Source organism: Uliginosibacterium flavum (genome assembly GCF_040566545.1).
Lineage (GTDB): Bacteria > Pseudomonadota > Gammaproteobacteria > Burkholderiales > Rhodocyclaceae > Uliginosibacterium > Uliginosibacterium flavum.
Genome location: NZ_JBEWZI010000023.1, coordinates 1 through 57111, shown reverse-complemented (window position 1 = coordinate 57111; position 57111 = coordinate 1). Strand labels below are relative to the sequence as shown.

The following is a 57111-nucleotide window of genomic DNA, read 5'->3' as shown; positions in this document are numbered from 1 at the left end:
GAACAAGCGTCTTCACGGAAACTCTCCGCAAAAACACGCCGAAAGCTGCTTCAGGAAAGACAAAAAACCTTACACTTATCCAAAGCTGATCAATCCAGAATCGGCAGCCGGCCTCTCCTCAAACTTCGGTTGATACAGTGACGCTGGTTATAGTGAATCGGCACCGCCTCATGCCCAAAGCGTAGTGCTGCCCCTCACCGTCAAGCGGAGCGCCCAGCCCATGCCCCAAGCACTCAAGATCCTGCTTAGCCTGTTTGCGCTGACAATCGGCCTCACCCAAAACATCAGTCACGCGGAGCCAGCAAGCAAAGGAAGACCGACCCTGCGCGACAGCCTCTGCCTGAACGTAAAGTTCAGCCAGGGACAACCGCTGACACAACTCCCCATACTCGCCGACCTGGGCGTTGGCTGGGTACGGGACAACGTCGACTGGCCCACGCTTGAACCTGCCATCAATCGCTACGTTGGCTTTCCCAAGGAGTTTGAGCAGCGTCTGAGCTACTACCGGGAGCACGACATCGGCGTCGTCTTCCTGCTCGCCTACGGCAACGCCAAGGTCTACCCTGAAAGCCTCTTTGGCGGCAAACTCGGCGTACCCGCAGAGCCTTTCGCCCGCTACGCCCTGCATGTCGCCAAACTCATGCGCGCGTCGGGCGTGCGCTTTGTGCTGGAGATCGGCAACGAACCGCACAACTGGCTGGGCAGCATGGGTGGGAACTGGCAGGGCAAGCCGCCCTCCCCCTGGCTGGATCACTACCTGAACATGGTGCGAAGCACCGTCAAAACCGTCAAAGCCTTTGATCCCAACATCAAACTACTCACCGACGACGACATGTGGATCGTGCACTACTGGCTCATGGAGGGCGGATTACCACCCGACATCGACGGCTTTGCCATTCACCCCTACGCCGCCCGCCCCGAACGCGCCGCAGTCAATCACGACACAGACTGGACCCGCCCATTTCAAGTAGTGGATGACAACGGCTCCTTCGCCAGCGCGCTACGTCGCCTGCGCGAACAGGCCCGCAAAAAACTAGGACGCGAGCCCGAAATCTGGATCACCGAATGGGGCTGGGAACACGGCGGAAAAAAACCTGATGGAGGCCGCTTCAGCGAAGAAGAAATCGCAGCCTATCTGGTGCGCGCTTACGTACTCGCCGCTGCAAATGGCGTGCCCCATACCTGCTGGTTCAGCGCACAAGACAGCGTAGACGGCCCCATGGGCCTCATCGACAATCAGGGGCGCATCCGTCGTGCCTATGCTGCCCTCAAAAACCTCTCGCTCGAACTGGGCGACTATCGTTTCGAAGCTCAGGTGCAGGGACAAAACACCCCGACTTCTGGCCCCCAGGCTTTTCTGTTTCGCCACCCCGAAAGCGGAGCGAGAAAAACCGTTCACTGGAACAGCGACAACAGCCAAGCTCCTCAGATCAGCCTCACCCAATGATCCTGCAACTTCTGCAGCAGCGTCTCAACAGAAAAACACCCAAACAAATCCAAACCAAGATAGCCCGAAGACCCGCACTCAGAAAGGCTCTTCAGATATGCAGCGCCAAGACCCTTATCAGGAGCGGATCTTCAGCACATATCATCCAAGAACCAATCCCCATGCGGCTTTTCAAGCATATATCCGCCACGCTGATTTGATTGCCAGGAATGAAGATTCCGGCCTCGTGCCAGATGCGCAATTCATGGCAGCTGGCGCCGTCATGCGGAAAGATTTGTGCGGAATGCCTTCAGGAAATCCACCCAGTGCCGGCGATCTGATGATTTATTCATCATGCAACTGCTCTTCTCTTGCCACCATCACGCGTTCAACAAGCGTACGGAATTTGTCTTGAAAGGCCTGCACGCCGAAACGCTCAGCATTTCGCCGACACGCCAGCGGATCAAAAGCCAGGCCAGCCTCGAATCGTGATACGGCCTCCATCACGGCCTCAAGCGTCTGTTCCCGGAAGAAAATTCCCGTCCGCTGCGCAGGGTCCGGCGAATCCACCACGGTCTCCAGCGCCCCGCCCTTGCCAAAGGCAATCACCGGCGTGCCGCAGGCCTGCGCTTCCACCGGGGTGATGCCGAAATCCTCTTCCGCCGCGAATACGAAAGCCTTGGCACGCTGCATGTGGTCGCGGAGCACTTGAAAAGACTGATAACCCATGATGGTCACGTTCGGTCCGGCCACCGCACGGCATTTATCCAGCTCCGGCCCGTCTCCGATCACCACCAGCCGCTTCTCTGGCATACGCGCAAAGGCCTCCACAATCATGGGCATTTTCTTGTAAGGCACCATGCGCGAGGCGGCCAGATAGAAATCCTCCTTGTCTTCGCGCAGGGTGAAGGCCGATACATCCGCTGGCGGATGCACCACCACGGCATCACGACCATACACTTTGCGGATGCGGCGGGCGATGAAGGCCGAATTCGCCACAAACTGATCCACACCGTGTGCCGTGCGCACATCCCAGATCCGGATGTAATGCAGGATGATGCGCGCCAACCAGCTTTTGAAACCCTTGGCCAGTCTGGATTCCTGCAGATACTGATGCTGCAGATCCCAGGCATAACGAATCGGTGAATGGCAGTAGCAAACATGCACCTGATCCGGCCCGGTAAGCACCCCCTTGGCCACGGCATGGCTGCTGGAGATCACCAGATCGTAGCCAGAAAGATCCAATTGCTCGATGGCCAACGGCATCAGCGGCAGATAGGCGCGATATTTCGTCCTGGCCTTTGGCAGATTCTGGATGAAAGTCGTTTTCGCACGCTTGCCCAGCATGAAGCCCCGCTCGGCGTCAGGCATGAAATCCACCACTGAGAACAGATCGGCATTGGGCCAGATTTTCAGAATCTGCTCGACCACTTTTTCGCTGCCGGCGTGGGTCAAGAACCACTCGTGGACAATTGCTACACGCATCAAATCACCTTTATCCAGTTAGGCAGCGCGAACACGCGTCACGCCGGGGGCTCAGGATTTCCTGAAAAACAAGAAACGGCTCAATAAACGCCTCACCGGTTCATCAACGAGGACGGAAGCGCAATACGCCACAAACAGGCAAACCAGAACCTCAAAACCAGCAAGCAGATAAATCGCCCCTGCATTCAATTCATGCGTGCGCGCAAAGTTTGAAAACACCTTGACGATGGGGTAGTGCGTGACATAAAGCGCGTATGACACATACCCCAGCCACTCAAAACAGGCAGCAAGCCGGCCAGAAACCTGTACTCCTGCCCCTGACACCACCAGCAGGGGAAAAATCAGCAAGACCGCCAACAACACATACACCGACCACAGCCAGCCGGCCTCCCCCGGGCCAAGCAGCAGCAAGGCAAGCAAGCTCGCGCTCAACAAGCCCGCTCGCCAAGCTCCTGCGCCAAAAACCCTCATCTTTTCCCTGAACGACCACAGCAACAGCCCAATAAGAAAAGGTAAGGCCACCCTCAAAAAGCCTTCCGGAAATGAGCTCGTTTCCATCCCGCCAAGCGGAGCTCCTTTCATGAAAATCGCCCCTGCGTAGATAAACGCCAGAACCATCGTCACCCAAAGCAGCCGGCGCGCGGGAAACCGAACCAGTAGCAGGACCCACACAACATTCGCCGCCCACTCGAAAAACAGCGACCACGCCGGCACATTCAACGGGAATATGGAGCCCCAACCCTCGGCAAGCTCTACCGGCGAAGGAATGAAGAACAGATTCAGCGCCAAGCCAGACCAGAGCTCAAGCGGCACGCCGACCGACTGTTTGATCACCTTCATGCCAAAGACAAGCAGGCCGAACAACAAACCCAGTGCATGCAGGGGAAAAAGACGCAGCCACCGAATCAACATGAACTGCTGCCACTTCATCCCGCTCGCCAGGCGCGCCGAATACGCATGTGCGATCACGAATGCACTTAGCATGAAAAAGAAATCCACCGCCAAGGGCGTATTCGGAAATTTCCATGGAACATCAAACGGCTCTACGGCGTGATAGAAAACCACAGCCAGAGCCGCCATGCCACGCAGACCGTCAAGGACAAAAAAACGGTCTCCGTTCTTGTTAGCCATTTGTCAGCCCCGCGAAATTCAAGGATGACATCGCTTTCAGAGCCGGCCCCTTGGCCACCACGGCGGCGCGCGTCGCGTCCAGATCCGCCAGAAATACTGATAATTTCTGCCTGACAGCAACTGGGTCAGAGATGATTTCGCGGGCAGTCGTCAGGCTTTCCGCACTCAAACCAACGTGATTCAGCAAACCCACCATCTTTTCTTTGTACTCAATACCAAAGACCGGTACACCGCCCCCGAGCGAGGCAATCATCAAATGCATGCGCCCGCTGATCACGCCATCAAACTTGCTCACGGCCGCCTTTATCTCTTTAGCATCAAGCCTGTCCTTTGAAAGAAAGACGAATTCTCCAACGCGTGGTTCCAACAAATCATACAAGGGCCCCAAGCAGTGAGCATCTGCAGACGTGCCGCGAAAATCATGTTCAACCAGCATCAAACTGAGCGACGCCTCCTCAACCAGCTCTATGAGCAAAGCGGCAAGATTGCGCACCACTTTATCAATCTCGTGACGATCGACGAGTTCAAGCACGAGCGGATGGACATTCACGCCTACTATTCGTCGCCCCTTGGCACGCTGAACATCAACCCAGTCACCCACACCGCGCACGAGTACGGAGTCCATTTGCGGCTTGAGCAGAAAAGCGACATCAGCGACCAGTTCGCAGCGCGCACGGCTTAATCTGCCGAACCGTTTGAAAGAAACCGGGTCACGCAGATTGAACACAATATCCTGACAAGTTTCATTGAACACAGTACCCAGGCCCGGATAGGGACTGGCACTCACACTGAATCCCGTCACAACGCATTTAACGCCGCGCCGAGCCAGCATGTCCGTAATCATCAACAACAAAGCTGAAAATACGGGGTCATAGCTGCCATCAAGTACATCAGCGCCGATCGTCACACAATGCGTTGGTTCATGAGAAACAATGCGCGTCATCGTCTCTGCGAAACTCAAGCTGCCATCAAGCACTCGACACGGGACAGCCCCAGCCTGGCGAACCTGCTCGTCAGCCACATCCCCCGCCGTGAGTACAACAAATCGAGCATCCGGCCATGTCTCGCGACAGAAATGCATTACTGCTGAAATCATCGCCATATCCCCTGTCGAAGCGTTAAACAGGAGCGGATCAGATGGCACCAGAACGATAACAGGAAGGCCCTGCCCGGAAACTGGCCCGCCGGCCCTTGCTTGCCTCCAGGCGGATACTTGTCGATGAAATTTGTAGCTCACGAAGAGAGATTTGAATCCACTTCGACGCCAGACTTTTCGCAACGATGAAATAAGCATAAACCACCCATAGCTTTCAAAACGTTGAAATTCGGGACTACAGGCACACAATAGAATCAACAGACGCCTATTTTCTTAACCCGCGAAGAAGTGCATGTCCGGTTTCCGTCCAGCGCACCATAGAACACTCACACCCTCCCGCAGCTCGATTCAAGCTCATGTCTGCAGCTCGAAAATAGTTCATCAACACACTCGCCAGCTCCTCTGGATTTCGCGGATTAAAATAGATAGCCGAGTCCCCACACACCTCCGGTATCGATGCCGCATCAGCTGCGATCACCGGACAACCCAAAGCCAGGGCCTCGGCTGCAGGCAGGCCAAAACCTTCGTAATACGAAGGAAAAACAAAGCAAGCGGCATGCTCATAGAGGGCACGCAACTCTTCATCGCTCACATAGCCCACATGTTTCACAAAATCCGGTAGGTCACCGCTGGCAAAAATGCGGGGATTGGTGCCACCGGCGACCACCACATCGAAGCTGCATTTTTCTCCCAGCAACTCCACCGCGCGCACCAAGGCAGCGAAATTCTTGTGCGGGCTCATGCTACTCACCCCCAGCACGTAGGGACGCTGACGCAAGCCATGACGATCCAGAATGGATTCATCTGCCTGCACTCGCAGAATGTGCTCTCCACTCTCGGGCAGCACGCTGATCTTGGCGGGGGCAATACCGTAAGCCGCAGTTAATTCACGGCGCGAAAACTCGGACACCGTAAAGATCTGCTGGGCCACCCGGCCCAGCCAGGGCATCAGAAATCCATACCACAAGCGAAAGCCTCGACTGTAGGATTCCGGCACACGGGCGGGCGCGGCATCGTGAATCACTACGGCCTGCTTGCGTTTGAACAGGGGCGCGGCGTTACACAAGTTCAGCAGCATCTTGCCCCGTGCGCACCAAGGCAGGTCGATTTGCTCCCACAGAGCGCCTTTGAGACGACCACACTCCTGCACTTCAATCTGCCCATAAACGGGCGCCGCTGCCATGGCGCCGGGTGGCATCAGCAGGGTGAAGCGCCAGACAGCTGCCAGTTCAGGGGTCTGGCTCAACAGCACGTCCAGCGCTCTCAGGGTTTCGCGGGCGAAACGGTCCACGCCAGTCGGGCGGCGCGCCAGAAAACGGCCATTGATGAAGATTTCGCGCCTCTCTGCACTCATGCCCGACTCCTCTGTTGCAGCATTTCCAGCAAGCCTTCGGCTGACTCACGCCAGGATTGAATCGCGCCGCTAGCGCCCTTGCTGCCCAAAGGCCGAGCATCGAGCATCTGCCTGAGCCCCGCGGCGATGGCCGTGACGTCAGGAGAAACGATGATCGCTTCGCCATGTGCGGCCTCACGCAATTCCGGCACGTCAGACACCAGCACGGGCACCCCCGCCGCGCGCGCCTCCTGCACTGGCATGCCAAAACCTTCGTAAAGCGAAGGCATGGCCAGTCCTGCGGAGAGGGCATACACCGCAGGCATTAGTTCATCCGGAACGTAACCCGGCAGCACGATGCCCAGCGCGGCATGCGCCTGGATCTTGCTGGCCAGTGTGTGGTTCTGCCAACCACGCGCGCCCACCAGCACCAGTTGATGATCAGGGATCAAACCTTGCTGCTTGAGTAGCACAAAGGCATCCACCAGCGCCTCCATGTTCTTGCGTGGCTCCAGGGTGGACACAGCCAGCAGATAGGGCGGCTTGATGCCAAACGCGGCAAGGGCTGGGTGCGCAAGCTCCTTCTCTAGCGCGTCAAACGGGCGAAATGCAGGGGTAACGCCGGGGCGCACGATCCCGTCTGCAGCGCGCCCCACCCAGTGCAATAAGCGGTCTGAAGTTCCCTGCGAGTTGCTAAGCACAACATCGGCGCTGCGCACATCGCGTTCGAACCACAACACGTGCGATAAGCGCGTGATGCGCTCCATGGTTTCAGGCACCAGGCGATGATTCAGGTCATGCACCGTGACCACCATTTTGCGGGCCACGCCACGGCCAGGATGGATCGTACGCCCGGCCCAGAACACATCCAGTTGATCGCGCCGGGCCAAGGCCGCGCCACGGGTTTTCAACCACAGGAATGAGGGCAGTTTGCGCACCAGCGCCCAGGGCTCTTGCCGCACCTGCCAGCGCGCCGAGGGCAAGGCGAGGCGCTCGGCCGGCAAGCGGGTGTAGACAAAGAAACTGGCCGCCGGCAGAAGCGCCTCTATTTCGCAGCACAGCTTATAGATGTACTGCCCGACACCCGACAAGGGCTTGCGCAAAGCATCGCCATCCATGCCGAAACGCCAGGCAACTTCCCCGCGCGAAATATCGGGAGGCATCATCACAACTCCAGCACCCGCATCGGGTGCTGCCGCCAGCGCAGCGCATCAAGCAAGGCGATGGCATTGCCACGCAAACGCCCTGCGTAGTCCTTGCTCCGGTTGGCACGCAGCGTGTTGAACAGATTGGAAGCGACATTGCGCGCAGCCAACCTGAAACCAAAGCGCCAGCGCATGCTGCCCTTACGGATCAGGTAAACCGGGTTGGCAATCTGGGAGTAGCCGAAGCGCAAACCGCTGGTGCGCGCACCTTGCACGCCCATGTGCACGCCCCGACAGGCAGGCTCAAAAATCAGGCGGCCAAAGGCAGCTACCCGCGCGGCAAAGTCGATATCTTCCTGCCAACCATATAGAGGTAGTGCTTCGTCAAAGCGCACGCTGAGCGCAGCATTTCCACGATAGGCCATGTTGCACCCATACAGGCCGCCCCCACGCATATCGTGCCTTTGGCCATTGTGCGGCCAGTGTGGCTCGCGCGGGCGCTCGCCACTGATGTATTGAGCCGCTTCTGCCTCGTTGTAGCCGGAAACGCGCACGCCATCGGAAATCACATCGCCGGTGATGCCAACAACATCCAGTTGCTCGGCAAAAGAGCGCGCGCATTGCTCCAGCCAATCGTCGGCCGGACGGAAGTCGTCATCAAAAAAAACCAGAAATGTCTGAGTTGGTTCACTGGCACGAATTTCATCTGCCAGCATATTCAAGCCGACATTGCGCTGAATGCAGGTTCCTGCTGTTGGAGAAGTTTTCAGGATCGCCCGGCCGGAAAGAGCCAACTCGTGCATTTCCAGGCCCTGAATATCTGCAGCCTCGCTGCCGACCACCGCAACCCGGATCGGCAACAGACTCTGGCGAGCCAGACTATCGAATAGCCCCACCATTTCACGCGTGCGGCCTTTGGTAGCCACGATCACAAATGCTTGTGGCAAAACAGACTTTGACATTTTGCGGACCTCCATCATTACTTCAGTCTGAAAATCGAATTCAAAATGCCCTCACGCCAGGCAAGGCCGATCAGTAATCCCGCCGTAATGCACTCTCCGAGCACTCTGGCTACTGCCATGCCCATCGCCCCGGAATGGCTTCCCAAAAACAAGGCCAAGAGAATATTCACCGCTGCACCGGCCAGTGCGCAGCGCATCAGGGCCGACTCTTTATAAAGCGGCACCAGCACATACATGCCCAGAATCTGGATACAGGCGTTGAGCGGAAAGAGGATCGCCAAGAGCCGCAGCACCGGTACACTGCTCTCGAAACCAGCGCCAAAAATCAGTGGAATACCCCAGGGCGCCAGCACACTGGCCAACACACACCCGGAAAAGCCCACGGCAAGCAGCAACAATGCAGCCTTGCGCACCAGACGATATGCCGCAGCGTGATCTTGCGCGAACAAAGCCGTAATCCGTGGCACAAACACTTGCGCGGCGGGGCCCATTACCGCCAGCCCAACGCTCGCCAGTCGCTCGGCAGCGCCGAAATGGCCGACTTCCTGCGAGGTGGACAGCAGGCTCAGCAAGTAGGTAGATGACGAGACCAACAAAGCGGAACTCGCGCTATAAACAAAAAACGTGCTGGAGCCCTTGATGAGTTGCAGCCCTTGCCCGATTGAAACACGAGGCTTGCCGATCTCACCCCGCACCCACCAATGCGCCACCGCCAGCGCAATCGAGCCAGAAATCAGGATGCTGCCCAAAGTCCAATTCACATCAGCCTCGCTGCGCACCAGCGAGAGAATCAAAACCAGATTGAGTACAAAGCCCAGCACTTCAAGCTTGACCGACTGACGTGGACGATGGCTACCCGTGAAATACCAGCCAATGTTGTAGGCGGATACCAAACCCAGCAACACCGCCCACAGCCCCAGCCAGGGAGTGGCTGCCAGCACCGGAGAAGCCCATACAGCGACGCCTCCGCCCACCAGCGCCAGTAGAGAAAACACAGCCCGACCAGACCACTGACGCCAAAAAATGACGCCATAACCTGCAGGAGGTGCCAGCGCCATCTCCCGCCCGCCTACGCCGGGAAATCCGTAACTAACGAACATCCAGACCATGCTCATGAGCGACATGCCGGCCAGCACCTGCCCGTAGGCCTCCACCCCCAAGACGCGTCCGTAAAACGGAATGAGAACGAGCAGGTACAGATAACGCAACGCATACGCTGCGTACACAAAGAAAAGGTCCAGACGGGAAACAGGAGCGCGGTTCATGTTGGCACGCCTCGCGCTACAAACAGGCTTGAAACTCTTTGCATGCACACTCCGCTGACATTCGCCACGGCGAATGACAAAGCAAACAAACACGCGTTAAAGAGGCCAAAATCGGGAGTCGACCCCACCAGCAAAGCCGATGCAAAACCAGGCGCAAACGCGAGGGGCAGCGCCTTCAACAAAACAGCTCTGTTGTGCGAGATGCCTTCAGCTGTACGTCTGAAGAAAGAGCGAAGAACAAAACCACAATACAAAAGAGCCCCCAACATGCCCGTACTCGCGAACAGTACCGCCAGAAAATTGGATGCCCGCGTACTCCCAAGACCAACGCCCATGCCATAAGAATCCCACAGAGCTTGCCAGGACACCTCTGTCCACATACTGCGTTCCTCATACGAGTCGGTATTTTTTTTCTGCAAGACCATGGTGTCGAACTGATCGAGCAAAGGATCCAGCAGGCGGGGAACAAAAAGCAGGACCAGACAGGCGGCCACCAGCCCACCCCAAACCAGCCAGAAGCCAGCTTTCGAAGCTCTGGTAGTCGGGGCGCGGAACTGGCGTATGCCCCACTGCAAAGCAGCCAACGCGAAAAATACCGCCAGGCTGACATAGGCCGCTGAAGAGGTGGAAAGCCAGACAAAGAGCAACAGCCCCGCCATCAGAAGCGGGGCTATTCTTTCCTGCATTCCCCCCGGTAGCATGGCCGGCCGAAAAAAATAGACTGCCGCCAGAAAGCTGACGCTGACACCACCAAAAGCCGAGGCCTCGGGCATCAGCCCCACAACACGCTTGCCGCCGAACATTTCGACTTCGGTCAGCAAGGCATACGTTGCTGTACGGAAAGGCTCAAGCAACACATCCATGGGCAAGTAAAGGCTCAACCAGTCCAAAAACCCTGTGGCGATCACAATTGCGCCACCAAAAAAAACGGCTCTCAAGGCGTGTTGTCGCATACCCTCGCTGCGCAATTGCCAGGCAAAGGCAAAAACTGTGGCGACCGAAATAGTGAGATAGCAAAACTGTGAAAAATTCTGGGTGCTGGGCCACAGTGGCTCGCCAATCGTAAATGCCGTCAATCGAACAGGAATGACCATGACCTCGCCCGCGAACACGCGAGGCATGAGCACGGTAGTGATGGTGGCGACGAGCCAGAAGAGAAAGAGCAACAGCAAGCCCCGAGGATTCAGGGCCTGGCTCACAAAAAAATGAGGGCCGCCGCGCTCCAGCAAGCTGCGCAGAATAATCAGCAGAGCAATCATCGGGGTGGGTGTAAGCGTCAGACCGCCCGTCAACTCGGGTGGAATAACCGCAAACGCACCGAAGGACATGGAGCCAAAGAACAGGTAGAGCAAGACCTGCGGCTTGCCACACCCTCCCCATACGGCCAACGCCCAGAAAATCGCGATTGGTAATGCTTCCATGTGAACTTTGTGCCTGGCCTGGTCAGTAAAGTCAGCCACCCCTTGCGAGGCGACCAAGGTTCAAGCCGGGCTACAGACCCGGCGATTCATCAACTGCGCCCGTAGGTATCCTCAAAGCGCACGATATCGTCCTCACCCAGATAGGAGCCGGACTGGACTTCGATGATCTCCAGCGGCAGCTTGCCGGGGTTGGCGAGGCGGTGTTTGTGGCCCAACGGAATGTAGGTGGATTCGTTTTCGCCGAGCAGCAGTACTTTGTCGCCATTGACGATTTCGGCTGTCCCGCTGACGACGATCCAGTGTTCGGCGCGATGGTGGTGCATCTGCAAACTGAGCGTGGCGCCGGGATTGACGACGATGCGCTTGACCTGAAAACGCGGCCCCATATCGATGCTGTCGTACCAGCCCCAGGGGCGATACACCTTGCGATGACTGGCGGCCAGCGTTTTGCCTTCCGCTTTGATGCGGGTGACGATTTTTTTGACGTCCTGGGCGCGGGATTTGTCCGCGACCATGATGGCATCAGGTGTTTCGACGACGATGAGGTCTTTGATGCCAACAGTGGCGACAAGGCGGCTTTGGGCGAAGATGAGGCTGTCCGCGGTATCTTCGAGCATGACATCACCTTGGGTGACGTTGCCGGCGGAGTCTTTGTCGCAGACGGCCCAGAGGGCATCCCATGCCCCGACATCACTCCAGCCGGCATCCATTGGCACGACAACGGCCTGGCCGAGTTCGGGATGGGTGCCGAGTTGTTCCATGACGGCATAGTCGATGGAGTTGGACGGGCAGGCGGTGAAGGCGGCTTTGTTGACGCGGATGAAATCGGTGTCGCGCCTGGCTTCATTGACTGACGCCTGACAGGCAGCGGCGATTTCAGGCGCGAGGGCGGCCAGGGCTTTGAGCCAGACGCTGGCACGCATCATGAAGATGCCGGCGTTCCACAGGTATTGGCCGCTGGCAACGTATTCGGCAGCGCGGGCAGCGTCGGGTTTTTCGACGAAGGCGGCAAGTGCGCGGGCACTGCTGGCACTGCTGGCACTGCTGGCACTGCTGGCACCGGGCATGATGTCGCCTGTGCGCAGGTAGCCGTAGCCGGTTTCGGCACGATCCGGGACGATACCGAAGGTGACCAGCGCGCCGGATTCGGCTTGCTTGAGGCCCTCACTCATGGCGGCGTGAAACGCTGGGGTGTTGGTGACGATCTGATCGGCGGGCATGACAAGCAACACAGGATCGCCCCCCTCTTGCGTAGCGATCAACGCGGCCAGTTGCATGGCCGGGGCGGTATTGCGGCCCACGGGCTCCAGCACGATGCGATCAGACGGCTGACCAATCTGGCGCATTTGCTCGGCGATGATGAAGCGGTGCTCTTCGTTGGTCACCACGATGGGCTTGGCAATATCAGCCGAGAAGCCGTTCAGCCGCTGGGCGGTGATCTGCAGCAGGCTGTCTTCGCCCGTGAGTGGCAGGAGCTGCTTGGGATAGGTTTCGCGCGAGGCGGGCCAAAGGCGGGTACCGGAACCTCCGGAAAGAATGACTGGCTGGAGCATGGTTTTAGCCTCTTTCATGTACGCTCAGGAAGGCAGAAAAAAAGCGGACAGGGTCCGCTCTTTTCGCCCTATTGCGGTGCAGCAATTACTTAATTGGTGCTTACTTTCGCGGCCAGAGTCAGCGTTGCTGCTGGCACCTCCGAAGCAGCAGCGGCACTCGCAGGCATGGACTTGCCATTCATCACACTGGACGACAATAAAAACACCAAGCTGGCAAGGCTCAATACGGCACAACGGATATAGAAGTCCATGACACGCTCCTCGGCTCAAACTACGGTGCAGTGCAAATACTTCTTTGCACTCGATAACAGACCACAACATGGCTTACGCAATTTACGTACCAGTCAGCAAGCATCCATAGTTTTTGACTCCTGAAACAAGCAGCACGGCAATCAGTTGCACACGAAACCTCACAAACCCGTGAGAACCGGTTATCGCTCCAGAAATTTATTCCATTTGGAATTATCTGCAAGATCAACACACTGACCAGACACCACCACTGAACCTCTGCACAGGCCAAGCAAAGCCGCATATCAATATGCCGTACTGTCCTTGGCGACCAAGCCAACTGTACGCAGAATGATTTTCAAATCCAGCTTCAACGACCAATTGCGCAGGTAGTCCAGATCAAACTCGATGCGCTTGGTCATGTGAGCAAGATCATCACCTCCGCGGTAGCCATTCACCTGCGCCCAGCCGGTAATACCAGGCCGAACCTTATGGCGGACCATGTACCCGGGAATTTGCTTGCGGTAATTTTCATTCACTGCAACAGCGTGCGGTCTTGGACCAACAATACTCATGCGCCCCTGCAGAACATTGATGAACTGCGGCAACTCATCCAACGAGGTTTTGCGAATGAAAGCCCCTACTTTCGTAACGCGCGCATCCCCCTTGGTGACTTGGGTGTAACTCTTGTCTCCATCCTCAGTGACCGTCATCGAACGAAACTTGTAAACAAGTACGTCCTTGCCGTCGAGGCCGTAACGACGCTGCTTGAACACAATCGGGCCAGGCGAAGAAAGCTTGACAGCCAAACCGACCGCCAGCAAAACAGGGGAAATCAACAACACGATCAAAGACCCCAACACAACATCTTCCATGCGTTTGAGCACACCATTGAAGCCAGTAAACGGGGTGTCACATACAGCGACTACAGGCATTCCAGCGATCTGCTCGACACGCCCCTGAATCAAGTCAGTCACAAACAGATCGGGCACAAAAAACACCGAAGACGTCGTGTCCCGCAAATCATCAAGCAACGCAATGATGCGCGGCTGCGAAGCCATTGGTAGCGCGATGTAAATATGATCGATCTTCTGGTTCTTGGCATAAGACGCGATCTGCTGCATACCACCCAACAGATGCAAATCGCCCCCGCGGGAACTCAGGCGTTCACGAGGTCGATCATCAAAAAAACCTCGAAACTGGATGCCGGCATAACGATCCCGCTCGAAGTGCTGAGCCAGCTCCACGCCCGTGTCATTAGCGCCAATAATCACCGCGCTATAGCGGCTCCCCCGAAGCACGCGCACAACGACTTGACGCGTGATCTCATGCGCCAGCAGTAAAAACGCCAAAGTACCGAGCTGCCAAGTGGCGATCACATAGCCATCAAAATAGCCCAGATAACCCGTTGCATACCCGAAAACGAGAAGCGTAAAACACAAAGTAAGCCAGGCCAGAGTGGCTTTCCCAGCCATTTTCCAGCGATCTTCAGATATTTTCAGAATCCCGGGAAACAGCAGCAAAAAGATGACCAACGCCAGAATCACGTATTGCTGACTAAAATTATGCCCATTTGCATAAACGCTTAGCGCCAGACAAGCGACTGCCAGACAAGGGCCCAACAAAGCCTCCAAAAACCCGATGAACGCAAAGCGGGCACGGATACCATCACCCGAGCCAGACCAGGATAGCGAAGAAAATTCGGGTTTCATTTTCGGCCTCGTTCGAGTTTCTATTGACGGATAACGCCAGAAGCATTGCTGCAGCGCATCAAGCAATTTTCACACCAAAGAACCCACCCCCACCTCCAGCCCACCGGCTGAACAACACTGATCGCTGGCATCAGCCCGCATCGCGCTGGCCATCACCCCGATGAGCTTCTCCGGCAGACTGGCAATATCCACGATCAAATGCGGCACCTCATGAAAGACTGAGGCCTCAGATCGAAAGCCATGGCGGCATGCTCCAACGGCTCGATTCGGTACGTTTCTCGGTGCCGATCTTCTTTCATCTGGTGCGTAACTTCTACACGGCGTTGGCCGCCAAAAGCGCTGCAAGCCTTATTTCACGGTAGAATGCGCCGCCCTGCCCGGGTGGTGAAATTGGTAGACACAAGGGACTTAAAATCCCTCGGCGCAAGCTGTACGGGTTCAAGTCCCGTCCCGGGCACCAAGAAGCAGTATCAGGCAGTACAAATAAGTGCCAAAAAGCCCGCCACTGCGGGCTTTTTGCTTTGTAGCCTGTGTCAGGGAGTTGCAGGTAATGCCCCCAAAGCGCAGCATGTATGGGGGCATTTCTGGGGGCTTCGATGTGCCCCCAAAATCCTGTGCCCCCATAGGAGCTAAAACAATGGCGTTAACTGACCTTCAAGCCAAAAAAGCAGGACCGAAAGAAAAGCCTTATCGCCTCTCTGACTCAGCGGGAATGTACTTAGAAGTGCACCCCAATGGGAGTAAGTATTGGCGCCTCAAGTACCGCATCGCCGGCAAGGAAAAACGGCTGGCGCTTGGCGTCTATCCCGAGACCTCACTCGGCGAAGCCCGCGAGGCGCGAGACCAAGCCCGCAAACTGATTACCAAGGGCGTTGATCCGTCAGCCCAACGCCAAGCGGCCAAAGTAGTGGAGAAGGCAGCGACGACCAACACCTTCGAAGCGGTCGCCCGTCGCTGGTTTTCAGAGCACAAACCCACATGGAGCCCTGAGTACGCCAAGCGCATCCTCGCTCGCCTGGAGGCCGACGTATTTCCAAAGATTGGCGCCCTTGATATCGAGAGCGTGAAGTCCACACAACCTCACTCCCTTCGGTCCCTGGACGCTGCGCGACAAAGCTGCGCAGCGCCGGTTAGCTCTACGTTGGGCTTTTCGATCACGGCTTTGCGCCCCCGTTGATGTTCGCTCTTTGTAGTTGTTATCTGCGTCAGGTCTCACGATTTATCGAATGGAGAAAATATGGCTACCTGGTTGTTTGACTCACAAGGTCACCCGATCGTATTTGTCAAAGACGACAAAGTTTTTTCTGGAAACGGCAGGTTCATTGGCAGACTTGACGACGATGAAGTTTGGCACGGTAGATACAAAGGTGAGATCGTAAAAGGCGATAGGTTCCTTTACAAAACATCAAAGGGTTCTGTTATTCGTGGTACCCCAGGCACGCCCGGAATTCCGGGAATTCCTGGTAGACCAGGATCAAAGAGCACTATCTCCGTTCCGAGCGGATATCGCGACGTCATTCTTGAGGAGTAGTGTGGCTAGCAGCACGAGCGAATTGCGGCGCCCGACTCCATAGCAATTTCTAGTGAGGGAACATGGACATCACGACATATGCCAATGACGGACGGCAGCGCTATGGAGAACTGGCGGACACAGTTGCCTCAATTCTGCGGGCCGCAATTGATCGCTCCGGAAAAATGCGGCTACAGGAAATACAGCGACGAGCAAAAGAAGTCGAATCGCTGCGGAAGAAGATCAGCAAGTTAAACACCCCGCCTTCAGACGTGGATTTGGCAGTCAAGGATCTAGCAGGCTGTCGGCTTGTGTTCTACACAAATTCAGACGTCACGATTTTTCTAAACACTGGAATCATCCAGGATAACTTTGAGGTCGACTGGGACCGGACAAAGATTCACCATCCCACGAAAGATGAACCAGAGGCTGAAGAACTTTTTCATTCGCATAACTATGTGGTGCGGCTCAAACCACCGCGAGTTGATCTACCTGAACACTCCCGTTTGGGTGGATTGTGGTGCGAGGTTCAAGTACAGACGACACTCAATCATGCGTGGTCTGAAATGGCCCACGACACCATCTATAAGAAGCCAGATTTGAACGGCTTCGGCGCCTCGTTAATGATGAGCATTAATGAACGAATGGCGAGCATCATGCGCGACTATCTGCTCCCGGCGGGGTATGAGTTCCAGAAGGTTGTGTCCGACTTTGAGCGCCTCTCTGCTGGCATGGATCTATTTGACAGTAACCCGTTAGATACCCTTCGACTCGCCGCTGATAACAATGAGCGCTTCGATATCTTGGCCCGCTTCCTGGACACCGTCCTGCCGCACTACGACGACATTGATGGTGAGCAAGAAGAAATTCGTAGGGCAATGGTGGATGTAGTGCGGGCGGCAAGGAACGGATCGCCGAAAACAATTGAGACGCCTTTTGAGCGTAGGGCCGGTCGAACAGCCGACGATGTGATCCGCAAGGCATTGGATGTCATTGACCAGCTTCGATACCTTGGTGAAGATACTGTGCGCCTCACTTGGGGGGTCTTGGTTCGCATTTATCCCGAAGCCTCCACCGACGCGGAGCAGCAAAGGATTCTCGATTCGGTGCATCGCCTATCCAAGAATGATCTGCGTGTTTGGGAGGTTGACCAATCTATCCGCCGGCGATGAATGTCAGCGCTACCTTGAGTACCTGCAGCGCACTCTCGTACGAGAAGGTTCAGAAGAGTTTCTGCAAGGCCAGAAACAATGGTTCGAGAAGAATCGCGAGGCAATTGCGCAAGAGTACTCCACTAAACTGAAAGGCTCTGGGTTGGCCACCTCAGTCATGACGTATTCCGCTCAAGGGGAATACGATGACTTTTTCTCGCGACAGATCTTCGAGCCGTTGCTCGCGAAAGTGCTGGCGATCGCTTCTAACATGGGAGTTTCACCAGAGCGCCCTGTGCGTTTCGCCAACTCGCCTGATGTCGCCCCATCCGCGGCCGCGTTGCCGTCAACTTCGGAGCATGTTCTTTTTGCTGGCCTCGGAACCTCCGCGTTCTGCAACTACTGGGCTAAAGTTTTCTCCGCAGCCATTGCAGAAGTCTCAACGCTATCGAAGAAGAAGCGTCAAAGCACTCCTGAGCTGATAAAGAAGCTGCGTGCTGGCCCCGTCATCATGGATGCCGCGAGGTTGGCAGGACGTTATGCACTATCTGAATCGCTAGTTGGGTATGGCAAGCTTGAGCAGCGAACAGAACTACTCCCCGTGCGTGTGCTCCTGTTGAATGCGATGGAGGTCTTTGTTGTCGCTCACGAAGTTGCGCACTTTGTTGCACACGAAGAGTTTGCAGATACGGCAGGCATCCGACCAGGATCCACTAGCAAGCAGCACGAAATGGAATGCGATGCTTTTGCACTTGCTGTTTGCACGGAATATGGAGTCCGCGAAAAGAACGCGTTCGCGTTCCAGCTGATCGGTCCCTTGCTGTTTTTCTACGCCCTCCGCATGTCTGAACGCGCGATAACTGTGCTCAGTGGCAAAGATAGATCCCCTAGTGAATCACACCCAACGAACGAAGAACGTTTCAGATTCGCTCTGGATTTTTTGAAGTCGGCCGGAGCAAGTGCGCACATCCTGAAGAGTGTTACTTTCGCGCTAGATCTGGCAATGATCATTGGGTCTCACGTGCATCTCATAATGGAAGAAATCAAAAGCAGAGACAAAGATGAACCTGTTCCAGCAAATGATGGGGAGCGTGAAGCCTAACAGTGAGTCGCCCCGGCTTTCGTAGACAGTTCTGTGCGACTGTTTGGCAATGCAAACCAGTCGTACGAAGCACGATGGCCCTATGGCGGCTTTGGCCGACAAGCACACAGTCAGCCCCCATGTACGGCCGCTTTGCTCAGAAATCTGCCGCCCGACAATCGAAACAGCGAATGACTGCACCTGCTCGAAGTGAACCGTAATGCGTTCCAGGCGTTTATCCGACCCAATCTACAATTTTGCATTGTCAGGTACCACAGGCAAACGAAATAACCCGTGGAAACGGGCCGTTTCCACGGGTTATTTTTCTGTAGATGGCGCAATCTGGGGCTGTGCGCGATTTTCCCCATCCACGGCTTCCTTCATTTCTTCCACGGTTTCCTCAACTTCTTCCACGGTTTTTGTCATTTCCTCCACGGCCTCATTTTGCTGACCTTTGGGTCTCTCTTCTTCTTTCTTCTTTAAAATCAAAAAGAAAGAGAAAGAAAGGAAGAGAAAGCGGAGAAAAGGCAATCCACGGATTTTTTGGGCTGCTCAATTTTTGATCCACGGATTTTCCACGGAAAAAGAGCAGAATCCGTGGAAGATCGATTCTTTAACTCATTGATTTAATTGAATACACAAAATAAGCGTGGATCATCCACGGCTTCTTCCACGGACAAAAACCGCCTTAACAATATGATTTAAAAGGGTTTTATCTGACATCCACGGAAAATCACGCTTTTTTTGCCTGTGTGTCCTGCCGCGCCAGATTTCAGCCCGAGCGAACCCGCGCGCAAAGCCAGGCGTTGTCGTCTGTTGTGAGCCCTCCGCACCAAGCATTCACCAACGTGCAGGGCATAGCGCCTTCATCTCCGCCGGCAACTATGCAGCTCTACACCAGCGCCCCACCTTGGTAGGGCGCAGGCCCCAAGTATGGCCAGCCACCACCCTTAAGGGGGGCACCTGCGCCCCAGCCCGTTGGGGCGCAGGTGCCCCCGCCCAGATACCACGACCCTGCATAGGGGATAAGCCCCATGCAGCCCCCTGCCCTTTGCTCTCATCGCCTGAATTCTGGGCGAAACCGCCACAATTGGAGGCACCTGCGTTCTGGATATCCCGAATGCAGACCTCAGCCGAACCGATCACAAAAAAGCGTTTTCCAAGAGTTTTTCAATCGACTGGGGGCACAAATGGGGGCATTGAAAAACACGAACAGTCGCGACATATAGCAACAGAGCCACTCTCGGCGTATTATTCGATTCCCGTCCCGGCACCAGACACAACACCCACCTGAAGACCCGCCTCCAGCAAGCCTCTTCAGGCAGGGATCTCGCAAAGCACCGTCCAGCGCGACTCTTCAAGCACGTTTCATTGAGCTGCCAAGCGGACATACCTTCATCTCCGCCAAGCGACGCAGAGTCAGACATGGGCGTACCCGCGCGGCGACCATCTACGGGCCAGAATGTGCGAGAGTGCCGCTTCCGCTCAGATCACGCCCCAACACTCATCGCCATGAAAATCTCCGACCGGCTTGGCGCCCTCAAGCAATCCATCACCCATCGCCATCAGGAGCGCCGCCGCCTGCGTGGCCCGGCCGATCTGCATTACGCGATTGCCGATTCAATCAGCATGCTCAACGCGGCTGACTGGCTGGCGGCCACAGCCCATTCCAGCTATTTCCTGTCGCTCGATTACCTGCGTGCGCTGGAACCGGTGCTGCCGCTGAACATGGAAGCGCGCTATGCGCTGATCTATCAGGGCGAGCCCGGTGCGCTGCGCCCCATCGCGGCCGTGCATATGCAGCTGGCCGAAATCAAGCTGGCCCAGGCCCGGCCCGAACTTTCGCCCAAAGTGCCGCGTGCTGCCGCCGCAGTGATCGGCAAAGTGCGCAACAGCCTGCACCAGCATGTGCTGGTCTGCGGCAACCTGCTCACCTTCGGCCAGCACGGCATTGCCTTCGCGCCGGGGGCCGACGAGCATCTGATCTGGCACGGCGTAGTCGAGGTGCTGTATCGCGTACGCCGCGCGGATGAGCTGGTTGGCAAGACCCATTTCGTGATGATCAAGGATCTGCACGCGCCCTACACCCAACAGGCCGCGCACCTGAAGAACCTCAGCTACCGCCCGGTGGAAACCGAGCCGAACATGCTGCTCGAATTCGACCCAAGCTGGCGCACTTACGACGACTATCTCGGCGCCATGGCCTCGAAATACCGGGGCAACGTGCGCCGCGAAATCCTCAAACCCATCGAGGAAGCCGGCATTACGGTCGAACGGCTGACCGATCTGGCAGCACACAGCACCCGCCTGTTCGAGCTGTACAAAGCCGTTCACAGCAACGCCGAATTCCGCCCCTTCACCCTGCGCCCGGAATACTTCGCCGCCATGCAGGCCGCAGCGGGCGATCGGCTGCGCTGCAGCGTGCTGCGCCGGGGCGAGGAACTGCTCGGATTCCTGTTCACCCAGGCCGATGGCGACACGGCCATCATCTGGCATATCGGCTTCGACCGCGCCGCAGCGGAAGAACTGCCGATCTACCTGCGCCTGCTTCACGCCGGGATTGCCGACGCGCTGACGCTGGGTTGCAAGCGCGCCTCGTTTGGCCGCACCGCACTGGAACCGAAAGCTGCGCTCGGCGCCAAGGCGCAGGATTTCAGCATCCTGCTGCGCCACCGCCAGCCCGTGCTGAACCTGCTCATCAAGCGCCTGCTGCTGGGCATCGAACACGACGAGGCGCCGGAGCGGAACCCCTTCAAGAAGAGCACTGCACCTGAGTAAGCGGGCAGCCTGTCCGCAGAAGCCCGGCGGGCGGGGATCTGCGTAAAGCCTGCCTGAAGAAGCCCGCTCAGTGCGGCGCTTCAGACCACAGACACCGGTAATTGATTTAACCAATGCACAGCGATGAACTCGCCCGAACGGCTCCTTCCCCCTCACAGGGGGGCTGAGACGGTGTTTCGCAAGGCATTGCCTTGCGCCGTCGAAGCGGATCGAGTGTGCAAACTCGATCCTCCGGTTGGGATGGGGGTCATCTCGTTCAAAAAGGCCAGTCCTGGATTTAACGCCTTTACCCCCACCCTTGCCCTCCCCCTGAAAAGGGGAGGGAATGTTCGGGCCTACCGTTCGCCATGCCTGGAAATGTCAGCACTTTGCATATATAAGTTGCACGTCATCGGTCTAGATTATTGGAAGCCAAAAGAGTACAACGTACGACGCATCAAAAGGACTGAATGAGCGAAACATACGACCAACCGCCCTTCGGCGCAGGCTCGATGGACGAGCAAAACGCTGAACCCGGCGTGGGCGCCCGCGCGGCCACGATTTATGCGCTGGTCGCGCATCGCCTCGCGGCCTTCTACGACCACGGCTACTGGATCACCCAGGATCAAGGCGCCACACTGTGCAGCGAGTGGTTGCTGCGCTCGAAGCAGCGCATGCCGATGAAGGATCGCCGCCAGCTCTCCGACCTGAGCGATCAGCTCGCCAGCCAGATCAAGACCAGCCTGTCGCGCGAAGCCGGGCTGTACACGGCGCACGAACTCATGGAATCGCTCGATCCGCGCCACATCTCCGAGCTGGGCGCCTCCATCATGGAGGAATGCGTGCGCGTGCTGAAAGAGGCCGACGCGGAATAAGCACTCTGGCGCGGCACCCGGCGCCAACCCCGAAAGCTCGCCGCCCCGCAAGCGATCCGCAGACACCCGCGCGCACAAGAGATGCCTGTAGAGGCCCGCTGCGCGGGGCGCTACAGGCAGCGGCACGCCGCAAAAAATTGCGCGCCACCGCGTATCCACACCCGAAGACTGGACTTTAAGGCAGTCAAGCCCGAGCGGCGAGCGCCGCTATAAGCTGGGTACTCCCGGCGCAGAAACACCGCTACGCCGGATCTTCCAGAATGAGCGGAACACCACCGGAGCACAGAGTATTGTCGTGAGTACCGAACCCGGAATCCGCCTCCAAGCCCTGACCCGGGCAGTCCGCACCGAGCTTGCAAGCTCGGCGCCGCTGCAATGGAGCATCGTGCTGAGCGTCCTGTTCGCGTTCGGCAAATTCTTGCCGGCGGCCAAGCTCTTCAGCGTTCCCGAGCATTATCTGGCGATTCACAACCTGCTCGAATTCCTGTCGATGGCGGTGTCCGCGATGGTGTTTGCGATCGCCCTGACCCTCGGTCGCCATGCCGGCAATCGCCAGCCGATCGTGCTGGGATGCGGTTTTCTGGCCGTGTGTCTGATCGACTTCGCGCACACCCTGTCCTTCGCCGGCATGCCCGCCCTCATCACCCCCAGCGGGCCGGAGAAGGCCATCAACTTCTGGCTGGCCGGGCGCTATGTCGCGGCCCTGACCCTGCTGTGGGCCGCACTCGTGCAGACCGGCAACTGGTCGGCCGCCTTGCGGCGTACTCTGATCTCGGCGGCACTGCTGCTGGTCGCGCTCGTCTGGTGGGCCTGCTTCTTTGGTGCGGCCAGCCTGCCGCGCACCTTCATCGCCGGCCAGGGCCTGACGCCGCTCAAGATCCACGCCGAATATCTGGTCGCAGCCCTGTATGCGCTTGCCGCGATCCTGCTCTATGTGCGGCGGGCACGCTCCGAACTGGGGGACCTGGAGTGGCTCGCGGCCGCCGCCTGGACCCTGGGTCTGGCCGAGCTGTATTTCACGCTCTACACCGACGTTACCGATCTGTTCAACCTGCTCGGCCATGTCTACAAAACCATTGCCTATCTGATGGTCTATCGTGCCCTGTTCGCGGTGTGGGTGCAGCGCCCCTACCGCGAACTGGAGTTTGAGCGCTCGCGCCTGAAGACCCTGGTTTCCAGCATCCCGGACCTGGTCTGGCTCAAGGATGCGCAAGGCGTTTACCTGTCCTGCAACCGGAGCTTTGAACGCCTGTACGGCGCGCCCGAAGCCCGCATTGTCGGCAAGACCGATTTCGACTTCGTGGACGCCGAGATGGCCCGGTTTTTCCGCGCCAACGATCAGCGCGCCATCGCGGCCGACGCGCCATCGATCAATGAGGAGTGGCTCGATTTTGCGGCCGATGGCTACCGTGGCCTGTTTGAAACCACCAAGACACCGATGAAAGGCCCGGACGGCGAAATCATCGGCGTGCTGGGCATCGCCCACGACATCACCGAACACAAGCTGAACGAAGAACAGCTGCGGATCGCCGCCACCGCCTTCGAATCTCAAGAAGGCATGGCGATCACCGATCCTCAGCGTCTGATCCTCAGAACCAATCGCGCCTTCTCGGAAATCACCGGCTACACCGCCGACGAGGTCACCGGGCGACCTCTCGACTTTCTCTACGCCGACCCGCACGGGCCGGCCATCTTCGATGAAATCCGCCAGGCCATCGACGCGCGCAACTCCTGGAGTGGCGAGAGCGGATACCGGCGCAAGAATGGCGAAAGATTCCCGTGCTGGCTCACCATCACCGCCGTGAAGGACGCGCTGGGGGAAATCTCGAACTACGTGGCAACGCTGATCGACTTCACCGAGCGCAAGCGCGCAGAGGAAGAAATCAACAGCCTGGCCTTCTACGATCCGCTGACCAACCTGCCCAATCGCCGCCTGCTCTTCGAGCGCCTCAAGCAGTTGCAGGTCATGACGGCCCGCAACGATACCTACAGCGCCCTGATGCTGATCGATCTGGACAACTTCAAGACCCTCAACGACGCGCATGGCCATGACACCGGAGACATCCTGCTGCAACAGGTCGCCCAGCGTCTGGGCCTGTGCGTGCGCGAAAGCGACACCGTCGCGCGACTGGGCGGCGATGAATTCGTACTCATTCTGAATACGCTCGGGGGCATCCTGCCGGACGCTGCCTCGCAGACCGAAGCCATCGGCAAGAAGCTGCTCACCGCCCTCAGCGAAAGCTATCACCTGAGCCATATCGTGCATCGCTGCTCGGCCAGCATCGGGGCCACCATCTTCAAGGGTAATCACTCTTCAGTCGAAGAGCTGCTCAAACAGGCGGATCTGGCGATGTACGCCGCCAAGGAGTCCGGGCGCAATACCCTGCAATTCTTCGACCCGACCATGCAGGCGACGGCCCTGAAACGGGCTACGCTGGAAGCGGAGCTGATCCGGGCCGTCGATCTCGCCCAGTTCTGCCTGTACTACCAGATTCAGGTCGCCGACGAGGGGCGCGTCATCGGCGCAGAAGCTCTGATCCGCTGGCAACACTCTGAGCGCGGCCTGGTGCCGCCGGGCGATTTCATTCCGCTGGCGGAAGACAGCGGCCTGATCCTGCCGCTGGGCGACTGGGTGCTCAGCACGGCCTGTGCCCAGCTCGCACGCTGGGCCCGCAATCCGCGCTTCGCCGAGCTGACGCTTGCCGTCAACCTGAGCATCAAACAGGTGCGCGAGCCCGACTTCGTCAACAAGGTGACAGGCATTCTGGCGCGCACCGGCGCCAATCCACGTCGCCTGAAACTGGAACTCACCGAGAGTCTGTTTGCCGGAGACATCGAGGACTTGATCGGCAAGATGCACGCCCTCAAGGCCTGCGGGGTCAGCTTCTCGCTCGACGATTTCGGCACCGGTTACTCGTCGCTCTCCTACCTGCGCCAGCTGCCGCTCGATCAGCTGAAAATCGATCAGTCTTTCGTGCGCGATCTGCTCATCGACCCCAATGACACGGCGATTGCCCGCACCGTCGTGGCCCTGGCCGACACCCTCGGCCTCAGCGTCATCGCCGAAGGCGTGGAAACCAGAGCCCAGCAAGACCGCCTGCGCCAGCTCGGCTGTTTCGCCTATCAGGGCTATCTGTTCGGCCGGCCGCTGCCGCTGGCGGAATTCGAAGCGCTGGTCCGCCAAGTCCGGGCAACCGCGTAAGCGCCCCTTCTTCAAGAAGCCCAGCACGCCTGCCTGTACGGGCAGGTGGCGCCGTCCGGACAAGGGCGCCGTTCGCACTGCAACATGTGCGCCCCCAATGACGCGCTAGAATCCCGCACTTCCCTCCTGCCGACCGGAAGCGCCATGAAAATCCGCCTAAACGCCCTGATCCTCGCCGCCGCCCTGCCCCTGTTCGGCGCCTGCGCCCTCTTCGACATCCAGCCAGAGCAGCCCGCCATCAAGGCCGGCCCTTACGCAGCGATCTCACTCAAGGGCATGTCCGACAGCATCCAGCACTGGCGCAACCGCTACGGCGACAAATACGCCAAGTACGCCGACGAACAGATCGTCGAGATTGCCGACAACGTCCTGCTCTACCAGCGCGACAACGGCGGCTGGGTCGAAAACCGCGATCCCTCGCGCATCCTGACGGCCGAAGAAATCGCCGCAATCAGCGCCGAGAAGGCCAACGCCACCGGCAGCTTCGACAACCGCAACGTGTATTCTCAGGTCGAATATCTCTCCGCCGTCTACCTGCAGACCGGCGATATCCGTTACCGCGACGCCGCCCAGCGCGGCATCGCCTACACCCTGCAGATGCAGCACCCCACTTGCGGCGGCTGGCCGCACACCGTGCCGGGCGAACAGTCCTATCATCCCTACATCACCATGGCCGACGAGGTCACCTCCGGCGTGCTGCGCACCCTGCGCAAAGTCGGCGCCGGCAGCGCGCCTTTCGGCTGGATCGATGGCAGCACCCGCCGCGCCGCGAAGCGTGCACTCAAAAAAGGCGACGCCTGCGTCCTCAAACTGCAAGTGCGCCAGAACGGCAAGCTCGCCGGCTGGGCCGGTCAGTACAAGCCCGATACGCTGGAGCCGGCGCAAGGCCGCGCCTTCGAACTCGCCTCCATCGTCTCGCAGGAATCCGTCGAGATGACCCGCTACCTGATGGGCATCGAACGCCCCGCGCCCGAGCAGATCGCCGCCATCGAAGGCGCCATCGACTGGTTCAAACGCTCGGCAATCACTGGCTGGAAAATCGAAACCTTCAAGATCGACCCGCCGATCAAGTACGAATACCACACCGCCAGCACCGACCGGCGTCTGGTGCAGGATGCCAGCGCCCCGCGCATGTGGGCGCGCTTCTACGACCTGAAAGACAACAGCCCGGTGCTGGCCAACCGCGACAGCGTGCGCGTCTACGATTACAGCCAGATCCACCACGAACGCCGTACCGGCTACGCCTGGTATGGCCTGTGGGCGGAAAAGCTGCTGAGCGAGGAATACCCGGCCTGGCAGGCACGCATGCGCGCGGCCGGCGTGCTGCCGAAAAGCTGAGTTCCGGGAGAGCCTGCCTGCAGAGCCGCATGGGGCGGACCTCTGCGGGCGGGTGGGCTGGAGAAGTCCGCTGCGCGCGGCTCTACAAGCAGCTCACTGCAAAGCCCGAACCCAGTAGGGTGCCAATGAGCAACACGAATTGCACCGCTTGCCATTGACGACGGCGTATTCGGTGCAATTCGCTACGCTCATTGACACCCTACGAATACGTTTTTCACTCTGCTTCAAGTGAAGCGATACGCATCCATCGCCAGCACGCCGAAGTCATAACCGGCGCTGAGGCTCTGCACCTGATAGCCCGCCCCTGCCGCACCGAGCGCGACGAAGAGCGGCAGGAAATGCTCAGGCGTGGGATGGGCACGCCGCGCTTGCGGGGCCTGCGTTTCCCATTGCAGCAATTCATCGATCTGGCCACCACGCACACGCACATCAATCCAGTCACGGAACTCGTTGGCATACGCTGCCACGGGCAAATTATCGCCCTGACGCATGCCGACGAAGGCGTCGCGCAGGTTGTGCGTCATGTGGCCAGAGCCAACGATCAGCACGCCGGCATCGCGCAAGCTCGCCAAGGCCTGCCCCAGCGCGTGGTGATGGGCCGCGCCCAGCGCGGGCTGCACCGAGAGCTGCAGCACCGGCACGTCGGCCTGCGGATACATTTTCAGCATGGGAATCCAGGCGCCGTGATCCAGCCCGCGACAGCCGTCGATGCCGGCCGTGAAGCCAGCCTCACGCAACAGCGCCTGCGCCTGCTGCGCCACATCCGGCGCGCCGGGGGCGGCGTAGCGGATGCGATACAGCTCGTCCGGAAAACCACCGAAATCGTAGATCGTTTCGGGCTGGGCGCTGCCTCCGAGCAGCGGCAGGCCGCTGTCCCAGTGCGCAGAGACCATCAGCACCGCACGCGGCCGCAGCAAGCCAGCCGCCGCCTGCGCCCAGGCATCCGCCGCCGCACTGGGCTCGATGGCATGCATGGGCGAACCATGCGAGAGGAAAAGGACGGGCAGACGGGTGTTCATGGTGATCTCCGACATTCATCGTTATGTGGCGACAGTACAAACTATCCAGTTTGTACTGTCTGTGTGGTTTCAGACGCTTGCTTCGCGCGCCTTGTCCCACGAGAAGCTACCCGCTCCGAGCAAGCCCACAACGACCGCAGCCAGCGCAAGGAACAGCGGATATTCCCAACCACCGTTCGGGGCGTTGAAGACCCAGCCGTTACCGGCGTGCGCCCAGGTGGCGCCGAGCAAGGTCGGCAGGATGGCGACGGCCACCAGACGGGTGCGGAAGCCGACGATCAAGGCGAGGCCGCCCAGGGTTTCTGCGCCAATGGTCAGGTAGGCAGCAGCGGCCGGCAAGCCGAGCGAGGCGAAGAAGCCGACGGTGCCGGGAATGGTGAAGACGAAAACCTTCAATGCGGCATGCGCCAGCAGCACGACACCGAGAGTGATGCGCAGGACGAGGGCGCCGTGGGCGCTGAGTTTTTGTTCGTTCATGATGAATCTCCTGTTTGGTTTGAATGACGCGAAGCGGTACTTGTCGCTCCCCTCGCCCCTCGGGGAGAGGGGCTGGGGGAGAGGGTGCGAACTTGTTCGCGGGTTTGAATGGTGCGAAGCGGCACTTGATGGGACGAATTCTGCCAATCCCTTGACTTGAGATAAACTAGCCTTAGAGCAAATTGTTGTTGCAAATTTCGGGACAAAAAGGAATCGGGATGGATCGCTTCGAAGCCATGCAGGTGTTCTGCAAAGTCGTGGAGGTTGGCAGTTTTGCCGGCGCGGCGGATCGCCTGGACATGTCGACCTCGGCGGTATCGCGCCAGGTGGCGCAACTGGAAGGCCTGCTCGATGCGCGCCTCCTCAATCGCACCACGCGGCGAATCAGCCTGACCGAGAACGGCCGCGCCTACTACGAGCGCTGTCTGCAACTGCTGGCCGACCTCGAAGAAACCGAGGAGATGGTCGGCAACCACACCACCAGCCCACGCGGCACCCTGCGCCTGACTGCGCCGATCAGCTTCGGCGCGAGCCATCTGGCCCCGGCGCTGGGCGAGTACGCACGTCTGCATCCGGCCATGAAATTCGACGTGATGCTGGCCGACCGGGCGGTAGATCTGATCGAGGACGGGCTGGACCTGGCGATCCGCGTCGGCTATCTGGGCACGCAGAATCTGGTCGCCCGTCAAATCGGCAGCACGCGCATCCTGCTCTGCGCCAGCCCGGCTTATCTGGCTGCGCGCGGCACACCGCAGACGCCGGAAGAACTGGCCAACCACGACTGCATGACCTACGCTTACGCTTCGAACAGCAATCTGTGGAGTTTCGAGCGCGCCGGTGAGGCGCAGCGCCAGGTGCGCGTGGCCGGCAGCATGCACGCCAATAACGGCAGCGTGCTCGGCGAGCTGGCCGCTGCCGGGCTGGGCATCACTTCGGCGCCGGATTTCATCCTCGGCCCGCTGGTGGCACAAGGCCGTCTGGTCGAAATCCTGCCCGACTGGCAAAACCGCACGCTGCCGATTTCGGCCATTTACCCGAGTCGCAAGCACCTGTCGGCGAAGGTGCGCAGCTTTGTAAGCTTCATGGAGGAATGGTTGGCGAAGCAGGCCAAGGAGCCCAACTGAAGGCTTATCGGAGCATGGCTGCAGAGCCACTCTGAACGGGCCCCTTCAGCATGCCACCACGCTCAGGCCCGCGCAGTGCGGCTGTTCGCTACCAGCCCTGCAAAGCCTCAAGCCCGCCAGGCCGGCTCCGCGCTGAAACGCTCCACCAGGAAATCCAGCAGGCTGCGCACCGCACCGGGCAGGAACTGGCGCGTGGCGTAAACGCCCCAGATGCCCAATTCGTCAGGCTGATAATCGGCCAGCACCTGCTGCAAAGCCCCGGACTGCAGCAGCGGCGCGGCGAGGAATTCCGGCTGGTGACTGATCCCTGCCCCACACACCGCCGCGCTGAGCAAGGCCGAGGTTTCGTTGGCGCTGAGATTGCCGCTCACTGCCACACTTTGCGCCTGCCCCGCCTGCCGGAAGCGCCATTGCGACTTGCCGAAGTAGGCGTAGGTCAGGCAATTGTGCTGCGCCAGATCCGGCGGGCACTGCGGTGTGCCGCGCTCGGCCAGATAGGCCGGGCTGGCGCACACGACGGAGCGACACACGCCGAGCTTGCGCGCCACCAGCAGCGGGTCGATATCGTTGCTGATGCGAATCGCCAGATCGACCCGCTCCTCCACCAGATTCACGGTGCGGTCCACCAGCAGCAGGTCAACGTGCACCGCCGGGTGCTGGCGCACGTAATCGGCCACCATCGGTGCCAGGGTCTGGCCCAGCAGGCTCGCCATGGTCAGGCGCACCAGCCCGCGCGGGGCGGCGCTGCGTGCGTCGGCCGCGCTTTGTAACTCGCCGACCTGACTGAGCAGCTCGCGGCAATGCGCCAGACACTCTTCGCCCACATCCGTCAGGCTCAGGCGCCGCGTGCTGCGGTTGAGCAGGCGCGCGCCCAGCCAGCCCTCCAGCTCGGCCAGATAGCGCGTCACCATGGCCCGCGACATCTCCAGGCGCTCGGCGGCCGCGGTCTGGCTACCCGACAAACACCCGCATGGCGGTCAAGCGATCCATTCTGCGCTCCTTATTCGATCGAAAACTGCAACAAACTATCGCCTTATATGCGGTTTTTCTGCACGATTCAAGCAATTATAGTGAGCACAGCTTCACCTCACTCAACTTATCTGAACGGGAAAACATCATGAAAATCGCCCTCATCGCCGCCACCGGCAACATCGGTTCCCACATCGCCCGCAGCGCGCTGGCACGCGGTCATCAAGTCACGGCCCTGACCCGCAGCGCCAAGCCGCTACCCGCCGAACTGGCCGGTGCCTGCGCACAGGTAGTCGACCTGACGAATGCGACTGCATTGGCAGAGGCCGTGCGCGGTGCCGACGTAATCGCCAGCGCCTTCGGCCCACGCACGGAAGACCTGGGCGAAGTGACGCAAATCGCTCGTGCCCTGATCGCGGCGGCGCGCACCGCCGGCGTAAAGCGTGTGGTCGTCGTGGGCGGAGCCGGCAGTCTGGAAGTCGCGCCAGGCGTGCAGCTGGTGGATGTGCCGCAATTTCCAGAGGCCTACAAATCCATCGCGCTGGCGCATCGCGAAGCCTACGAATACCTGCGCACGGTGAGCGATGTCGACTGGACCTTTTTCGCCCCGGCCGCCATGATCGGGCCCGGCGACAAACTGGGCGACTACCGCACAGGCAGCGACACGCTGATCAGCGACGCGGCCGGCCAGAGCAGCATCCATTACCCGGATTACGCCGAAGCCTTCGTCGCCGAGCTGGAGTTGCCGCAGTATCGCCAGACCATCGCCACGGTCGCCTACATCTGAACAAAACCAATGCCCATCCTTCACTACATCTACGACCCGCTGTGCGGCTGGTGCTACGGCGCCAGCCCGCTGCTGGCGGCCGCGCGCGGCGTGGCCGGCCTGCAAATCCGCCTGCATGGCGGTGGCCTCATGAACGGCGTAGCCGTCTCGGCCGGGCTGCGCGACTACGTGATGCAGCACGATCAGCGCATCGCGATGCTGACCGGCGTGCCTTTCGGCTCGGCTTACTTCGACAAGCTGCTGCAGGATCACAGCGCGGTGTTCAGTTCCGCGCCACCAATCACGGCAATTCTGGCGGCCGAGGAAGTGGCCGGTCGCGGACTCGACATGCTGGCGCGCCTGCAAATGGCGCATTACGTGGAAGGTCGGCGAATCAGTGAAGAAAGTGTTCTGCTGGAACTGGGCGCTGACATTGGCCTGCCTGAAGAGCCTCTCCGCGCGGCCTTCTACAGCTTGCATGGCGCAAGAACCGCGGCCCACATCGCGGACAGCCGTGCCTTGCTGGAGAAGCACGGCGGGCGCGGATTTCCCGCCTTCATACTGGAAACATCAACCGACAGCCATCTACTCGACACCCACCGCTGGCTGAGCGATCCGGAGGGATTCTCCGCGCTGCTGGCGCAACTGTGACGCGTACAATTGCGGCCTTCTTTCAAAGCCGAGAAAGCCCGCCATGAGTTCCGATCTGCCGCCTCTGCCCAGCCTGCCCCTGGGCAAATATCGTCACTACAAGGGGGGCGAGTACGAAGTGATGGGCGTCGCCCGCCACAGCGAAACGCTGGAAGCACTGGTGATGTACCGCCCGCTCTACAACGACACAGGCTGGTGGGTACGGCCCTTCGCGATGTTTATGGAAGAGATCGAAATCGACGGCCAACGCCAGCCACGCTTCGCGCCCTTCGCCTGATCCGATTTCAGATACAAAAAGGCCCGCCATTTGCGTGACGGGCCTTTCTTTTTTTCATCGGACCGGCCTTGATCGACCGGCCCGACAGTGAAGCTTACTTCAGCTTGCCAGCACCAGCATTGGCAACCACGTTGGCCTTCGCTGCGGTAGCCGTCACCAGCGTGTAGCTGTAAGGCGGGGTCCAGACATTCGCACCGGTCGGAACGGCATAACCGCACTGACCATCCCAAGCCGCCGGCGTGGTGTTGCCACCCTTGTCGGTCAGCATCAGGTGGCCGGAAGAGCGGAAGCCAATCGGAGCCGTGCCGTTGCCGCCATCGATCCCCTTCTTGCAGAAGCCATCAAGCGCCAGACCCGTGATCTCGAAGTACATGTTCTGCACCAGCATGTTCGACTGATAGCGCGGATCCAGACCACTGCTGAACTTCAGATCAGCCGGCACAGCGCTGTCGGTACGGCCGTAGATGTAGTTATTGAACACGTGCACCTGGCCAAAACGGTTCAAGGGCATGCGCGAGTACAGGCGGTCGTAGAAGTTGTTCGACAAGGTCACATGCAGACGGCCAGCGTCGCTCCAGGCACGACCCGAATCACCGTTACCGATCAGCGTGGTCTTGCCATGCTTGTGGAAATAGCTGTTGGTCACCGTTGCATAGTCGGAACCACGCACGATATCCAGCAAGCCATCATGGCGTGTGTCGGAAGAGAGCGAGCCGGGCGTATCACCATCACTCATCGACACATGGTCGATGTAGATGTTCTGCGCGCGCGACAGGGTCATGCCGTCAGCGTAGGCATTGGCCGAGTCTTCCGGATTCACGTCCCAAGGCGCATCGATCTGCAGGTTGCGGATGATGATGTTGCGGGTCCAGGTCGGATAGTCTTCACCATCCTTGCCAGCATTCACCCAAGCCATGTAACCAGCCTGCGCATCAACAGCACCATTAGCCAGTTCGCCACCGATCAGGATCGAAGTACCGGTCAAACGAGCCGGACGACCTTGCGCATCATTGATACCCACCAGAGTGGTGTTGGACGGGATCATGATCGAGCCGCCAAACTTCTGGTCCAGATAACCGGTGTATTCCTTGAATACCGTGTTATTGCTGCTCCAGCGCAGATCGATGTGACCCACAACGCGCACGATCTTCGGCTCAATGCCAGACTCGGCCAAGGCAGCAACCAGTTGCTGACCGTTGAACACGGTGTAGACGCGATTCGTTGCAGCAGCGGAACCGCCAGTCACGATGACCTTGCCCTTGCGCGACCAGGTATGCCAGCCGTCTTGCGGTGCCGTAGCGCGCTCGAAACTCAACTTGCCGCCAGTCGGATCAACCGTGGCGAATTGCCAGGTTGGTACCACGCCCGCAGCCTTGTAGTTGCTCGGATTGTGCAATTTGTCGATGAGGGCCGGCGCCAGATAGTTGCGCACGCCATAGGTGTAGCTGCCATTGACGTTTTGCAGCGGAGTGCTGGCGCCAGTCAAACTCTTGGCATCAATGCCGGAGCCGGAAGACGAACTGGAAGAAGACGAAGAGCCGCCACTTGAAGAGCTGCTGGAAGACGAGCTCGAAGAAGAACTGGAGGACGAGCTCGACGAAGAGCTGGATGAACTGGAGGAAGAGCTCGATGAGCTGGAGCTGGAGCTAGAGGAAGAACTGCTGCTCGAAGACGAGCTGGAGCTACTGGACGAAGAGCTGCTCACCACGGCGCCAACGGAACACCAGGCCGAAGTCGTGAAGGAGTTCGTCGGAAACAACGAAAGCTGACAAGTGAAATTGCCGGTCAGGTTGGCATACACGAAGCTGCCGGACTTGCCGAGCGCAACCTTGTGGGTGCCCGTCATGCTGCAAGCAGCGCCAACCTGGGCACACTTGGTATAACCGGACGGGTAGTCAGTAGCCGCCTGAACATTGGCTGCCAACAACGCGACAGCAAAGCCGCCGAGTAGCTTGAAATTCATGAACTTTGTCTCCTAGCTATTATTTTGTAGAGAAGGCTTTCGCCCTCTCCTCTTCCTGCGCCCACAACATCCTGTAAGGAAAACACCTACAAGCACACCGGCAGGATTTGGTTAAGTTAGGCAATCACAGAAAACCTGTCAACCGCCTCCACTACAACTTTGGTCTTATGTCAGCAGCGCGCAACACTTTTTCAGGGAAATTGCTTACCTACAGGCCGTACGGTCCCGGTAACACGGTATCAAGAAATGCCCGGTAACAATCGTTAACAATCAATCACCATCCAACGAACGCCGTACGGCAGGCGCAATTGCCATCCTTGCAAGGCGTAGCCACACTCCTACAATAAAGGCTTGTGGCTACAGGCTTGACGCCCCCGAAGGCGTTTATCTGCCGGGATACAAAGGAGAGATTTTTTCATGACCGTGATCGCTGTCATCAACCGCAAAGGGGGGTCTGGCAAGTCGACGCTGGCCGCACATGTCGCGAGCTACCTCGCCGCACAAGGCCAGGAAGTCATGCTGGGCGACGTGGATCGCCAACAGTCATCGCGTCTGTGGCTGGGCCTGCGCCCGCCGCAGCTACCCAAGATCCACGGCTGGTCCATCGATGAGAACAATTTCGCGCGTCCACCCGCTGGCGTGAAACACGTGGTACTGGATACACCAGGCGGCTTTCATGGCTTCAATCTGATGAAAGTCACGATGTACGCCGATGCGATCCTGATTCCACTGACTGCCGGCGTATTTGATCGTGAAGCTGCGCAGGACAGCATTCGCGAGCTGCGCACACTGCCACGCATCGCAACGGGCAAATGCCTGGTCGGCTGCGTCGGCATGCGTATAGACGGAAGAACCAAAAATGGCGCGGCACTACAGGATTGGGCGCAAGCGCTGGACCTGCCGCACCTGGGCAGCATTCGACTCGCGCAGGCTTACAGCAAATGCATGGAGCAAGGCTGGTCGATCTTCGATTTCCCACCCGCCAAGGTCGAGTCCTATCGCGAAGACTGGCTGGCGCTTACGCGCTGGCTGGACTTGCTGCTGGCAGCCGCCCCGGCCACACCGGGAAGCCGCCTTGAGCGCCCGGAAACCGTTCGGCAAACCAGTTACTTGCAATCACAAACAAGAGCGGGCCTGGGTAGCCCGCCCTGAAAAACCTAGATCCCGAAATCAAGCCGCCTGAGTTTCACCCTCGCCGCGAATCGCAGCCGCCAGCGCCATGTCACGCACCAGCACATGTTCGCGCAACCAGCTTGCCAGGAACTGATCAATATCCAGCTGAGCGGTGCGCGCGCCACGCGCCACGCGTGACTGCAAGGCACAGACTTCGCTCACGAAGCGATCATGCTCGGCCTTGTGTACGGGATAGTGCGGATAGCCGATATTGCGCATGAAGGCCTCTTCCCGCGAAAAGTGCGCCTCGGCGTACTCCCGCAGGGCATCCACAATGTTCTGGGTTTCCTGATTGATCTGGCCGCTGCTCATATCCTGATGCAGGCGCTCGAGCAAATCGAACAGATTGCGGTGATCCTCATCAATCAGAGGATTGCCCACCGCAAGGTCTTCTGTCCATTTCATTAGGTTCATTGCAACTCCTTCGGATGACTGGAAAAACCGGCACAAGGGGCGTTTATGGTGCCCCGAGAAATTTTCAGCAATGATTGCTGGCTGAAAAATATGCGGGTTGACCCAGAGCATCTTCGTGCAGCTTTATTGGCCGCCCTGAAGGTTTTCTAGCGCAGAGACTGAGCCAGAACAAGTTCACTGCCCGACAGACAAAAAAAGAGCCGACACCTGAGGTGCGGCTCTCTTCGGGCTTGACCGGAGCTGCCGGTCAACTCACTCTGCAGCAAGACTGGAGGTGAACACAGCATCCGAATTGTCAGGAAACTCGTAACGGGCGAAGGCGCCACGGATTTCGTCCATGTGCTCGCTGGCATCCTTGTTCAGGAAGTTGATCCCCAATGGACGGCCATTTGTGGCCAGAGTCATGAAAGCAAAGCGCCAGCGCCAAGTTTCAGCCAGACGTTCGCGCAGTTGCGATTCGTTGGTAATTGCCACCCCTGCCGCTTTGATCGAGTCCAGAAACTCGGCGTAGGTTTGGTCACAGATTTGTTGTCCCATTTCATTCTTCCTTTCGGCGCTGCAACAGCGTGTTGCCTCCTCCATGTGGCAAATAACGAAGCAGAAAGGATCCGGTTGACAGGGTTTTAATGTTTTTCATTCATTCAGGCCGAACGGTTTGCTGTCACAGCCGAAACAGTCAGTGACTGGAACCCATCAATCTTCAACAAACTCAGCCAGGCCACGCCAGCACCCAGAGCCGCCCCGGCCAATACATCAACGGCTACGTGCTGTTTGGTTGCCAGCGTTGAATAAGCAATCGCCAGACACCACAGCCAGTTGAACACGAGGCCCATACGGCCAGTACCAAAAGCTCGCAAAAGTTGATGCAGCCAGATCGCAGAGAAGACTGCAGTTGCCACATGCAGGGAGGGACAAGCGTTACCGGCCGCATCAACGCCCTTGAGAAAAGCTACGCCGGGATAGCGCGCCCAATCAATGTCCGCCAGCGGCACCGCAGTCGGCCACAGGTAGAAAAATGCCAGACCAAGTCCGCACAGCACTGCAGCACGCACACCATAAGCGATGATTTCGCGATGCCGCACCATGAACATCGGCGGAGTCGAAACGTACACCCACAAAGACACATAGGGCAGCAAGGCCAGAGGCTGAAAACTGATCCAGTCATCCAGCAAGGTGCGCGGCATGATCGTTACGGGGGCATAGGGATGCTTGAGCAAATGCACGTAGCCGAGGAAAAACACGGTCGTAAACGCCGAAGTGCCAATCGCTTTGAGCCAGAAACATGGCCACAGGACTCTTAAAAACCGCTTGAGCCACGAAGTTTTCTGATCACTGATACTCAAAATATCCCCTTCTGCGAAACCGGAATTCCGGCATGACTATTTGGCGTCACTTCCCGTACTCAAGGACATACAAGCAAAAACACCACTAAAACAGGCCCAAGCCTTGCTATCGGAAAGGCTGGACTGACGCCGCCAGCCCGGATAAACTCGGTGAGTTTCAATAAGTTAGCACAAGTTTCCGAGATTTTTAGACGGGCTTGTCACCGGCTCCGGCGGGTTGATTTTCGCACTGGATTGATTGAATGAGTCACCCCGCCCGGCGCATGCCACTTGTCGATTGCCTCAAAGCCTTGGCATCGCAGCTGATCGTACTGCACCACATCGCATTTTATGGCCCGATGTCGGACGTCGCCTATCCATTGGCTTCCGGCAGTATCGACTGGCTCTATGAATATGCCCGGATGGCGGTGCAAGTTTTTCTGGTCATCGCAGGTTTTCTCGCCGCGCGCAGCCTGGCCCCCACCGCCACCCCCGTGTCGATCAAGCCCATACAACTGATCTGGACGCGCTATTGCCGTCTGGCCTTGCCCTTTCTCATCGCGATAACACTCAGTATTGCGTGCGCAGCCACTGCCCGACTCTGGATGACGCATGCCTCAATCCCGGATGCGCCAGCCTTCTGGCAAGTATTTAGTCACGCAACGCTGCTGCATGGCCTGCTGGGGCAGGAATCGCTATCGGCCGGCGCGTGGTACGTCGCCATCGACTTCCAGTTGTTCATCCTGTTCGTCGCTATGCTGTGGCTTGCCGGTAAAACCCGTGCCAGTACGCGTACGGCAATGGCTCTGATCACCGTACTGGCACTGGCATCCCTGTTCTACTTCAACCGTCAGGACAGCTGGGACAGCTGGGGACTCTATTTTTTCGGTGCCTACGCGCTGGGTGTCGCAGCACACTGGTACGCACAGCGTCAGCACTCCCCTATCTGGTTCGCACTGCTGCTTGGCCTCGTCCTCTACGCCCTGGCACTGGAGTTTCGCCCGCGCATTGCCATCGCACTCTGCACAGCCCTGATTCTGGGAGTGAGTGCGCGTTACCAATTGATGGAAAAATGGCCGGATTTTCGACTCACCGCCTGGCTCGGAAAGATTTCGTATTCGCTGTTCCTGATTCATTTCCCGGTATTCATGCTGGTCAATACGCTGGTCTTTCGTCTAGCACCGAACTCCCCCTCGCTCAACCTCGTCGGTATGATTCTGGCTTGGCTCCTGAGCATTGCGGCAGGCGATCTTTTCTATCGTCTGGTTGAAAGCCGGATGAATCCCCCTCGCCATCCACAAACCCGCGTGCTCACCGAACGAGCCGAAGCGAGCTGAACATGAACTCTCATAACAACTACGCCGAGCGCCGCCAACGCCAACGCTTTGCCGCAATACGCGACGGCAAGGCCTGCATCCGGATCAGGGTCGATGGTCAGGATCTGAACGTGATCGACTTGTCGATAGATGGCTTCAGCATCTCGGCCAACACTGCCATTACGGACGCAGAGTTCGATTTCGAAATGCGCCTGATTGACGGCTTTGGCGACAAGGTGCGTGGTCGCGCGAAAGCGGTCAACCAGATCGGCGAAGCGGATACTGGCCAGATCGGCTGCAGCTTCGTTTCCTTGCTTGAACAGGGTGAAAAGACCCTGCAGGAGTGGCTCACGGTGATCGTGATCTGCGGCGCCTCAGTCCGACTAACCCCGGCTGACGCAGAATCCATCGTCAAAGGCCCATCCTTAATATAGAAACCCATGGAAAAATTCATCGTTCTTCACGGCGCACTCCCCGACGACCTCGACACCTGGGTGAAATATCGCAAGGGCCTGTGCGACACCTGCAATGCTGTCTGCTGCACCATGCCCGCTGAAGTGCGCGTACGCGACCTGGTCCGTATGGGCGTGGTGGATGAGTTCGATCTCGATACCGACCTCAAGCAACTGGCCAAGCGCCTGCAGAAGCAGGGCATCATCGAGCACTTCAATTTCCGCTACGGCATCTTCACTCTGGCGCGCCGCACCTCGGGCGACTGCAGTTTCCTCGATACCAAAACCCGCCGCTGCACGGTCTACGAAAACCGTCCGGACACCTGTCGCAAACACCCTGAAACCCTCGGACCACGACTGGGTTACTGCCCCTATTCGCAAGTACGCGTCGCGCCCAAGCCCTACAAAGACTGACCCAGCCATTGGCTGAAGAGCCCCGCCAGTCGGCGCTGTCAGGGCACGCCTTCTGAAGAGGGCCGCCCCGCGCGGCTGTTCAGGCAGCCCCCATCAGCACAGCATTACAGTCAAGCTTTTGCAGGCTATACTCGCTGCAGAGGCAGCTTCCGTCAGGCGACGGAGATCATCAAGGTGATGGCTGCACACAACCCGGGAGATCGCCATGAGCAAGGTTCAGAAGAGCAACAAGGAAACGAAGAAGGCACCCGCCAAGTCGCTGAAAGAAAAGCGCGAAGCCAAGGATGCCAAGAAACACGGCAAGGAAGTGCCACCGATGGGCAGCCGACCGGCCTAAGGTAAAAGCTGGTTCAGCAACTGCGCCAGCCGCAAGCCAGCGCGCTCGATCTGCTGGCGTACCACCGGCACGCTGCGTAGCTGATAGGCCGAATCCAGCACAATGGGTTCGGCCAGCTTTTCCTTGCAAGCAAAACCCGACAAGGGTTCATACACTTCGTGCAACGCGACATCGCGCGTCTCCAGCATCCACTGGGTCGGCGCATCGTCGGCCAGCAGGCTCACGGCGCCCAACACCGCTGAAGACTTCCAGCCTTTCAGCGCGGCATTCGCCAGTTCGCTATCCCAGACGCCATGCAAAGTCGCGTCGCCCTTGATCTCGACGCCTTCCAGAAATACTTTCGCACCGCCGCCATTGCTGTTGATGCCTGAATGCAAGGGCATGTGCAGATCACCAACCAGATGCACGATCCACTTCAGGGCTTCATTGCGCGCACGCATCGGCTGCTGCACGTCTTTGAGAATACGTGCGTTGCTGATGATGAGTTGATCCACACAAAGCCCCTCGCGACACTTCCCTAGCGTATCGGCACAGACGCGATTGCTGCGCCCATGCCAGCCCCGATAGGCTTTCGGATCCGTGCGACTCGCTACCTCGCGAATTTCGTCGGCCCAGGACGCCACCGAGGCCAGCGACCTGCGGCCAGATGCTTGCTCGTAGCGATCCAGATCGTCGCGCAACAACGTCTGTACCTGCGCCTGGGCTGCCGGACTCAGATTGGCCTGCGCCAACGCACCGACCGCCGCATGTCCACGCCCACCCCAGGCAAAACACGCAGACGAGGCCAGCACGCAGCACATTACAAAAACAATCCGACGCATCCCGGCGCTCCTCAAATCAATAATGTGGCGGAATCTCTTCGCGCAGATCACGCGGCTCGGCACTGGCAGAACTACCGCCCTGCATCTGCTGATAGAGCAGACGAATCTGCGCCTGCAACTGATCGAGCTGTTCCTGCTGACGAAAGACCGTGCGATTGAGCTCATCGAGCAGATCCTCGGCAAGACACAGCTTGCCTTCCAGATGATTGATACGATCTTCCATACGGCCACCTGCCTGCAATTGATGAGCGCGGATTGTACGCCGAGCGGCTGAACAAGACTTCCCACGCCGCCGGGAAATATCCGATACTCGGAGCTTGCCGCAACAGCCCGCACGCCATGCTCAGCACCCAAGCAGTCCCCATCGCCCACAGCCCGCTCGAAGACTTTCAAGCCCTGCTTGTCGGACCGCTATTCATGGCTTTGGCAGTGGTGTTCTTCCGCCAGGCCGGACTACTCACCGGTGGCAGCGCAGGCCTCGCATTCCTGGCGCATTACCTGAGCGGCTGGCGCTTCGGCACGCTGTTCTTCCTGGTAAACATGCCCTTCTACATCTTCGCGATCCGCTCGCTGGGCTGGCTGTTCACGCTTAAAACCTTTGCCGCCGTAGCCCTGCTCTCGCTCTACAGCGAAGTGATGCCGCGATTCATCCATCTTGACCTGCTCCACCCCGCTTTCGCCGCGATCATGGGCGGCCTGCTGGCCGGTGTCAGCCTGTTGATCCTGATACGCCACAAGGCCAGTCTGGGTGGCATCGGTGTGTTGGCCATCTTCCTGCAGGAACGCTACGGCATCCGCGCCGGCAAATTCCAGATGGGGGCCGACTGCACAATCGTGCTGGCTTCATTTTTCGTCGTCGATCCATGGCATGTTGCACTTTCGGTGCTCGGTGCCGTAGCGCTGAATCTGGTCATCGCGGTCAATCACAAACCCGGCCGTTACATGGGGATCTGAATGCCATACACCACACTCGTTTCTGCCCAAACCTTGCAGGCAGGCGTCAAGGATCCAGACTGGATCATCATTGATGTCCGCCACGACCTGGCCGATCTGGCCGCCGGCCGCGCATCCTGGGCTGCCGGGCACATCCCTGGCGCAATTTTTCTGCACATGGACGAAGATCTCTCCGCGCCCAAGACCGGACAAAACGGACGTCACCCTTTACCGGATCGTGCTGCCTTTGCCACAAAACTGGCACAACTGGGTATCAATGCCCGATCACAAATCGTGGTGTATGACGCACAAGGCGGCATGATGGCCGCGCGCCTGTGGTGGATGCTGCGCTGGCTGGGGCACACAGCGGTAGCAGTGCTCGACGGTGGCCTGCCCGCCTGGCTGGCGCAGGGCGCAGAACTCTCAACAGAAGCCCCCGCAAACCGGCCGATCGGCGATCTGCAACTGCTCACAACGGCAGTCGGCACGGTGTCGGCGGACGAGGTATTAGCCAACCTTGCCACGCAATCCCGACTCGTCGTGGACGCTCGCGGGCCAGATCGCTTCCGGGGCGAGAACGAAACGCTGGACCCGGTCGGTGGCCATATCCCCGGCGCGCGCAACCGCTGCTTCCGCGACAATCTGCAAGCCGACGGCCACTTCAAATCAGCCGAAATATTGCGTGAGGAATTCGCGGCCGTATTCGGCGACACCCCCGCTAGCGCCGTCATTGCCCAATGCGGCTCGGGCGTCACGGCCTGCCACAACCTGCTGGCTCTGGAAATCGCCAGTCTGCCGGGCGCAGCCCTGTATCCGGGTTCGTGGAGCGAGTGGTGCAGTGATCCAGCCCGGCCGGTAGCAACCGGCGGCTGATTTCTAACCTGCCTGAAGAACCGCATGCAGAGGGCCTCTACAGATAGACTACCTGTTCAAGTCCGTCCTGCAATGATCTGCGAGCTGACACCTTGTAGAACCATACTGCGCGCGGCTTTCAGGCTTGCATGCCCAAAGTGCTCTTGCACCGTGGAAACGCCCGGCAGCCCCAGTAACGACCTTTTTCGTTCTGACGCGGAATCATCTTGAGCCCGCAGCCCGGGCAAGATGGCGTCATGTAATCACCCTCTACCGCCAGATTCAGCAAACGCTGACTTTCTTCGGCCGGCAAACGTCCGAGCATGGAGAGGAACATGCGATCATCAATCAACGTGATCTGTGCCGGCTTCGCCGCCGCTTCGGCCGCCTCGTCAAAACGCCAGGCACCCATGAAAAAGGCGCGACTCACCCCCACCTCAGCCATCACCTGCTGCAAGGCGATGATCGCCTCGACACCAACCACCTGCTCACCACGTGCAGCCTTGCAATGCAGCAGTGCAAAAGGCGCCTGCTCGTCATTCTCTGCGCTGCGCGCACCTTGATACAGGCGCACATCCATGCTGCCGTCCTGCCCGACACTCGCCAGCTCGCCAGAGAGTCCGCGTTCCTTGTAAAAGGCCAGACACACATCCACCATGCGGCGCCACTCCAGCGTGTGCAAGAGCTCCACCGACCACTTGCGCGGCTTGCTTACCACCGGTTTTGCCCCCGCCGTCACGACCGCGTCCAGCGTGGCCGGGCGCGCTGCATCATCGGACAGCAGGACGACATCCTCTTCAGACGCCTCACCCGCCAATTCAAAACTTTGCTGGTAGCGGAACAAGGCCATCGCGAGCAAAACAAAACTCAAAAAGCTGGCCGGCCACTGCACACCGGCCACGGCATGACCGGCAAGCATGCGCGGCAATACATAACCCAGCACGAAGACAGCACAAGCACGCCAGCCGGCGTCTTGCCAAGTTTGACCCCACAACGGGGCGAGCGGGCCGGTATCAGCCTGATGCGTCAGGGTTGCAGGCATAGCGGAATTCTCCTGTGCAATACGCAATGGTTATCTGCCCATGATAGTCAGTTGGCGTGCCAGCCCCGCCCTGCAGGTCAAAGCAGTCAGACGAATGGCGGAATCGAAGCCCTTTGCGGGCGCTAGACTTGCACATCGGCCGACCCTCCCCTCTGGGGCAAACCATGAACGTCAGCGCAGACCCAAATCCAGAATCCGCCCGCACACGGCACATTATCATCGCCCTCATCGTTGCGGCGCTGCTGGTATTCCTCGCCCGCTTCGCCACGGACAGCGTTTTGCCGCCCCAGCTCAAGGCCGCAAGCGCAGCGCCAGCAATCGCAGCAAGCGCGCCGCCCCTCCCTGCCGCAGACAGCCTGATCGAAGAAAAAAATCCCGCTGAAGTACAGGCCCGTCAGGCACGCATCGAACGCGAAAAACAACAGATCGCAGCCGATCAGGCCCGCCGCGACGAGCGCCTGAAAGCCGCCATCGCCACTCGCGACCAGGCCTCCGAAATCACCCGCCTCGATCAGGAACGCATGGATCAGGCCTGGGGCCGTTTCTACAAAAAACCAAAAAAATGTGACGTCCCGACGGACCAGAACGTCATCGTCGAATGCGGCAATCATTTCATCCGGGAACGGCAACGCTTCGAAAAGCTCTGGGCAGACGGCAAAATCTCCGCGCGCTAGCAGCGGGAACACCTACAATCGGGGCTGAAGTTTTCACATTAGCCCCGCCATGCTCAGCTACCGCCACTCCTATCACGCCGGCAACCATGCCGACGTGCTCAAACACACCATCCTGATCCAGCTTCTGCGCTATCTCGGCCAGAAGGAAAAAGCCTTCTGCGTAATCGACACCCACGCAGGCGCTGGCGTTTACGCGCTCGATTCGGTGCACGCCGAAAAACTCGGCGAATACCGCGACGGCATTGGTCGCCTGTGGGAACGCCAGGACCTGCCGCCCGCGCTGGCCGAATACGTAGCCCAAGTGCGCGAACTCAACGGCGACGGGCCTTTGCGCCACTATCCCGGCTCGCCGTGGTTGGCCAAAAACGCCTTGCGCGAACAGGATCGCCTGCGCCTGTTCGAACTGCACAGCACCGATTTTCGCACGCTAGACAAAAACTTTGGTCAGGGCAACAAGCAAACCATCGTCTATGCCGATGACGGCTTCGCCAAGCTCAAAGCCCTGCTGCCTCCGGCCTCGCGCCGTGGCCTCACGCTGATCGACCCCTCCTACGAAATGCGCGAGGATTACGCCCGCCTGATCCAGGTCCTCAAGGAAGCGCAAGAGCGTTTTCCGATCGGTACCTATGCCGTCTGGTATCCGATTCTGTCCAAACCGGAATCACGCCAGTTGCCGCACAAGCTCAAAGCGCTCGGCCTGGCCAACTGGCTGCACGTGACCCTCTCGGTGCGCGGCCCTTCGCCCGACGGCATCGGCATGCAAGGCAGCGGCATGTTCATCATCAATCCGCCATGGACCCTGGCACAAACCCTGCAAGCCGAGATGCCTTGGCTGGTCAAAGCTCTGGCCGCAGATCCCGGTGCAGGTTTTACCCTGGAGCACGTTTCAAGCTGAACAAATCTCATGCGAACAGGCTAGAATCATGCGGCCGGTCGGCACCTGAACCTCGCGTCCACAATCAAGGGAGTCTCTTCATGCACAAAATCGTAATCCTTGCCCTCGTCACCCTGTTTGCAGCCAATTCAGCCTTTGCCGCCAGTTGTGATGAACAGGCCGCAGAAAAGAAACTCGCCGGAGCAGCCAAGACCAGTTTTCTGAAAAAATGCGAGGCCGACAGCAAACCTGCCAGCGCCTGCGAAACCCAGGCCGCCGAGAAAAAACTTGCAGGCGCAGCCAAGAACAGCTTCGTCAAAAAATGTGAGGCTGATGGCAAAAGTGCCGATGCAAGCACTGCTTGTGAAGCCCAGGCCGCCGAGAAGAAGCTGGCAGGTGCCGCCAAAAACAGCTTCGTGAAAAAGTGCGTCGCTGACGCGAAATAAGTCTTCCAGAACGGGCGCGGCGACTTGCGTCGCGCCCGCCACCCTGTACTGCACTGCCCGGAAGTACCCTGACGAATTCCTTGCCCTTGCCGTCAACACCCTGATTCACCGCTGATTTTTCAGCACCGCACCCTGCAGACAGCCGAACTCGTCAATGATGAATCTGCCTTGGTTCCAGAAGTCCTCAGGGTCGCCAGCCTCCCCGGGCGCCAAACCCCTGCTCCTGCGCCGCTTGCGCCACGGTGTGCTGTTTTTTTACGTATTGACCCTGCTCGCGGTTCTACTGGCGACGAGCTGGCTGAGCCTGCAGGACTATCAGAACACCTTGCAGGAAGCTGAACGGCAATCCCTATCACTGGCGCGCTCGCTGGATGAGCACTCTACGCGCTCGCTCGTCTCTGTCGAACAGGCCATGCAGAATCTGGTCGAGGATTTTGAACGCGTCGGCGGCGTCGAACGCATGGACGAACACTGGGCCTACGAACGCCTCAAGAGCAAAGTTGAACTCACGCCCCAGATCCGCGCCATCATTGCCATGGACAGCCGCGGCACGCTGTCTGCCCACGGTCTGGAATACCCGACCCGCCGCGTCAGTCTGGGCGACCGCCCCTACTTCGCCTATCACCGCGAGCACAACGAAATCCGCCTGCGCATCGGCGAACCCATCATCAGCCGCACCGACTACAAATGGCTGATCCCGGTGACACGACGCATCAACAATCCGGACAACAGCTTCGGCGGGGTCATGCTTGCCGGCGTGGAGCCTGATTATTTCCTGCATTTCTACGAATCGCTGCATCTGGATAAGGGCACACGCATTCAGTTGCTGCGCAGCGATGGAGTCATGCTGCTTAACTACCCGCTGGACATCACCCAGCTGGGCAGCAAACTTCAGGAAACCGACCCGGACAGCTTCGACAAATTGCAGACCAACCGCACGACCTTTCTGCAAAAACAAAAAGACGACGGCAGCCAACTCATCGCCCAGCTCAGCAGCAACGACATGCCCCTTGTCGTGCGTGTGCTCACGGACGGAGATCACGTGCTGGCCAAATTCACCCAGGACACGCGTGTCCGCATTGGCTCTGCAGCCCTTGTCCTGCTGATCATGACCAGCATGCTGTTCTTGCTGCTGCGCCAGATTCATCGGGTGGAAGACTCCGAATCCCGCCTGCACCTGACCCAATCCGCCGTCGACGAATCACCCGACATGATCCTGTGGTGCGACCAGAATGGCCGCGTTCGCTACGCCAATCGGCGCTTGACCGAACTGAGCCAGCACGAGCCGGCCGAACTACTGGCGCTGACCTTTGCGGATCTGATCGGCGACGGGCAGTTGCGCTGGGAAAAACTCCATATCGAACTGCAGACACAGCAGCGCCACAACATGGAAAGCGTATTGCGCAACAAAAAGGGCGCCTTGATCCCCGTCGACCTGACACTCTCGCTGATCGCCGACAAACAGCGCCAGTACCTGTGCGTCACGGCCCGCGACATCACCGAACGGCATGCTGCCCAGCTGGAACTGCGTCGCCATCGCGACCATCTGCAAGAACTGGTCGCCGAGCGCACGACAGAAATCCGCACCATGCTTGACGCCAATCCTCTGGCCGTCATGCTCTGCGTCAACGAACACATGCAGCAGATCAATCCGGCTTTCGAATCCCTGTTCGGCTACAGCATGAACAGCATCAATGGCCTGCCGGAAAGCCTGATTCACGCCACCTCAGCCAGTCACAACGCGGTACGCAGCGCCATCCAGAGCCGGGTTTCACTCGGCGGCACCTACCGTGGCGAGGCCGAATTGCGGCGCAGTGATGGTTCCCTGTTCTGGGCCATGCTGTTTGCGCGCGCCCTGCTGCCGGATGAGCCCGAGCGTGGCGTCATTTTCATCATCGAAGACGTCAGCGCCCAACGTGCCGCCGCGCAGGCCTTGCGGCAATCCGAACAGCTCAAACGCTCCGTTCTCGACACGACGACCGATGGTTTTGCCCTGATTGATCATCAACGCCATTTTGTCGACCTGAATCAGGCACTGTGTCGCCAGCTCGGCGTCAGCCGGGTCGCCCTGCTCGGCCAAACCCCGGAAGCCATCTGGGGCGAAGCGCTAGCCGAGCAAATTTTCCCGCGTAACCCAAAGCGCCACGGACGGCCCGCTCAAACGGAGGTGGAACTGCCGACTTCCAACGAGAGCTGCCACCCGTTTCTGGTGAGCTGCGGCATCATCAATGGCGAGCACGGCGAACTTGAGCACGCCTTCGCCTTTCTCACTGACATAGCCCATCAAAAGGAAATCGAGCGCTCCCTGCTCGAGGCCAAAGATGCAGCCGAAACAGCCAACCACACCAAGAGCATTTTCCTGACAAACATGTCACATGAGTTGCGTACGCCGATGCACGCGATTCTTTCATTTTCGGAAATGGGCCTGCAAAAAACAAACAAACCCGAATTGTCTGATCTGGCCCGCTATTTCGAACGCATCCAGAACTCCGGCAAACGACTGCTGGCCCTGCTCAACGACTTGCTCGACATGTCGCGCATGGAGGCCGACAAGATGAGCTACGACAAAGCGCGACACTACCTGCAGAGCACCCTCCAGGCTGCGCTTACAGAGACCTCCTCCTTGCTGGCCGCCAAACAGTTGCGAGTGGTCATGGACGAAAGCACGCCGCGTATCGTCGCGGTGTATGACCGGGTGCGCATCACCCAGGTGATCGTCAATCTGCTATCGAATGCGATCCGTTTCAGCCCGCCCGGCGGCTGTATCGAAATTGCCTGCCTGCATGAAGCTGCCGCCAACGACTCCACGCCCCCAATTGTTGGCTTCAGTCTGCGCGACGAAGGACCAGGCATTCCACCTGACGAGCTGGAGCGGATTTTCGACTCTTTCGAGCAAAGCTCGCAAAGCCAGCCGGTTGGCGGAACAGGGTTGGGGCTGACGATCAGCCGACGCATCATGCACGACCACGACGGAAGCATCCAGGCCGAAAACCTTCCCTCAGGCGGCGCAATATTTACCGTCAGGATGCCGGGCGTGGCGCGCAACATCAAAACAGACGATCAGGCCTGAGCAGAACGGCTCAAGGGCACAGAACAGCTGATCGCCCCTCAGCGGCCGTAGGCCTTGCTGAAAACCTCGCAACGCTCGACGAACTCGGCGCTACTCTTGGGCATGGAAATCCGGGCACGTGTCACGTCCGAGATCAAGCCACGGGCCTGACGGATCAGGCGCACACCATGCTCAGCTTCGCGGATCTGCGACTCATCGGCGTTCTCGGGCAGCGTAGGTACATAATTGCGCAGACGCTCACCCGCCACCGAAAACTTGGCCCACACATCAAAAATATCTGCATCAGTACGCAGCACTTCGCTTTTGACGTGCGCAGCGGCGGCAAATTGCTGAGTCAACTCGGCCACTCCGGAAAACATCGGGTGATGCTCGAAAGTGCGCACCAGCGCGTCAGCCAGCGCATCAATGTCGCGCATAGCCAGCGCGATCTTGTTGTAACGACTCTCGTAGAACGCCTCAACCGGGATTGAGAACGCCTTGAAAGGCTCGCCCCACAACTCGTCAATACCCTCATCGCCGCTGCGGTGAAGTACCAATTTTCCAAGTGTCAGCGCCTCCTGCAAACAGCGCCCGCATTCGCGCATCAAGGCGTTATCGGAAGCAATCTCGACCCCCAAGGCCTGCAAATCTACCAGCTTGGTGAAAATGTCCGTCGCTCGGTTGAACAAGGCACCGGCCAGCATAGAGCCCTTGACGCGCTTCATCTCCGGATCAAGCTCGGTATCGTAAGCAGCACGCGCCTCATCAAGACGCCGCCCCGGGATATTGATGCCATGTTCGACGTGATTGAACAAGCGTCGCGTCAGCGCATCGATCAGGCGCTTCTTGGCCTCCAGCGTGCTCGCAGGGGCTTCGTAAGTCTTGATCCAGTAACCGTAGTAATAGACGCGTTCAACGCCATCTATGACCCGTTTGGTTCCGCAGGGAATGGAATCGCTCATGGCAATCAATCGACAAACCTGTCAAAAATTCAAAAACCGACCGCGACTTTACTGTGTTTCAGGCGTATGGATAGACCCATCGTTGTATTGCTGCCAATTTTTCGACGTTTTAGCACGAATCCAGAGCAGGATTCATCGCTACACTGCGCCCTCACAACATTTTCGAGACGACCTCACGCCATGATCGAAAGCCTGTTTGCCCTGATCCTGCTCGGACTGGTCGCCTGGTACTGGATGGACGGCCTGACAGCCCGCGAAATCGGCATCGCCGCCGCGCGGCAGGCCTGCGCTGCGGAAGGTGTGCAATTTCTGGACGATACCGTAGCGCAAAGCGGCATCCGCGTGCTGCGCGGTGACGACGGACGCCTGCATCTGCAACGCAGCTTCGCGTTCGAATACAGTCTTAGCGGAGATGACCGTCAGCCCGGTAGCGTGACCTTGCTGGCACACACCGTCACCATGCTCTTCACCGGCACACGGCACAACGACGAAGAGCGTCCAAACCAGCTGCATTGACGCATGCCTGTAGAGCCGCTCCCAGCCTGGATCTGCAGGCAGGCATGCCGCACGGCAATCCCGGCGAGGCTCTTCAGAGCGTCAAATCGGCTGCAACAGTTTGTGCAGCACCAAGGCCGCAGCACCCGCTGCGACAGACAAGTCACCAAAACGGGATTCAGTAACCGGCGGCGTCTCCAGATTGGCAGCACGCGCCAGCGCCTCGAAGGTTTCCTGCGCAATGCCCAGAAGAGGCTTGCCCAAACGACACGCCGGGCCGCCCAGTACGATCACAGCGGGATCCAGCATCGCCCACAGATTGTGCATCAACACGCCCAGATGCCGACCACCCGCCGTGAGCACGCTGAGGGCCGCCGCATCACCGGCAGCTACGCGGGTCTCCAGTTCGGCGATACTGCAGCCCAAGGTATTCGCCATGGCCTGCAGACCGATGAAGACCTCGGCACAACCGCTGCGCCCACAGCTGCAGCGTGGGCCATCCGCCTGCATCTGCATGTGTCCGACCTCGCCGGCAAAGCCGCGGCCGCCCAACAACAAGCGTCCACCCACGACTACGCCAGAACCCACGCCAACCCCCAGACAGATGTACAGCAAGGGATCGCCCACCGGCCCGGAGGCAAACTCCACCTCACCCAGCGCGGCAACATCTCCATCGTTCTGCACGAACAGCGGCAAGTCCACCACGCCCAGGCGTGTCAGTGCTGCCAACAACATTGCGCGCACCGGCACATCGCGCCAGCCCAGATTAGGCGCCACGGCCAAGACACCGCTGGTTTCCATTACGGCACCTGGCACGCCCACACCAATTCCCAGCAGTTCGCGCCGGGCATCACTCTGACGTCCCACTTGCGTCGCGATCAAACCAGCCATCTGCGCCAGAACCACCTCGGCTGAAGTCTGCAAAGGAAACGTGCACTCCTCGCGCTCCAGCACCTCGCCGTTCAAACTCATGCTGACCACACACACGCTACCCACAGACAGTTCAGCACCAATCATGACCAGACGCCGGCCATCCAGACGCAAAGGAGTGGGTCGCCGCCCGATCGCCCCGGTCACAAGCACCGTGTCCTCACACAACCAGCCATCATCGATGAGTTCCTGCACCAGTAAACTCACCGTGGATTTGGTCAGTCCGGTCGCGGTAGACAGCTCGGCGCGTGACAAGCCGGGCTGACTGCGCACCAGCCGAACCAGAGCCATGCGATTGATGCGCTTGAGCAAGCGCTGATCGCCAGTAATTGCCATAAAACCTAGTCTCCATGCATGTAAGAATTCTTCTTACACAAATTGTAGGCTACTACTAAGGTATAAGACGACTAGCCTGTTTGTTCGAGTGCAAAACTCGTCACACTTTGCGATAGATTTTCTGTCATGAATGCCCATCAATCCGGAAAATCGACCTGAATTACCGTTCATCGGACGACGACCGGCCGAATGAGCTATTGTCACCTGCCGACCACGCCGAAACCCGATTCAACGGGGCTCTGCAAATGTCCGGCAACAAGACTATCCCATCCTGACGCCAAAAACCTGTACCCCATCGGGCGCAAAACCCCAAAAATCAGCCACTCGCAGCCCGCCTCGGAATCCCCGCAGCGGCGTATCATCAGCGCTCTCCCCGCATTCCCGCACATCCAGTTGCCCTCGCTTCATGAGCCTGCCCCGCCACCACCTCGAACTGCTTGCCCCGGCGCGTACCGCCGAAATCGCCCGCGAAGCCATCCTGCACGGCGCGGATGCGGTGTATATCGGCGGCCCGGCCTTCGGCGCGCGCCACAACGCCAGCAACGAAGTGCGCGACATTGCGGAACTGGTGCGGTTTGCCCACCGCTTTCACGCCCAGGTTTTCGTCACGCTCAACACCATCCTGCACGATGACGAACTGGAGCCGGCGCGCGCGCAAATCGGCCAGCTGCACGACGCCGGCGTGGATGCGCTGATCATCCAGGACATGGGTCTGCTCGAACTCGACCTGCCACCGATCGCGCTGCACGCCTCCACCCAATGCGACATCCGCACGCCCGACAAGGCCGCCTTTCTGGCGCATAGCGGTTTCTCGCAACTGGTGCTGGCGCGCGAACTGTCGCTGAAGGAAATCGCGGCTACCCGCGCCGCCGTACCCGCCGATGTGGCGCTCGAATACTTCGTACATGGCGCGCTGTGCGTGGCCTTCTCCGGCCAATGCAATATCAGCCACGCGCACACCGGGCGCAGCGCCAATCGCGGTGATTGTTCGCAAGCCTGCCGCCTGCCCTACACCCTGAAAGACGCCAGCGGTGGCGTGGTCGCCTTCGAGAAGCATCTGCTGTCGATGAAGGACAATGATCAGAGCGCCAACCTCGCCGCGCTGGTCGAAGCGGGCGTGCGCTCCTTCAAGATCGAAGGCCGCTACAAGGACATGGCCTACGTCAAGAACATCACCGGCCACTACCGCCAGCTGATCGACACCGTGCTGGAAAGCCGCCCGGATCTGGCGCGCGCCAGCAGTGGCAGCACCCAATTGCTGTTCACGCCGGATGCGGAGAAGAGCTTCAACCGCGAGCACACCGATTACTTTGCCACCGGCCGCAAGGACGACATTGGCGCTTTTGACTCGCCGAGCTACGTCGGCACGCGTCTGGGCACGGTGCAACGTCTGCTGCCAGATGGCTTCGAGATGGATTCCGATGCCCCACTGGCCAACGGTGACGGTCTGAACTATCAGCACAAACGCGAAGTTCTTGGCCTGCAGGCCAACATTACCAAATCACTCGGCGGCAATCGCTGGAAGATCCAACCCAATCAGGCCATGAGCGAACTCACCGGTCTGGTCGCCGGCAGCGAGATCCACCGCAACCGCGACCATGCCTGGGAGCAGGCGTTAACCAAGCCTTCTGCCAAGCGTCTGATCAGCACCGACCTGCGCTTCGAGGAAACGTCCGAAGGCTTCCGCCTCTGCCTGCAAGATGAGGACGGCGTTCAGGCTGAAGCCAAACTGTTCACGGCAAAACAGCCGGCCCAGCATCCCGAACGCTTCGAATCCGGCCTGCGCGAACAACTCGGCAAACTCGGCAACACGATTTTCGTCGCCGGGCAAATCGATATCACCTGCAGCCAGGCCTGGTATCTGCCCGCCAGCCAGCTCAACGCCTTGCGCCGCGACGGCATCGCCGCACTTGAACTGGCCAGACTGGCCGCCCACCCGCGCCCGCAACGCGTGGCTGAAAGCGTGCCGCCGGTGCCCTACCCCGACACCAGCCTGAGCTTCCTCGCCAACGTCTACAACCAGCGCGCCCGCCAGTTCTACACGCGCCATGGCGTCAGCCTGATCGCCGCGGCTTACGAGGCGCACGAAGAATCAGGCGAAGTCAGCCTGATGATCACCAAGCACTGCCTGCGCTTCTCCTTCAATCTATGCCCGAAACAGGCCAAGGGCGTGCAAGGCGTACAGGGTCAGGTACGCGCCGAACCGATGACGCTGGTCTCCGGCAACGAAACCTTTCACCTGCGCTTCGACTGCAAACCCTGCGAAATGCACGTCACCGGCAAGATGAAAAAGCACATCCTGCGCAGCCCGCAGCCGGGTGCGATACCGATTCAATTTGTAAACAAGCCTGCCTGAAGATCCTCGCGCAGCGGGCGTCTACAAGCAACCCGGCCCAAGCATCAAGCTGGGAGCGGGTCTTGGCCTAGGTAGGCGCAGCGTCATCGCGTAATCTTTCCAGCGCCACGCCCAGCTCCGGATTCCGCTTTGCCGCACCCGGGCCACAACTGCCCTGTAGCGTCCTTTAACCCCATCATCGCCAAGGCCAGCGTCCCGGCCAAACCGCCAATCCCAGCGAACTTGTGCAAAAACCCCACAATGTTCTGTGTAAACCTTAGAATTCGCGCTCTTCAATCAGCCAGGCCTTCATCGTGAGCATCAAGTCAGATAAATGGATCCGTCGCATGTCGGAACAGCACGGCATGATCGAGCCCTACGAGCCCGGTCTGGTGCGCGAACTGAATGGCGAGAAGATCGTGTCCTTCGGCGCCTCCAGCTACGGCTACGACATCCGCTGTGCCGACGAATTCAAGGTCTTCACCAACATCAATTCGACTATTGTCGACCCGAAAAATTTCGATCCGCAATCCTTCGTCGAAGTCTCCGGCAAGGGTTACTGCGTGATCCCGCCGAATTCCTTCGCGCTGGCCCGCACGGTCGAGTATTTCCGCATCCCTCGCTCGGTCCTGACGATCTGTCTGGGCAAGAGCACCTACGCGCGCTGCGGCATCATCGTGAACGTGACGCCGTTCGAGCCGGAATGGGAAGGCTTCGTGACGCTGGAGTTCTCCAACACCACCCCGCTGCCCGCCAAGATCTACGCTGGCGAAGGCTGCGCCCAGGTGCTGTTCTTCGAGAGCGACGAAATCTGCGAAACCTCCTACAAGGATCGCGGCGGCAAGTATCAGGGGCAGGTCGGCGTGACCTTGCCGAAGATCTAGCCCTCATGCGCGCCCCGGCCCGATTGCTGGTACTGGTGCTGGCCCTGCTGCTCGCAGCGGGCCTCGCGCAGGCGGCGGTCTACAAGGTGACCGGGCCTGACGGCAAGACCACCTACACCGACGCGCCACCGGCCAGCGCGGCAGGCAAAGGCAGCATCACCGAAGTGCCCATCACCAGTTACACCGGCCCGGTGCAGCAAGGCGTACTGGCGCAGCAGCCGGACTGGGCTGCAATCCTCAAGCGCCCGGTCGATGTACCGGCGCGGGCCGTCAAGGTTGTAATGTTCAGCGCGGAATGGTGCGGCTACTGCAAACAGGCCCGCGCCTACATGCAAGCCAAGAAAGTTGCCTTCACGGATCTGGACGTGGAAACCAACGACAACGCGAAACAGGAATATGCCAAGCTCGGCGGACGCGGTGTGCCCTACTTCGTGATTGGCCGGCGCACCCTGGCCGGCTTCAGCCCGGAAGCTTTCGACGCGGCCTTGCTCGACGCAGCGAAGTAAGCAAAATTTCACTCTGGCGGAGTATGCTCCGCTCCCTTTTTACGCTTTCCTCCGAAGGAGGCACGCAGTGCGCTTTCATTTCCCTATCATCATCATCGACGAAGATTTCCGCTCGGAAAACACTTCGGGTTTCGGCATTCGTGCGCTGGCCAAGGCTCTTGAAGCCGAAGGCATGGAAGTGGTGGGCGTCACCAGCTACGGCGATCTGAGTTCCTTCGCGCAGCAGCAGAGCCGCGCCTCGGGCTTCATTCTGTCGATTGATGACGAGGAGTTCACCTCGGAAGAAGCCGACAGCACGATTGCCGAGCTGCGCGCTTTCGTCGAAGAAATCCGCCTGCGCAACGCCGACATCCCGATCTTCTTGCACGGCGAGACGCGCACCAGCCGTCACATCCCGAACGATGTGCTGCGCGAGCTGCACGGCTTCATCCACATGTTCGAAGACACCCCGGAATTCATCGCGCGCTACGTGCAGCGCGAGGCCAAGGCCTATCTCGATTCGCTGGCCCCGCCCTTCTTCCGCGCGCTGACCCATTACGCGGCAGACGGTTCGTATTCCTGGCACTGCCCCGGGCACTCCGGCGGCGTGGCTTTCCTGAAGAGCCCGGTCGGCCAGATGTTCCACCAGTTCTTCGGCGAAAACATGCTGCGCGCCGACGTCTGCAACGCAGTGGAAGAACTCGGCCAACTGCTTGATCACACCGGCCCGGTCGCCGCCTCGGAACGCAATGCCGCGCGCATCTTCCACGCCGATCACCTGTTCTTCGTCACCAACGGCACCTCGACGTCCAACAAAATCGTGTGGAACTCCACCGTCGCGCCGAACGACATCGTGGTCGTCGACCGCAACTGCCACAAATCGATCCTCCACTCGATCATCATGACCGGCGCCATTCCCGTGTTCCTGATGCCCACGCGCAACCACTTCGGCATCATCGGCCCGATCCCGAAGAGCGAGTTCAAGTGGGAAAACATCCAGAAGAAAATCGCCAAGAACCCCTTCGCGCTGGACAAGAACGCCAAGCCGCGCGTCCTCACGATCACCCAGAGCACCTATGACGGCGTGCTCTACAACGTCGAAGAGATCAAGGAAGAGCTCGACGGCAAGATCGACACCCTGCACTTTGACGAAGCCTGGCTGCCACACGCGGCCTTCCACGACTTCTACGGCGATTACCACGCCATCGGCGAAGGCCGCCCGCGCTGCAAGGAATCGATGGTGTTCTCCACCCAGTCGACGCACAAGCTGCTCGCCGGCCTGTCGCAGGCCTCGCAGATCCTCGTGCAGGATTCCGAGACGCGCAAGCTGGACAAGGACCTCTTCAACGAGGCCTACCTGATGCACACCTCCACCAGCCCGCAATACGCCATCATCGCCTCCTGCGACGTCGCGGCGGAGATGATGGACTCCCCCGGCGGCCCGGCTTTGGTCGAAGAATCGATTGCCGAGGCGATGGAATTCCGCCGCGCCATGCGCAAGGTCGACGAGGAATGGGGCGCCGACTGGTGGTTCAAGGTCTGGGGCCCGGATTACCTCGCCGAAGAAGGCATGGGCGAGCGCGAAGACTGGATGCTCAAGGCCAACGACCGCTGGCACGGCTTCGGCAATCTGGCCGAAGGCTTCAACATGCTCGACCCGATCAAGGCCACCATCATTACCCCCGGCCTTGATGTGGACGGCGATTTCGCCGACGCCGGCATCCCGGCCGCGCTGCTGACCAAGTATCTGTCCGAACACGGCATCATCGTCGAGAAATGCGGCCTCTACTCCTTCTTCGTGATGTTCACCATCGGCATCACCAAGGGCCGCTGGAACACCCTGGTGACCGAGCTGCAACAGTTCAAGGATGCCTACGACCAGAACCTCCCGCTGTGGCGGATCATGCCGGAATTCATCGCCAAGCATCCGCACTATGAAAAACTCTGCCTGCGCGACCTGTGCCAGCAGATTCACGACGTCTACAAGGCCCGCGACGTCGCCCGCCTGACCACCGAGATGTACCTGTCTGACATGGTCCCGGCGATGCGCCCGACCGACGCCTGGTCAATGATGGCCCACCGCGAAATCGAACGCGTCGCCATCGACGACCTGGAAGGCCGCATCACCGCCATCATGCTCACGCCCTACCCGCCGGGCATTCCGCTACTGATTCCGGGCGAAGTCTTCAACAAGACCATCGTCGACTACCTGAAATTCGTGCGCGAATTCAACGAGCGCTTCCCCGGCTTCGAAAGCGACTGCCACGGACTGGTCAAGGAGATGCGTGAAGGCCAGCTGCATTACTGCGTAGATTGCGTGAAGCAGAAGTAAAAAAGTTCTGAGTGCTGAGTGCTGAGTGCTAAGGAAAAACAAACGGGGCGCTGCGGCGCCCCGTTTTTTATCTGCCTGCAGAGCCGCTCCTGACGGACTTCTACAGCATGGTAGGCTTGAGAGGCTTGCCGGACGGGGGTTTCCGGCAGAACCAGCCGAAGGTCCTTGTCAGGTGCGGATCTCCGGGCAGCATCCGTAGGGTGCGCATCGCGCACCATATTCTCATCTTGCGATACCGAATCCGCGTGCGCGGTGCGCATACATGGACGCCCCCGTTTGCAAAGCCAATCTTTTCATTGATGACGACTCACGGAGT

General features: G+C 59.0%; 55 protein-coding genes and 1 tRNA gene. 31 read left to right on the top strand and 25 right to left on the bottom strand.

Translation table 11 applies throughout. From position 1 onward, the window contains the following. Positions 1–220: 220 nt before the first annotated feature. Positions 221–1447, top strand: coding sequence for a hypothetical protein (locus ABXR19_RS17005; protein WP_354602349.1), 1227 nt, complete (start codon positions 221–223; stop codon positions 1445–1447). Positions 1448–1771: 324 nt separating this feature from the next. Here the strand turns inward: ABXR19_RS17005 and ABXR19_RS17000 are convergent, their stop codons facing one another. The 12 genes from ABXR19_RS17000 to ABXR19_RS16945 form a co-directional block, all read right to left on the bottom strand. Continuing rightward, positions 1772–2911 (bottom strand): glycosyltransferase family 4 protein, encoded by a 1140-nt coding sequence (locus ABXR19_RS17000; protein ID WP_354602348.1) that lies wholly within the window; start codon positions 2909–2911, stop codon positions 1772–1774. A 51-nt stretch (positions 2912–2962) separates the two neighbouring features. Further along, complete coding sequence (locus ABXR19_RS16995) at positions 2963–4042, bottom strand: acyltransferase family protein (protein WP_354602347.1); 1080 nt, start codon at positions 4040–4042, stop codon at positions 2963–2965. Next, entirely contained in the window at positions 4035–5279 is a 1245-nt protein-coding gene (locus ABXR19_RS16990) for a polysaccharide pyruvyl transferase family protein (protein ID WP_354602346.1), read from the bottom strand. The genes ABXR19_RS16995 and ABXR19_RS16990 overlap by 8 nt, the downstream gene beginning before the upstream one ends. 124 nt (positions 5280–5403) lie before the next feature. Next, positions 5404–6492, bottom strand: coding sequence for a glycosyltransferase family 4 protein (locus ABXR19_RS16985; RefSeq protein ID WP_354602345.1), 1089 nt, complete (start codon positions 6490–6492; stop codon positions 5404–5406). Beyond that, positions 6489–7637 (bottom strand): glycosyltransferase family 4 protein, encoded by a 1149-nt coding sequence (locus ABXR19_RS16980; protein WP_354602344.1) that lies wholly within the window; start codon positions 7635–7637, stop codon positions 6489–6491. Before ABXR19_RS16980 ends, ABXR19_RS16985 begins: the two co-directional genes overlap by 4 nt. Next, a complete protein-coding gene (locus ABXR19_RS16975) occupies positions 7637–8578 on the bottom strand; it encodes a glycosyltransferase family 2 protein (RefSeq protein ID WP_354602343.1) in 942 nt (313 codons plus the stop codon). Before ABXR19_RS16975 ends, ABXR19_RS16980 begins: the two co-directional genes overlap by 1 nt. 17 nt (positions 8579–8595) lie before the next feature. Next, the gene (locus tag ABXR19_RS16970; protein ID WP_354602342.1) at positions 8596–9843 is read right to left on the bottom strand and encodes an oligosaccharide flippase family protein; all 1248 of its coding nucleotides are present in this window, start codon (positions 9841–9843) and stop codon (positions 8596–8598) included. Beyond that, positions 9840–11264 carry a hypothetical protein gene (locus ABXR19_RS16965; protein WP_354602341.1) on the bottom strand — a complete coding sequence of 475 codons (1425 nt, stop codon included), beginning with the start codon at positions 11262–11264 and terminating at the stop codon, positions 9840–9842. Before ABXR19_RS16965 ends, ABXR19_RS16970 begins: the two co-directional genes overlap by 4 nt. A gap of 89 nt (positions 11265–11353) precedes the next feature. Next, positions 11354–12817 (bottom strand): mannose-1-phosphate guanylyltransferase/mannose-6-phosphate isomerase, encoded by a 1464-nt coding sequence (locus tag ABXR19_RS16960; protein ID WP_354602340.1) that lies wholly within the window; start codon positions 12815–12817, stop codon positions 11354–11356. Positions 12818–12906: 89 nt separating this feature from the next. Then, complete coding sequence (locus ABXR19_RS16955; protein ID WP_354602339.1) at positions 12907–13068, bottom strand: hypothetical protein; 162 nt, start codon at positions 13066–13068, stop codon at positions 12907–12909. A gap of 282 nt (positions 13069–13350) precedes the next feature. Then, a complete protein-coding gene (locus tag ABXR19_RS16950; protein WP_354602338.1) occupies positions 13351–14757 on the bottom strand; it encodes an undecaprenyl-phosphate glucose phosphotransferase in 1407 nt (468 codons plus the stop codon). A gap of 69 nt (positions 14758–14826) precedes the next feature. After that, positions 14827–14949 carry a hypothetical protein gene (locus ABXR19_RS16945; RefSeq protein WP_354602337.1) on the bottom strand — a complete coding sequence of 41 codons (123 nt, stop codon included), beginning with the start codon at positions 14947–14949 and terminating at the stop codon, positions 14827–14829. Positions 14950–15132: 183 nt separating this feature from the next. On the opposite strand from ABXR19_RS16945, the gene ABXR19_RS16940 reads away from it, so the two are divergent. From ABXR19_RS16940 to ABXR19_RS16920, 5 genes are all read left to right on the top strand, one after another. Then, positions 15133–15217 (top strand) — tRNA-Leu (locus tag ABXR19_RS16940). Between the two features lie 177 nt (positions 15218–15394). Next, positions 15395–15934: a tyrosine-type recombinase/integrase gene (locus tag ABXR19_RS16935; protein WP_354602336.1), complete on the top strand. Its 540-nt coding sequence runs from the start codon at positions 15395–15397 to the stop codon at positions 15932–15934. Between the two features lie 60 nt (positions 15935–15994). Next, on the top strand, positions 15995–16288 hold the full coding sequence (locus tag ABXR19_RS16930; RefSeq protein WP_354602335.1) for a 4-fold beta flower protein: 294 nt from the start codon (positions 15995–15997) through the stop codon (positions 16286–16288). Between the two features lie 62 nt (positions 16289–16350). Further along, a complete protein-coding gene (locus ABXR19_RS16925) occupies positions 16351–17439 on the top strand; it encodes a RelA/SpoT-related domain-containing protein (RefSeq protein ID WP_354602334.1) in 1089 nt (362 codons plus the stop codon). Beyond that, complete coding sequence (locus ABXR19_RS16920; protein WP_354602333.1) at positions 17414–18520, top strand: ImmA/IrrE family metallo-endopeptidase; 1107 nt, start codon at positions 17414–17416, stop codon at positions 18518–18520. Before ABXR19_RS16925 ends, ABXR19_RS16920 begins: the two co-directional genes overlap by 26 nt. 297 nt (positions 18521–18817) lie before the next feature. On the opposite strand, the gene ABXR19_RS16915 is transcribed toward ABXR19_RS16920, so the two are convergent. Continuing rightward, the gene (locus ABXR19_RS16915; protein ID WP_354602332.1) at positions 18818–19030 is read right to left on the bottom strand and encodes a hypothetical protein; all 213 of its coding nucleotides are present in this window, start codon (positions 19028–19030) and stop codon (positions 18818–18820) included. 981 nt (positions 19031–20011) lie between these two features. Here ABXR19_RS16915 and ABXR19_RS16910 point away from each other — a divergent pair. The 4 genes from ABXR19_RS16910 (at position 20012) to pelA (ending at position 26671) form a co-directional block, all read left to right on the top strand. Then, positions 20012–21277 carry a GNAT family N-acetyltransferase gene (locus tag ABXR19_RS16910; RefSeq protein WP_354602331.1) on the top strand — a complete coding sequence of 422 codons (1266 nt, stop codon included), beginning with the start codon at positions 20012–20014 and terminating at the stop codon, positions 21275–21277. A gap of 491 nt (positions 21278–21768) precedes the next feature. Beyond that, on the top strand, positions 21769–22131 hold the full coding sequence (locus ABXR19_RS16905; RefSeq protein WP_354602355.1) for a hypothetical protein: 363 nt from the start codon (positions 21769–21771) through the stop codon (positions 22129–22131). Positions 22132–22426: 295 nt separating this feature from the next. Further along, a complete protein-coding gene (locus tag ABXR19_RS16900; protein ID WP_354602330.1) occupies positions 22427–25333 on the top strand; it encodes a bifunctional diguanylate cyclase/phosphodiesterase in 2907 nt (968 codons plus the stop codon). A 144-nt stretch (positions 25334–25477) separates the two neighbouring features. Next, positions 25478–26671 (top strand): pectate lyase, encoded by a 1194-nt coding sequence (gene pelA, locus ABXR19_RS16895; RefSeq protein WP_354602329.1) that lies wholly within the window; start codon positions 25478–25480, stop codon positions 26669–26671. 224 nt (positions 26672–26895) lie between these two features. Here pelA and ABXR19_RS16890 read toward each other — a convergent pair whose 3' ends face one another. Together ABXR19_RS16890 and ABXR19_RS16885 are read right to left on the bottom strand one after the other, a co-directional pair. Beyond that, positions 26896–27690: a DODA-type extradiol aromatic ring-opening family dioxygenase gene (locus ABXR19_RS16890; protein WP_354602328.1), complete on the bottom strand. Its 795-nt coding sequence runs from the start codon at positions 27688–27690 to the stop codon at positions 26896–26898. 69 nt (positions 27691–27759) lie between these two features. After that, positions 27760–28167: a DoxX family protein gene (locus ABXR19_RS16885; RefSeq protein WP_354602327.1), complete on the bottom strand. Its 408-nt coding sequence runs from the start codon at positions 28165–28167 to the stop codon at positions 27760–27762. A gap of 218 nt (positions 28168–28385) precedes the next feature. On the opposite strand from ABXR19_RS16885, the gene ABXR19_RS16880 reads away from it, so the two are divergent. Further along, a complete protein-coding gene (locus tag ABXR19_RS16880; RefSeq protein ID WP_354602326.1) occupies positions 28386–29291 on the top strand; it encodes a LysR family transcriptional regulator in 906 nt (301 codons plus the stop codon). A gap of 107 nt (positions 29292–29398) precedes the next feature. Here the strand turns inward: ABXR19_RS16880 and ABXR19_RS16875 are convergent, their stop codons facing one another. Beyond that, positions 29399–30253, bottom strand: a complete 855-nt coding sequence (locus ABXR19_RS16875; protein WP_354602325.1) for a LysR family transcriptional regulator — start codon at positions 30251–30253, stop codon at positions 29399–29401. A gap of 155 nt (positions 30254–30408) precedes the next feature. On the opposite strand from ABXR19_RS16875, the gene ABXR19_RS16870 reads away from it, so the two are divergent. The 3 genes from ABXR19_RS16870 to ABXR19_RS16860 are packed head-to-tail and all read left to right on the top strand — an operon-like array spanning position 30409 to position 31954. Next, the gene (locus ABXR19_RS16870; protein ID WP_354602324.1) at positions 30409–31047 is read left to right on the top strand and encodes an NAD(P)-dependent oxidoreductase; all 639 of its coding nucleotides are present in this window, start codon (positions 30409–30411) and stop codon (positions 31045–31047) included. Positions 31048–31056: 9 nt separating this feature from the next. Then, the gene (locus tag ABXR19_RS16865) at positions 31057–31677 is read left to right on the top strand and encodes a DsbA family protein (RefSeq protein ID WP_354602323.1); all 621 of its coding nucleotides are present in this window, start codon (positions 31057–31059) and stop codon (positions 31675–31677) included. A gap of 43 nt (positions 31678–31720) precedes the next feature. After that, positions 31721–31954: a DUF1653 domain-containing protein gene (locus ABXR19_RS16860; RefSeq protein ID WP_354602322.1), complete on the top strand. Its 234-nt coding sequence runs from the start codon at positions 31721–31723 to the stop codon at positions 31952–31954. Positions 31955–32048: 94 nt separating this feature from the next. On the opposite strand, the gene ABXR19_RS16855 is transcribed toward ABXR19_RS16860, so the two are convergent. Then, the gene (locus ABXR19_RS16855; protein ID WP_354602321.1) at positions 32049–33440 is read right to left on the bottom strand and encodes a pectate lyase family protein; all 1392 of its coding nucleotides are present in this window, start codon (positions 33438–33440) and stop codon (positions 32049–32051) included. Positions 33441–33444: 4 nt separating this feature from the next. On the opposite strand from ABXR19_RS16855, the gene ABXR19_RS16850 reads away from it, so the two are divergent. Continuing rightward, positions 33445–33723: a hypothetical protein gene (locus ABXR19_RS16850; RefSeq protein WP_354602320.1), complete on the top strand. Its 279-nt coding sequence runs from the start codon at positions 33445–33447 to the stop codon at positions 33721–33723. Between the two features lie 611 nt (positions 33724–34334). Further along, positions 34335–35069, top strand: coding sequence for a ParA family protein (locus tag ABXR19_RS16845; protein ID WP_354602319.1), 735 nt, complete (start codon positions 34335–34337; stop codon positions 35067–35069). A gap of 18 nt (positions 35070–35087) precedes the next feature. Here ABXR19_RS16845 and ABXR19_RS16840 read toward each other — a convergent pair whose 3' ends face one another. The 3 genes from ABXR19_RS16840 to ABXR19_RS16830 form a co-directional block, all read right to left on the bottom strand. Next, complete coding sequence (locus tag ABXR19_RS16840; RefSeq protein ID WP_354602318.1) at positions 35088–35504, bottom strand: bacteriohemerythrin; 417 nt, start codon at positions 35502–35504, stop codon at positions 35088–35090. A 252-nt stretch (positions 35505–35756) separates the two neighbouring features. Continuing rightward, positions 35757–36041: a hypothetical protein gene (locus ABXR19_RS16835; RefSeq protein WP_354602317.1), complete on the bottom strand. Its 285-nt coding sequence runs from the start codon at positions 36039–36041 to the stop codon at positions 35757–35759. Between the two features lie 104 nt (positions 36042–36145). Continuing rightward, positions 36146–36745, bottom strand: a complete 600-nt coding sequence (locus tag ABXR19_RS16830) for a phosphatase PAP2 family protein (RefSeq protein WP_354602316.1) — start codon at positions 36743–36745, stop codon at positions 36146–36148. Between the two features lie 344 nt (positions 36746–37089). On the opposite strand from ABXR19_RS16830, the gene ABXR19_RS16825 reads away from it, so the two are divergent. The 4 genes from ABXR19_RS16825 to ABXR19_RS16810 all read left to right on the top strand — a co-directional run bounded on the left by ABXR19_RS16825 (position 37090) and on the right by ABXR19_RS16810 (position 39345). Continuing rightward, positions 37090–38163: an acyltransferase family protein gene (locus ABXR19_RS16825; RefSeq protein WP_354602315.1), complete on the top strand. Its 1074-nt coding sequence runs from the start codon at positions 37090–37092 to the stop codon at positions 38161–38163. Between the two features lie 2 nt (positions 38164–38165). Further along, a complete protein-coding gene (locus tag ABXR19_RS16820; protein WP_354602314.1) occupies positions 38166–38576 on the top strand; it encodes a PilZ domain-containing protein in 411 nt (136 codons plus the stop codon). Positions 38577–38582: 6 nt separating this feature from the next. Next, complete coding sequence (locus ABXR19_RS16815; RefSeq protein ID WP_354602313.1) at positions 38583–39008, top strand: YkgJ family cysteine cluster protein; 426 nt, start codon at positions 38583–38585, stop codon at positions 39006–39008. Between the two features lie 205 nt (positions 39009–39213). Continuing rightward, on the top strand, positions 39214–39345 hold the full coding sequence (locus ABXR19_RS16810) for a hypothetical protein (RefSeq protein ID WP_354602312.1): 132 nt from the start codon (positions 39214–39216) through the stop codon (positions 39343–39345). On the opposite strand, the gene ABXR19_RS16805 is transcribed toward ABXR19_RS16810, so the two are convergent. Further along, complete coding sequence (locus ABXR19_RS16805) at positions 39342–40166, bottom strand: S1/P1 nuclease (protein ID WP_354602311.1); 825 nt, start codon at positions 40164–40166, stop codon at positions 39342–39344. The two genes, ABXR19_RS16810 and ABXR19_RS16805, sit on opposite strands and share 4 nt — an antisense overlap. 16 nt (positions 40167–40182) lie before the next feature. Then, positions 40183–40389 carry a SlyX family protein gene (locus ABXR19_RS16800; protein WP_354602310.1) on the bottom strand — a complete coding sequence of 69 codons (207 nt, stop codon included), beginning with the start codon at positions 40387–40389 and terminating at the stop codon, positions 40183–40185. Between the two features lie 116 nt (positions 40390–40505). On the opposite strand from ABXR19_RS16800, the gene ABXR19_RS16795 reads away from it, so the two are divergent. Together ABXR19_RS16795 and ABXR19_RS16790 are read left to right on the top strand one after the other, a co-directional pair. Continuing rightward, positions 40506–41120 carry a YitT family protein gene (locus ABXR19_RS16795; RefSeq protein ID WP_354602309.1) on the top strand — a complete coding sequence of 205 codons (615 nt, stop codon included), beginning with the start codon at positions 40506–40508 and terminating at the stop codon, positions 41118–41120. Then, entirely contained in the window at positions 41121–41972 is an 852-nt protein-coding gene (locus tag ABXR19_RS16790) for a sulfurtransferase (RefSeq protein ID WP_354602308.1), read from the top strand. 118 nt (positions 41973–42090) lie between these two features. Here the strand turns inward: ABXR19_RS16790 and ABXR19_RS16785 are convergent, their stop codons facing one another. Next, positions 42091–42993 carry a restriction endonuclease gene (locus ABXR19_RS16785; protein ID WP_354602307.1) on the bottom strand — a complete coding sequence of 301 codons (903 nt, stop codon included), beginning with the start codon at positions 42991–42993 and terminating at the stop codon, positions 42091–42093. 164 nt (positions 42994–43157) lie between these two features. Between ABXR19_RS16785 and ABXR19_RS16780 the strand changes: the two genes are divergently transcribed. From ABXR19_RS16780 to ABXR19_RS16765, 4 genes are all read left to right on the top strand, one after another. Further along, positions 43158–43667: a hypothetical protein gene (locus ABXR19_RS16780; protein WP_354602306.1), complete on the top strand. Its 510-nt coding sequence runs from the start codon at positions 43158–43160 to the stop codon at positions 43665–43667. A gap of 49 nt (positions 43668–43716) precedes the next feature. After that, positions 43717–44562, top strand: coding sequence for a 23S rRNA (adenine(2030)-N(6))-methyltransferase RlmJ (locus tag ABXR19_RS16775; protein ID WP_354602305.1), 846 nt, complete (start codon positions 43717–43719; stop codon positions 44560–44562). Between the two features lie 80 nt (positions 44563–44642). Beyond that, entirely contained in the window at positions 44643–44987 is a 345-nt protein-coding gene (locus tag ABXR19_RS16770) for a hypothetical protein (protein WP_354602304.1), read from the top strand. Positions 44988–45141: 154 nt separating this feature from the next. Further along, entirely contained in the window at positions 45142–48057 is a 2916-nt protein-coding gene (locus ABXR19_RS16765; RefSeq protein ID WP_354602303.1) for a PAS domain S-box protein, read from the top strand. A 38-nt stretch (positions 48058–48095) separates the two neighbouring features. On the opposite strand, the gene ABXR19_RS16760 is transcribed toward ABXR19_RS16765, so the two are convergent. Further along, entirely contained in the window at positions 48096–48998 is a 903-nt protein-coding gene (locus tag ABXR19_RS16760) for a hypothetical protein (RefSeq protein ID WP_354602302.1), read from the bottom strand. A gap of 180 nt (positions 48999–49178) precedes the next feature. On the opposite strand from ABXR19_RS16760, the gene ABXR19_RS16755 reads away from it, so the two are divergent. Further along, a complete protein-coding gene (locus tag ABXR19_RS16755) occupies positions 49179–49514 on the top strand; it encodes a DUF3301 domain-containing protein (RefSeq protein WP_354602301.1) in 336 nt (111 codons plus the stop codon). Between the two features lie 81 nt (positions 49515–49595). On the opposite strand, the gene ABXR19_RS16750 is transcribed toward ABXR19_RS16755, so the two are convergent. Continuing rightward, positions 49596–50759, bottom strand: a complete 1164-nt coding sequence (locus ABXR19_RS16750) for an ROK family protein (RefSeq protein ID WP_354602300.1) — start codon at positions 50757–50759, stop codon at positions 49596–49598. A 406-nt stretch (positions 50760–51165) separates the two neighbouring features. Between ABXR19_RS16750 and ABXR19_RS16745 the strand changes: the two genes are divergently transcribed. The 4 genes from ABXR19_RS16745 to ABXR19_RS16730 all read left to right on the top strand — a co-directional run bounded on the left by ABXR19_RS16745 (position 51166) and on the right by ABXR19_RS16730 (position 56795). Next, positions 51166–53115 carry a peptidase U32 family protein gene (locus ABXR19_RS16745; RefSeq protein WP_354602299.1) on the top strand — a complete coding sequence of 650 codons (1950 nt, stop codon included), beginning with the start codon at positions 51166–51168 and terminating at the stop codon, positions 53113–53115. A gap of 293 nt (positions 53116–53408) precedes the next feature. Then, positions 53409–53978 (top strand): dCTP deaminase, encoded by a 570-nt coding sequence (dcd, locus tag ABXR19_RS16740; protein ID WP_354602298.1) that lies wholly within the window; start codon positions 53409–53411, stop codon positions 53976–53978. A gap of 5 nt (positions 53979–53983) precedes the next feature. Further along, positions 53984–54484, top strand: coding sequence for a glutaredoxin family protein (locus ABXR19_RS16735; RefSeq protein ID WP_354602297.1), 501 nt, complete (start codon positions 53984–53986; stop codon positions 54482–54484). A gap of 67 nt (positions 54485–54551) precedes the next feature. After that, positions 54552–56795, top strand: coding sequence for an Orn/Lys/Arg family decarboxylase (locus tag ABXR19_RS16730; protein WP_354602296.1), 2244 nt, complete (start codon positions 54552–54554; stop codon positions 56793–56795). The last annotated feature ends 316 nt before the right edge of the window (positions 56796–57111 follow it).

Bases quoted from the DNA above. Each gene is read 5' to 3' on its own strand.
- ABXR19_RS17005 (WP_354602349.1), top strand. From the start codon at position 221: ATGCCCCAAGCACTCAAGATCCTGCTTAGCCTGTTTGCGCTGACAATC.
- ABXR19_RS17000 (WP_354602348.1), bottom strand. From the start codon at position 2,911: ATGCGTGTAGCAATTGTCCACGAGTGGTTCTTGACCCACGCCGGCAGC.
- ABXR19_RS16995 (WP_354602347.1), bottom strand. From the start codon at position 4,042: ATGGCTAACAAGAACGGAGACCGTTTTTTTGTCCTTGACGGTCTGCGT.
- ABXR19_RS16985 (WP_354602345.1), bottom strand. From the start codon at position 6,492: ATGAGTGCAGAGAGGCGCGAAATCTTCATCAATGGCCGTTTTCTGGCG.
- ABXR19_RS16980 (WP_354602344.1), bottom strand. From the start codon at position 7,637: ATGATGCCTCCCGATATTTCGCGCGGGGAAGTTGCCTGGCGTTTCGGC.
- ABXR19_RS16975 (WP_354602343.1), bottom strand. From the start codon at position 8,578: ATGTCAAAGTCTGTTTTGCCACAAGCATTTGTGATCGTGGCTACCAAA.
- ABXR19_RS16970 (WP_354602342.1), bottom strand. From the start codon at position 9,843: ATGAACCGCGCTCCTGTTTCCCGTCTGGACCTTTTCTTTGTGTACGCA.
- ABXR19_RS16965 (WP_354602341.1), bottom strand. From the start codon at position 11,264: ATGGAAGCATTACCAATCGCGATTTTCTGGGCGTTGGCCGTATGGGGA.
- ABXR19_RS16960 (WP_354602340.1), bottom strand. From the start codon at position 12,817: ATGCTCCAGCCAGTCATTCTTTCCGGAGGTTCCGGTACCCGCCTTTGG.
- ABXR19_RS16955 (WP_354602339.1), bottom strand. From the start codon at position 13,068: ATGGACTTCTATATCCGTTGTGCCGTATTGAGCCTTGCCAGCTTGGTG.
- ABXR19_RS16950 (WP_354602338.1), bottom strand. From the start codon at position 14,757: ATGAAACCCGAATTTTCTTCGCTATCCTGGTCTGGCTCGGGTGATGGT.
- ABXR19_RS16935 (WP_354602336.1), top strand. From the start codon at position 15,395: ATGGCGTTAACTGACCTTCAAGCCAAAAAAGCAGGACCGAAAGAAAAG.
- ABXR19_RS16930 (WP_354602335.1), top strand. From the start codon at position 15,995: ATGGCTACCTGGTTGTTTGACTCACAAGGTCACCCGATCGTATTTGTC.
- ABXR19_RS16925 (WP_354602334.1), top strand. From the start codon at position 16,351: ATGGACATCACGACATATGCCAATGACGGACGGCAGCGCTATGGAGAA.
- ABXR19_RS16910 (WP_354602331.1), top strand. From the start codon at position 20,012: ATGAAAATCTCCGACCGGCTTGGCGCCCTCAAGCAATCCATCACCCAT.
- ABXR19_RS16905 (WP_354602355.1), top strand. From the start codon at position 21,769: ATGGACGAGCAAAACGCTGAACCCGGCGTGGGCGCCCGCGCGGCCACG.
- pelA (WP_354602329.1), top strand. From the start codon at position 25,478: ATGAAAATCCGCCTAAACGCCCTGATCCTCGCCGCCGCCCTGCCCCTG.
- ABXR19_RS16890 (WP_354602328.1), bottom strand. From the start codon at position 27,690: ATGAACACCCGTCTGCCCGTCCTTTTCCTCTCGCATGGTTCGCCCATG.
- ABXR19_RS16885 (WP_354602327.1), bottom strand. From the start codon at position 28,167: ATGAACGAACAAAAACTCAGCGCCCACGGCGCCCTCGTCCTGCGCATC.
- ABXR19_RS16880 (WP_354602326.1), top strand. From the start codon at position 28,386: ATGGATCGCTTCGAAGCCATGCAGGTGTTCTGCAAAGTCGTGGAGGTT.
- ABXR19_RS16870 (WP_354602324.1), top strand. From the start codon at position 30,409: ATGAAAATCGCCCTCATCGCCGCCACCGGCAACATCGGTTCCCACATC.
- ABXR19_RS16865 (WP_354602323.1), top strand. From the start codon at position 31,057: ATGCCCATCCTTCACTACATCTACGACCCGCTGTGCGGCTGGTGCTAC.
- ABXR19_RS16860 (WP_354602322.1), top strand. From the start codon at position 31,721: ATGAGTTCCGATCTGCCGCCTCTGCCCAGCCTGCCCCTGGGCAAATAT.
- ABXR19_RS16845 (WP_354602319.1), top strand. From the start codon at position 34,335: ATGACCGTGATCGCTGTCATCAACCGCAAAGGGGGGTCTGGCAAGTCG.
- ABXR19_RS16840 (WP_354602318.1), bottom strand. From the start codon at position 35,504: ATGAACCTAATGAAATGGACAGAAGACCTTGCGGTGGGCAATCCTCTG.
- ABXR19_RS16835 (WP_354602317.1), bottom strand. From the start codon at position 36,041: ATGGGACAACAAATCTGTGACCAAACCTACGCCGAGTTTCTGGACTCG.
- ABXR19_RS16825 (WP_354602315.1), top strand. From the start codon at position 37,090: ATGAGTCACCCCGCCCGGCGCATGCCACTTGTCGATTGCCTCAAAGCC.
- ABXR19_RS16820 (WP_354602314.1), top strand. From the start codon at position 38,166: ATGAACTCTCATAACAACTACGCCGAGCGCCGCCAACGCCAACGCTTT.
- ABXR19_RS16815 (WP_354602313.1), top strand. From the start codon at position 38,583: ATGGAAAAATTCATCGTTCTTCACGGCGCACTCCCCGACGACCTCGAC.
- ABXR19_RS16810 (WP_354602312.1), top strand. From the start codon at position 39,214: ATGAGCAAGGTTCAGAAGAGCAACAAGGAAACGAAGAAGGCACCCGCC.
- ABXR19_RS16805 (WP_354602311.1), bottom strand. From the start codon at position 40,166: ATGCGTCGGATTGTTTTTGTAATGTGCTGCGTGCTGGCCTCGTCTGCG.
- ABXR19_RS16800 (WP_354602310.1), bottom strand. From the start codon at position 40,389: ATGGAAGATCGTATCAATCATCTGGAAGGCAAGCTGTGTCTTGCCGAG.
- ABXR19_RS16795 (WP_354602309.1), top strand. From the start codon at position 40,506: ATGCTCAGCACCCAAGCAGTCCCCATCGCCCACAGCCCGCTCGAAGAC.
- ABXR19_RS16790 (WP_354602308.1), top strand. From the start codon at position 41,121: ATGCCATACACCACACTCGTTTCTGCCCAAACCTTGCAGGCAGGCGTC.
- ABXR19_RS16785 (WP_354602307.1), bottom strand. From the start codon at position 42,993: ATGCCTGCAACCCTGACGCATCAGGCTGATACCGGCCCGCTCGCCCCG.
- ABXR19_RS16780 (WP_354602306.1), top strand. From the start codon at position 43,158: ATGAACGTCAGCGCAGACCCAAATCCAGAATCCGCCCGCACACGGCAC.
- ABXR19_RS16775 (WP_354602305.1), top strand. From the start codon at position 43,717: ATGCTCAGCTACCGCCACTCCTATCACGCCGGCAACCATGCCGACGTG.
- ABXR19_RS16770 (WP_354602304.1), top strand. From the start codon at position 44,643: ATGCACAAAATCGTAATCCTTGCCCTCGTCACCCTGTTTGCAGCCAAT.
- ABXR19_RS16765 (WP_354602303.1), top strand. From the start codon at position 45,142: ATGATGAATCTGCCTTGGTTCCAGAAGTCCTCAGGGTCGCCAGCCTCC.
- ABXR19_RS16760 (WP_354602302.1), bottom strand. From the start codon at position 48,998: ATGAGCGATTCCATTCCCTGCGGAACCAAACGGGTCATAGATGGCGTT.
- ABXR19_RS16755 (WP_354602301.1), top strand. From the start codon at position 49,179: ATGATCGAAAGCCTGTTTGCCCTGATCCTGCTCGGACTGGTCGCCTGG.
- ABXR19_RS16750 (WP_354602300.1), bottom strand. From the start codon at position 50,759: ATGGCAATTACTGGCGATCAGCGCTTGCTCAAGCGCATCAATCGCATG.
- ABXR19_RS16745 (WP_354602299.1), top strand. From the start codon at position 51,166: ATGAGCCTGCCCCGCCACCACCTCGAACTGCTTGCCCCGGCGCGTACC.
- ABXR19_RS16735 (WP_354602297.1), top strand. From the start codon at position 53,984: ATGCGCGCCCCGGCCCGATTGCTGGTACTGGTGCTGGCCCTGCTGCTC.